46 protein-coding genes are annotated in these 54,830 nt (G+C 64.3%); 23 read left to right on the top strand and 23 right to left on the bottom strand.

Features of this window, described 5'->3' with window-relative positions; translation table 11 throughout:
* The 3 genes from VFB18_RS13230 to VFB18_RS13220 all read left to right on the top strand — a co-directional run.
* Positions 1 to 1,579 (top strand): porin (locus tag VFB18_RS13230; RefSeq protein WP_324976115.1); only part of this gene is annotated, 1,579 nt, incomplete at its 5' end.
* Between the two features lie 272 nt (positions 1,580 to 1,851).
* A complete protein-coding gene (locus VFB18_RS13225; protein WP_324976112.1) occupies positions 1,852 to 2,631 on the top strand; it encodes an ABC transporter ATP-binding protein in 780 nt (259 codons plus the stop codon).
* Positions 2,628 to 3,440, top strand: coding sequence for an ABC transporter permease (locus VFB18_RS13220; protein ID WP_324976110.1), 813 nt, complete (start codon positions 2,628 to 2,630; stop codon positions 3,438 to 3,440). Before VFB18_RS13225 ends, VFB18_RS13220 begins: the two co-directional genes overlap by 4 nt.
* A gap of 19 nt (positions 3,441 to 3,459) precedes the next feature.
* Here VFB18_RS13220 and VFB18_RS13215 read toward each other — a convergent pair whose 3' ends face one another.
* The 5 genes from VFB18_RS13215 to VFB18_RS13195 all read right to left on the bottom strand — a co-directional run bounded on the left by VFB18_RS13215 (position 3,460) and on the right by VFB18_RS13195 (position 8,492).
* Positions 3,460 to 4,146 carry an ABC transporter ATP-binding protein gene (locus tag VFB18_RS13215; protein WP_324976107.1) on the bottom strand — a complete coding sequence of 229 codons (687 nt, stop codon included), beginning with the start codon at positions 4,144 to 4,146 and terminating at the stop codon, positions 3,460 to 3,462.
* 25 nt (positions 4,147 to 4,171) lie between these two features.
* Positions 4,172 to 4,969 (bottom strand): ABC transporter permease, encoded by a 798-nt coding sequence (locus VFB18_RS13210; protein WP_324976103.1) that lies wholly within the window; start codon positions 4,967 to 4,969, stop codon positions 4,172 to 4,174.
* On the bottom strand, positions 4,966 to 5,958 hold the full coding sequence (locus VFB18_RS13205) for an ABC transporter substrate-binding protein (protein WP_324976100.1): 993 nt from the start codon (positions 5,956 to 5,958) through the stop codon (positions 4,966 to 4,968). Before VFB18_RS13205 ends, VFB18_RS13210 begins: the two co-directional genes overlap by 4 nt.
* 258 nt (positions 5,959 to 6,216) lie before the next feature.
* Positions 6,217 to 6,900, bottom strand: coding sequence for a response regulator transcription factor (locus VFB18_RS13200; RefSeq protein WP_324976097.1), 684 nt, complete (start codon positions 6,898 to 6,900; stop codon positions 6,217 to 6,219).
* On the bottom strand, positions 6,897 to 8,492 hold the full coding sequence (locus VFB18_RS13195) for a sensor histidine kinase (protein ID WP_324976094.1): 1,596 nt from the start codon (positions 8,490 to 8,492) through the stop codon (positions 6,897 to 6,899). The genes VFB18_RS13200 and VFB18_RS13195 overlap by 4 nt, the downstream gene beginning before the upstream one ends.
* Positions 8,493 to 8,832: 340 nt before the next feature.
* Between VFB18_RS13195 and VFB18_RS13190 the strand changes: the two genes are divergently transcribed.
* From VFB18_RS13190 to asnB, 3 genes are all read left to right on the top strand, one after another.
* Positions 8,833 to 9,741, top strand: coding sequence for a hypothetical protein (locus VFB18_RS13190; protein ID WP_324976091.1), 909 nt, complete (start codon positions 8,833 to 8,835; stop codon positions 9,739 to 9,741).
* Between the two features lie 109 nt (positions 9,742 to 9,850).
* The gene (gene pqqB / locus VFB18_RS13185) at positions 9,851 to 10,783 is read left to right on the top strand and encodes a pyrroloquinoline quinone biosynthesis protein PqqB (protein WP_324976088.1); all 933 of its coding nucleotides are present in this window, start codon (positions 9,851 to 9,853) and stop codon (positions 10,781 to 10,783) included.
* Positions 10,784 to 10,789: 6 nt separating this feature from the next.
* The gene (gene asnB / locus VFB18_RS13180) at positions 10,790 to 12,712 is read left to right on the top strand and encodes an asparagine synthase (glutamine-hydrolyzing) (protein ID WP_324976086.1); all 1,923 of its coding nucleotides are present in this window, start codon (positions 10,790 to 10,792) and stop codon (positions 12,710 to 12,712) included.
* A gap of 7 nt (positions 12,713 to 12,719) precedes the next feature.
* On the opposite strand, the gene VFB18_RS13175 is transcribed toward asnB, so the two are convergent.
* The 8 genes from VFB18_RS13175 to VFB18_RS13140 form a co-directional block, all read right to left on the bottom strand.
* Positions 12,720 to 13,697 carry a CHAD domain-containing protein gene (locus tag VFB18_RS13175; RefSeq protein WP_324976084.1) on the bottom strand — a complete coding sequence of 326 codons (978 nt, stop codon included), beginning with the start codon at positions 13,695 to 13,697 and terminating at the stop codon, positions 12,720 to 12,722.
* An 80-nt stretch (positions 13,698 to 13,777) separates the two neighbouring features.
* On the bottom strand, positions 13,778 to 14,410 hold the full coding sequence (locus VFB18_RS13170; RefSeq protein ID WP_324976081.1) for a thiamine phosphate synthase: 633 nt from the start codon (positions 14,408 to 14,410) through the stop codon (positions 13,778 to 13,780).
* Positions 14,411 to 14,435: 25 nt separating this feature from the next.
* Positions 14,436 to 15,224, bottom strand: a complete 789-nt coding sequence (locus VFB18_RS13165) for a thiazole synthase (RefSeq protein WP_324976078.1) — start codon at positions 15,222 to 15,224, stop codon at positions 14,436 to 14,438.
* Positions 15,224 to 15,421 (bottom strand): sulfur carrier protein ThiS, encoded by a 198-nt coding sequence (gene thiS, locus VFB18_RS13160; protein WP_324976075.1) that lies wholly within the window; start codon positions 15,419 to 15,421, stop codon positions 15,224 to 15,226. Before thiS ends, VFB18_RS13165 begins: the two co-directional genes overlap by 1 nt.
* A complete protein-coding gene (locus VFB18_RS13155; RefSeq protein ID WP_324976072.1) occupies positions 15,399 to 16,409 on the bottom strand; it encodes an FAD-dependent oxidoreductase in 1,011 nt (336 codons plus the stop codon). The genes thiS and VFB18_RS13155 overlap by 23 nt, the downstream gene beginning before the upstream one ends.
* Positions 16,409 to 18,154 carry a gamma-glutamyltransferase gene (gene ggt, locus VFB18_RS13150; RefSeq protein ID WP_324976069.1) on the bottom strand — a complete coding sequence of 582 codons (1,746 nt, stop codon included), beginning with the start codon at positions 18,152 to 18,154 and terminating at the stop codon, positions 16,409 to 16,411. The genes VFB18_RS13155 and ggt overlap by 1 nt, the downstream gene beginning before the upstream one ends.
* Before the next feature lie 217 nt (positions 18,155 to 18,371).
* Positions 18,372 to 22,019 (bottom strand): error-prone DNA polymerase, encoded by a 3,648-nt coding sequence (locus VFB18_RS13145; protein ID WP_324976067.1) that lies wholly within the window; start codon positions 22,017 to 22,019, stop codon positions 18,372 to 18,374.
* Positions 22,020 to 22,028: 9 nt separating this feature from the next.
* Positions 22,029 to 23,684, bottom strand: a complete 1,656-nt coding sequence (locus tag VFB18_RS13140) for a DNA polymerase Y family protein (RefSeq protein ID WP_324976064.1) — start codon at positions 23,682 to 23,684, stop codon at positions 22,029 to 22,031.
* Positions 23,685 to 24,995: 1,311 nt separating this feature from the next.
* Between VFB18_RS13140 and VFB18_RS13135 the strand changes: the two genes are divergently transcribed.
* Positions 24,996 to 25,169: a Flp family type IVb pilin gene (locus VFB18_RS13135; protein WP_324976061.1), complete on the top strand. Its 174-nt coding sequence runs from the start codon at positions 24,996 to 24,998 to the stop codon at positions 25,167 to 25,169.
* A gap of 335 nt (positions 25,170 to 25,504) precedes the next feature.
* Here VFB18_RS13135 and VFB18_RS13130 read toward each other — a convergent pair whose 3' ends face one another.
* Positions 25,505 to 26,149: an isoprenylcysteine carboxylmethyltransferase family protein gene (locus tag VFB18_RS13130; protein WP_324976058.1), complete on the bottom strand. Its 645-nt coding sequence runs from the start codon at positions 26,147 to 26,149 to the stop codon at positions 25,505 to 25,507.
* Between the two features lie 183 nt (positions 26,150 to 26,332).
* Positions 26,333 to 27,235 carry a phosphatase PAP2 family protein gene (locus VFB18_RS13125; protein WP_324976056.1) on the bottom strand — a complete coding sequence of 301 codons (903 nt, stop codon included), beginning with the start codon at positions 27,233 to 27,235 and terminating at the stop codon, positions 26,333 to 26,335.
* 333 nt (positions 27,236 to 27,568) lie between these two features.
* On the opposite strand from VFB18_RS13125, the gene VFB18_RS13120 reads away from it, so the two are divergent.
* From VFB18_RS13120 to VFB18_RS13075, 10 genes are all read left to right on the top strand, one after another.
* Positions 27,569 to 28,192, top strand: a complete 624-nt coding sequence (locus VFB18_RS13120; protein ID WP_414675724.1) for a DUF1007 family protein — start codon at positions 27,569 to 27,571, stop codon at positions 28,190 to 28,192.
* A gap of 197 nt (positions 28,193 to 28,389) precedes the next feature.
* Entirely contained in the window at positions 28,390 to 29,310 is a 921-nt protein-coding gene (locus VFB18_RS13115; protein WP_324976051.1) for a nickel/cobalt transporter, read from the top strand.
* A gap of 87 nt (positions 29,311 to 29,397) precedes the next feature.
* Positions 29,398 to 29,961 carry a type 1 glutamine amidotransferase domain-containing protein gene (locus VFB18_RS13110; RefSeq protein WP_324976049.1) on the top strand — a complete coding sequence of 188 codons (564 nt, stop codon included), beginning with the start codon at positions 29,398 to 29,400 and terminating at the stop codon, positions 29,959 to 29,961.
* 217 nt (positions 29,962 to 30,178) lie between these two features.
* Positions 30,179 to 30,838 (top strand): peroxiredoxin, encoded by a 660-nt coding sequence (locus VFB18_RS13105; RefSeq protein ID WP_324976046.1) that lies wholly within the window; start codon positions 30,179 to 30,181, stop codon positions 30,836 to 30,838.
* Positions 30,839 to 31,028: 190 nt separating this feature from the next.
* Positions 31,029 to 31,208, top strand: a complete 180-nt coding sequence (locus VFB18_RS13100) for a hypothetical protein (protein ID WP_324976043.1) — start codon at positions 31,029 to 31,031, stop codon at positions 31,206 to 31,208.
* 41 nt (positions 31,209 to 31,249) lie between these two features.
* The gene (locus VFB18_RS13095; RefSeq protein WP_324976040.1) at positions 31,250 to 31,666 is read left to right on the top strand and encodes an NUDIX hydrolase; all 417 of its coding nucleotides are present in this window, start codon (positions 31,250 to 31,252) and stop codon (positions 31,664 to 31,666) included.
* A gap of 114 nt (positions 31,667 to 31,780) precedes the next feature.
* Complete coding sequence (hemH, locus tag VFB18_RS13090) at positions 31,781 to 32,830, top strand: ferrochelatase (RefSeq protein ID WP_324976038.1); 1,050 nt, start codon at positions 31,781 to 31,783, stop codon at positions 32,828 to 32,830.
* A 91-nt stretch (positions 32,831 to 32,921) separates the two neighbouring features.
* Positions 32,922 to 33,353, top strand: a complete 432-nt coding sequence (locus VFB18_RS13085) for a hypothetical protein (RefSeq protein WP_324976036.1) — start codon at positions 32,922 to 32,924, stop codon at positions 33,351 to 33,353.
* A 188-nt stretch (positions 33,354 to 33,541) separates the two neighbouring features.
* The gene (locus VFB18_RS13080) at positions 33,542 to 34,546 is read left to right on the top strand and encodes an SPFH domain-containing protein (protein ID WP_324976033.1); all 1,005 of its coding nucleotides are present in this window, start codon (positions 33,542 to 33,544) and stop codon (positions 34,544 to 34,546) included.
* 14 nt (positions 34,547 to 34,560) lie between these two features.
* On the top strand, positions 34,561 to 35,016 hold the full coding sequence (locus VFB18_RS13075; protein ID WP_324976030.1) for an NfeD family protein: 456 nt from the start codon (positions 34,561 to 34,563) through the stop codon (positions 35,014 to 35,016).
* Between the two features lies 1 nt (position 35,017).
* Here VFB18_RS13075 and VFB18_RS13070 read toward each other — a convergent pair whose 3' ends face one another.
* Together VFB18_RS13070 and glpD are read right to left on the bottom strand one after the other, a co-directional pair.
* Positions 35,018 to 35,254 (bottom strand): hypothetical protein, encoded by a 237-nt coding sequence (locus tag VFB18_RS13070; protein WP_324976027.1) that lies wholly within the window; start codon positions 35,252 to 35,254, stop codon positions 35,018 to 35,020.
* 57 nt (positions 35,255 to 35,311) lie between these two features.
* Positions 35,312 to 36,820: a glycerol-3-phosphate dehydrogenase gene (gene glpD, locus VFB18_RS13065; RefSeq protein ID WP_324976023.1), complete on the bottom strand. Its 1,509-nt coding sequence runs from the start codon at positions 36,818 to 36,820 to the stop codon at positions 35,312 to 35,314.
* 157 nt (positions 36,821 to 36,977) lie between these two features.
* On the opposite strand from glpD, the gene VFB18_RS13060 reads away from it, so the two are divergent.
* Complete coding sequence (locus VFB18_RS13060; protein ID WP_324976020.1) at positions 36,978 to 37,712, top strand: methyltransferase domain-containing protein; 735 nt, start codon at positions 36,978 to 36,980, stop codon at positions 37,710 to 37,712.
* Here the strand turns inward: VFB18_RS13060 and VFB18_RS13055 are convergent.
* Both VFB18_RS13055 and VFB18_RS13050 read right to left on the bottom strand, forming a co-directional pair.
* Entirely contained in the window at positions 37,693 to 38,811 is a 1,119-nt protein-coding gene (locus tag VFB18_RS13055; protein ID WP_324976017.1) for an NAD(P)/FAD-dependent oxidoreductase, read from the bottom strand. The genes VFB18_RS13060 and VFB18_RS13055 overlap by 20 nt on opposite strands.
* Before the next feature lie 52 nt (positions 38,812 to 38,863).
* Positions 38,864 to 39,874: a KpsF/GutQ family sugar-phosphate isomerase gene (locus VFB18_RS13050; protein ID WP_324976015.1), complete on the bottom strand. Its 1,011-nt coding sequence runs from the start codon at positions 39,872 to 39,874 to the stop codon at positions 38,864 to 38,866.
* A gap of 237 nt (positions 39,875 to 40,111) precedes the next feature.
* On the opposite strand from VFB18_RS13050, the gene VFB18_RS13045 reads away from it, so the two are divergent.
* A complete protein-coding gene (locus VFB18_RS13045; RefSeq protein ID WP_324976012.1) occupies positions 40,112 to 41,689 on the top strand; it encodes an outer membrane beta-barrel protein in 1,578 nt (525 codons plus the stop codon).
* Positions 41,690 to 41,704: 15 nt separating this feature from the next.
* On the opposite strand, the gene VFB18_RS13040 is transcribed toward VFB18_RS13045, so the two are convergent.
* Positions 41,705 to 44,872: an amino acid permease gene (locus VFB18_RS13040; protein ID WP_324976009.1), complete on the bottom strand. Its 3,168-nt coding sequence runs from the start codon at positions 44,870 to 44,872 to the stop codon at positions 41,705 to 41,707.
* A 111-nt stretch (positions 44,873 to 44,983) separates the two neighbouring features.
* Positions 44,984 to 45,856, bottom strand: coding sequence for a UTP--glucose-1-phosphate uridylyltransferase GalU (galU, locus tag VFB18_RS13035; protein WP_324976007.1), 873 nt, complete (start codon positions 45,854 to 45,856; stop codon positions 44,984 to 44,986).
* Between the two features lie 122 nt (positions 45,857 to 45,978).
* Here galU and galE point away from each other — a divergent pair, with 122 nt between their 5' ends.
* From galE to VFB18_RS13015, 4 genes are all read left to right on the top strand, one after another.
* Positions 45,979 to 46,974 carry a UDP-glucose 4-epimerase GalE gene (gene galE, locus VFB18_RS13030; RefSeq protein WP_324976004.1) on the top strand — a complete coding sequence of 332 codons (996 nt, stop codon included), beginning with the start codon at positions 45,979 to 45,981 and terminating at the stop codon, positions 46,972 to 46,974.
* Between the two features lie 89 nt (positions 46,975 to 47,063).
* Positions 47,064 to 48,392, top strand: a complete 1,329-nt coding sequence (locus VFB18_RS13025) for a lytic murein transglycosylase (protein ID WP_324976002.1) — start codon at positions 47,064 to 47,066, stop codon at positions 48,390 to 48,392.
* Between the two features lie 62 nt (positions 48,393 to 48,454).
* The gene (locus VFB18_RS13020) at positions 48,455 to 49,672 is read left to right on the top strand and encodes a lytic murein transglycosylase (RefSeq protein WP_324975999.1); all 1,218 of its coding nucleotides are present in this window, start codon (positions 48,455 to 48,457) and stop codon (positions 49,670 to 49,672) included.
* 72 nt (positions 49,673 to 49,744) lie between these two features.
* Positions 49,745 to 51,019: a GDSL-type esterase/lipase family protein gene (locus VFB18_RS13015; protein ID WP_324975996.1), complete on the top strand. Its 1,275-nt coding sequence runs from the start codon at positions 49,745 to 49,747 to the stop codon at positions 51,017 to 51,019.
* 39 nt (positions 51,020 to 51,058) lie between these two features.
* Here the strand turns inward: VFB18_RS13015 and VFB18_RS13010 are convergent, their stop codons facing one another.
* The gene (locus tag VFB18_RS13010) at positions 51,059 to 52,477 is read right to left on the bottom strand and encodes a glutamate synthase subunit beta (protein ID WP_324975994.1); all 1,419 of its coding nucleotides are present in this window, start codon (positions 52,475 to 52,477) and stop codon (positions 51,059 to 51,061) included.
* A gap of 146 nt (positions 52,478 to 52,623) precedes the next feature.
* The coding region (locus tag VFB18_RS13005) for a glutamate synthase-related protein (protein ID WP_324975991.1) at positions 52,624 to 54,830 on the bottom strand (2,207 nt) is incomplete at its 5' end.

The raw sequence follows: 54,830 nt of genomic DNA, 5'->3' as shown, positions 1-54,830 counted from the left end.
GATGGACATGTTTGGGGGACTGACAAAAACATCCAGCCGCATCGCCATCGCAGCCGCACTTGGCATGACGCTCGGCGGGTTCCTTATGAGCTCGCATCCTGCCAAAGCTGCGGATCTCGGTGGCGACTGCTGCGCGGATCTCGAGGAGCGGGTGGCCGAACTCGAGGCGACGACCGTCCGCAAGGGCAACAAGAAGGTGTCCGTGACACTCTCTGGTTGGGTGGTCAAATATGCCGACTGGTGGGATGACGGCGTGGAGTCGAACTTCTACGTCGGCGACAAGCACACCACGCTGTCGAGCCATTTCCAGATCTCGGGATCTGCGACCATCGCTCCCGGCTGGTCCGGCGGTTACACGATCTCGGTCGAGACGAGAGGTGGCAACGCGGTCGGCGACGACAACCAGTTTGTCGACGACTCTGCGCAGGGGCAGTTCAGCGATCTCGATATCGTAAACAACATTAGTGTGCTCTTGTCCTATATGTGGATCAAGAGCGACAAGTGGGGCACGTTGAACTGGGGGCAGCTCAGCCAAGCTACGGATAACGTGGCCCTTCTGCCCGACCTGTCCGGGACGATCATCGAATCGAACGCCGTGCTGTTCGACGGAGCAAATTTCTTCCTGAGGCCTAAGGGCTTCCCGAAGAACGCCGAGGGCTTGGCGACTGTGACGTGGGGGAATGTCGTGAACTGCTTGGAAGCCGGTGGCGGTATCGGCGCAGATTGCAACGGCTATCCAAACAACGGCGTTCGCTACGATTCGCCGACGTGGGGCGGCTTCAGCGTGTCCGGCGGCTATGCCGAGGATGACACTTGGGACATCGCCGTCAAATACGCGGCCGACTGGAACAACTTCAAAGTGTCGGCCGCCTACGGCTTCACTGAGACCACCGACGAGGGTTGCTTCGCGCAGGGCAAGTGCTTCAACGGAACTTTCCAAGGCGGCGGCGGTGCCCCGTTCCAGGGCGCGCGGCGTGATGTCATTCTCAACCAGGTCGGCGCCTCCGTCATGCATGTCCCGAGCGGCCTGTTCATCTATGGCATGTACCAAAACGAGCAAAACGAAGGAACCGATGTCAGGCTAGTTAACTTGGGCGTCTCAGGCGTTAAAAACTTTGGAGCCACTGTTCCTGGTAGCCAGGCCAATGAGACCAACGTCTGGTACATCAAAGGCGGCATCAAGCGGAATTGGCTGCCGCTCGGTGCGACGGTCCTCTTCGGTGAAGGCGGTCAATATGAGGATCAGTTTGCGGGTCTGGCCGGTTTCGATCTCTGCGGTGGCGGCATCCCGGGCACGACTAATCCCGTGATCAATCCGAATTCACCGAATAACGGCGGCGGCGCCTGCGGACCACAGAATCAAAATTTCCTGTTCATGACGAGCTCGACGGTCAACCGTTGGGGCGCTGGCATCGTACAGGAAATCGACGCGGCTGCGATGCATGTGTGGTTCAACTGGCAGCATCTGGAAATGGACGCCGACTTCGTAGGCGGCCCCACTACCGCCAATCTTCAGAAGGTCAACCAGAGCTTCGAAGACCTGGATATGTTCATGGCCGGTGGCGTGATCTTCTTCTAAACGCCGAGCCAATACCAACAACGGAAGCCGCCCTTCGGGGCGGCTTCTTTGTTTCAGGGGTCGGCTATCGGGGGGTCAGGCGCCGGTGGCAAGATGTGGTGCCACTTCGCGGTCTGTCTGGTGCCGGGATTCCGCTGGTGGCGGGGATAAAGCGCCCTGGCACCCGGCACCTGACAGGGTTGTTTAAGCGTTTGTCCGGCGCTAAACCTTGGGGCGAGACTGGAGCTCATGGGGCAAGCCGCGACCGGCAATCGTTGCCCCGAGAACAATACATGCAGAAAGATCCCTCACGGGACGGACCGCGCGTTCCCGTCCTGACCGTCAAGAACGTTTCCTATTGGTACGGGTCTAAGCAGGCCCTCGACGACGTGAGCTTCGACGTCTATCCCGGGAGGGTCACGGCGCTGCTCGGGCCGAACGGCGCAGGCAAGACGACGCTCTTCTCGCTCATCACGCGCCTCTTCGACGCCCCCACGGGCCGCATCGAAATCTGCGGGCGGTCGCCCGCCGAATGGGGCTCGAAGGCGCTCGCACCCCTCGGTGTCGTGTTCCAGCAGCCCACGCTCGATCTCGACCTCACCGTCAAGCAGAACCTGCGCTACTTCGCAGCGCTGAGAGGAATCAAGCGTAAGGAGGCCGATGAGCGCATGCTCCGTGCGCTCGAGGCGTTGGACATGGCCGAGCGCATCAATGAGCGCGTCCGCTCTCTGAACGGCGGCCATCGCAGGCGTGTCGAGATCGCCCGCGGCATCCTGCACAGCCCGAAGCTCATCCTGCTCGACGAGCCGACCATCGGGCTCGACGTGCCGACGCGTACGGCCATTGTGCGCCATATCCACGAGCTGGCGCGGACCGGCAATATCGGCGTGTTGTGGGCGACGCATCTGTTCGACGAGGTCGAGCCGGACGACGACCTATTGGTGTTGACGCGCGGCAGGATCGTGGCGCGGGGCGCGGCCAAGGACGTCGTGGCCGAGACGGGCGCCAAGGATCTCGGCGGGGCGTTCCGGCTGCTGATCGGCGGCGATACCGAGGAGGATATCGCCGCATGAGCTTCATGCACTACGTCCGCGCTTTCAACGGCATCGTCTGGCGCGAGCTGTTGCGCTTTTTGCAGCAGCGCGAGAGGTTCTTTGCGGCCCTGGTCAGGCCCATGATCTGGCTCATCATTTTCGCGGCGGGCTTCCGCGCCGCGCTCGGCATTTCGATCATCCCGCCCTATCAGACCTACATCACCTACGACGTGTACATCACGCCCGGCCTGCTGGCGATGATCCAGCTCTTCAACGGGATGCAGAGCTCGCTGTCGATGGTCTACGACCGCGAGATGGGCTCGATGCGGGTCCTGCTCACCACGCCCCTGCCGCGCTGGTTCTTGCTCGTGTCGCGCCTGTTCGCCGGCGTGATCGTGTCGCTGTTCCAGGTCTATGCGTTCCTGCTCGTCGCCTATTTCTGCGGGGTGGAGCTGCCGCCGTGGGGCTATCTCACCGCGCTTCCCGCGCTCGTGCTGTCGGGGCTCATGTTCGGTGCGCTCGGCATGGTGCTCTCCTCGACCATCAAGCAGCTCGAGAACTTTGCGGGCATCATGAACTTCGTCATCTTCCCGATGTTCTTCGCCTCCTCGGCGCTCTATCCGTTGTGGAAGATGAAAGAGGGAAGCCTCACCCTCTATTACGTCTGCCTTTACAATCCCTTCACCTGGGCGGTCGAGCTGATCCGCTTCGCCTTCTATCTCGAGGTGAACTGGCAGGCGCTCGGCATCGTCACGGGCTGCACGCTGCTGTTCCTCGCGCTCTCGGTGTGGGCCTACGACCCGGCGCGCGGCATTCAGCAGCGCAAGGTTGCGGCCGCGATGGGCTAGCCAGCCGCCGCGCTGCAGTTCAACTGACGGAGAAATTGGCGGGGTAGCGCAGCGCGAGATCGGCGAAAATCGCCTCGACCGCGGCAGGATCGCGTTTCCCCCGCGGGATGGCGATGGTCTCGACCGCGATTACGTGGGTCGGGCGCGGCGCGAGCAGCACGAGCTGATCGGCGAGCAGGATCGCCTCTCGCGGATTGTGTGTGACGAGGATCGCCGTGGTCGGCCGCTCCTGCCAGACTTCGAGCAGGAGGCGGCGCAGGCGATCGGCGGTGCGCTCGTCGAGCGAGACGAAAGGCTCGTCCAAAAGAAGGAGATCGGGCTTGGTGGCGAAGGCGCGGGCGAGCGCCACGCGGCGCGCCAACCCGAGCGAGAGCTCCTGCGGAAAGCGCGGCAGCATGTCGGCGATGCCGACCGCATGGGCCAGCCGGTCGAGGTCCCCAGGCCCGAAATCCGGGCCCGCGACCAACTCAATGTTCTGCCGCACCGTGCGCCAGGGGAGGAGACGCGGCTCTTGGAACATCAGCCCGATGCGGGTGTCAGGGGGAATCCCGGTATCGCCGGTAAAGTGGTCGTCGAGGCCGGCAATGATGCGGAGCAAGGTCGTCTTGCCGCAGCCCGAAGGCCCCATCAGCACCGTCATGCTCTCGGGCAGGACGTCGAGCACGAAGTCGCGGATCGCCGGCACGGGCGTGCCGTCCGCGCTCATGTGCGTCTTGTCTTCGACGCGGATTTCAAACTGGCCTGTTACGCCAGCGTGTTGAATATCGTTCAAGGGGTTGCACCAGCAAATATTCGATGGCCAGCATGACGGCGACGAAGGCAAGGGTATAGCCGAGAATGGCCGTCACGTTGAAAAGCTGAAAATTGAGGTGAAGCTCGAAGCCGACGCCGTTGGAGCGGCCGAGCAGCTCGACCACCAGCACGATCTTCCAGATGAGCGAGATGCCGGAGCGCGAGGCCGCAGCGAAGTACGGCTGGAGCTGCGGCAGGGTGACGTTGCGGAGCTTGCTCCAAAACGAAAGTCTATAGGCGCGGGCCATTTCCTCGAGCCCGGGATCGAGCGCACGGGCGCCTTCGCGCAAGGTCACGATGACGTTTGGGATCTTGTTCAGAGCGACGGCGCCGATCGCGGCCCACTCGTTGAGCCCGAACCAGACATAGGCGAGGATGATGATCACGAGGGCCGGGAGATTGAGCAAGACGATCAGCCAAGGGTCGAGCACGCGGTTCAGTCCGGGCATCTCGCCCATGGCAAGCCCGACCACGCTGCCGATCAGCATGGCAACCACGAAGGAGGCTGCGACGCGCCACAGCGTGATGCCGAGCTCGGTCAGGAGGTCGCCGTGCACGCTCTCGTCATAGATGTAGTGCAGTACGGCGCCCGGCCCCGGCAGGAGCCTGCTCTGTGCGATCTCGGCGGCGATAAACCAGAGCAGCAGAAAGCCCGCAACCGACAGGATCGAGACGAGAGGGGCGCGCAGGAGGCGTGCCCCGTTCATGGTCTCGGTGCGGGCAACCGTCACGCTCATGGCTTGCCGCCGTGCCAGAACGTGCCGGGCGCGAGCTCGGTCGCCGGGCCGACGAGCTTTTCGCCGCCCAGCTCGCGCAAGAACTGATAGAGGACCTTGGCATCCGCCTCGTTCTCGGCGACGGAGCGCTCGGGAATGCCCTCGCGGTAGCGGCGCTTCAGCGCGTTGAAAGTAGCGTCGTTGAAGTTGGGATCGTTCTCGGCCATCAGCGGTTTGAGCTTCTCCCATTGCTCATCGGAGGTCGCGAGCAGTTCGTCGGCCTTGGCCGCGGCGCGGAGGAAACCCTGCACCGCGTCGAGATGAGCCTTGGCCCAGCCGTCGCTGAACACGAATCCGACCATGGCGACCTCGCCCTTGGCGCCGAGCTCGCTGACCACATCCTCGATGCCGATGAGTTGGGTGAAGCCATCTGCCTCGAGTCGCGCGGCATAGGGCCAGAAATTCAGCACGGCATCGAGCTCGCCCTGTTTGGCGCGCTCGCTCAGCAAGGGCGGGGCACCGAATTCCTGCTTGGTCTCGCTTCTGAGGTCGAGATTGGCGGTCCTGAGCGCATAGGCCACCATCAGGAGCCAGCTCTTGTCGAGCGGGCCGCCGGCGACGCCGAGGCGTTTGCCCTTGAGGTCGGCGAGCGTTTTGATAGGCGAGTTGGGCGGCACCATGATCGAGCCAAGCGCGGTCGTGAACGGCGAGAAGGTGAAATCGGCGCCGCCGCTCCGCTCGCGCGAGACCCACAGCCAGTCGGTGGCGATGATGTCGACCGAGCCGCCCTGCAAGCCGACGGTGGTGGCCTGGGTACTGGCGAGAGGCGTCACGTCGAGCTCGATGCCCTCGGCCTTGTCGAGGCCGTTGGCACGAATGGTCTCAAGCACCCAGCTTACGGTGCCGAATTTGAGCACCCCGACCTTGACCTTGGTCGAGGCGTGACTGGCTGGCGAGCCGGCGATCGAGGCCAGGGCTACGACCAGCAAAGCTAACAGACATGACCGCAACGGGCGCTCCTCCACGTTGGTTCTTTTCATCCTATGGTTTGGGCTGACCAGGCGAGATGCGCGCCGAGCACTCGTGCCGCAGGGCGGCAGACGCAAGTCGCGGCCCTCTGGCGAGGCCCGGAAGATCTATGGCGCATCATTGGCGAGTGGCGGCGCATACTCTACTGATCCAGCCTCACTTAGCAAGGTTCCAGTGTCCCGGTTGCCAGAGCCCCGGCAGTTCTTCTGGGAAAACTTCCTGGCCTTCGTGCAAAAAGTTCATGCCGGCGAAGCCTTCAGGCGGTAGCCGTGCCCGCGCACCGTTTCGAGCAAGGGTTCGCGGCCCGGCGGATCGATCTTACGTCTGAGCCTTGCGATATAGACGTCGACCACGTTGGTCAGAGGATCCTCGCTGTAGCCCCAGACCTGGTTCAGGATGCGGGTGCGCGAGAACACGCGGCCGGGCGCGCTCATCAAAAGCTCGAGGATGGCGAGCTCCTTGGCCGTGAGCTTGATCGTCTCCGAGCCGCGGCGCACTTCGAGCAGTTCGCGGTCGAGCACGAGATCGGCCACTTTCAGCACATTCGAGCTTGGGGCGAAATTGTGCGAACGGCGTACCAAGGCTTCGATACGGGCGAGCAGTTCGTCGAAATCGAACGGCTTGGTGAGATAGTCGTCGGCCCCCGACTTCAGACCCTTGATCTTGTCCTCGGTCGCGTCCATCGCCGTCAGCATCAGAACCGGCGTGTGATCGCCCTCGGCGCGGATGCGCTGGCAGACATCATAGCCATGCATATCCGGCAGCATCAGATCGAGCACGATCACGTCGAAGTCGCCGGTCTTAGCGAGTTCGATCCCTTCGCCCCCGGTCGCGGCGACGGTCACGCCGTGATTCTCGGCGCGCAAGCCGCGATTTATGAAGTCGGCGACGCGCGGCTCGTCTTCGACCAAGAGCACGTTCACGTATCGGCCTCCTCAGGTGCGGCCGGGAGCGCCACGGTGACGGTGGTCCCCTCGCCCAGACGGCTCGCCATCTCGATCCTTCCCTTGTGGGCCTCGACGATCGCCTTGGCCACGGGAAGGCCTAGGCCCAATCCCTCGTCGTTCATCGCCGACGCGTTTCCGCCCCGGCGGAAACGCTCGAAGATGCCCTCAAGCTCCTCCGGGGCAATGCCTATGCCCCGATCGGAGACCTTTACTCTGACCTCGCCATCGACGCGTCCGACATCGACCCTCACCTTTCCGTTCGAGTTCGAGTAGCGCACCGCATTATCGAGCAGCACAAGGAACAATTGGCGGAGACGAGCCGGATCGCCGCGCACCACGTCGTGCCGGCCTTTGCCCGCAAACGCGATATCGACGGCCTTGTCGCGGGCGATCACCTTGGCGTCGCCGCACACACGTTCGAGCAGGGTATCGAGATCGATCTGCTGGAGATTCAGGCGCGCGGCGCCCGCGCCCTGCCGGGCGATGAACAGAAGATCGTTGACCAGCACCGACAGGTGCTTCGCCTGTTCGACGATGCGCTCGATTGAACGCTTATACTCGGCAACCCGCTTGTTGGCGCCGCGCAGCGCGATCTCACCCTCGCCGCGAATAATGGTCAGCGGGGTGCGCAACTCGTGGCTGATATCGGCAAAGAATCCGCGGCGCGCGGCGTCGATTTTGCGTAGCGATTCGTTTGCTTGGCGGAGTTCCTCGGTTCGTTCCTCCACGATCGTTTCGAGATTGGCGTGGGCGTCCCGGAGCGCCTTCTGGTGGCCTTGCAGGTCCTCGGCCATGCGGTTGAAGCTGCGGCCGAGATCAGCGAACTCGTCGTGGCCGGAGATGGCGATGCGATAGGAAAGATCGCCCTCGGCAAGCTTGGACGTGCCGCGCAACAGCTCGGCAAGCGGCGCGCGCAGGCCGCGCAAGAGCAGCATCACGAGCGCCATCGTGGCGAGGATGGCGAGGGCGGCATGAATCTGGCTGATGCGCTCGAGCTGGGCGAGGAGTTGCGCCGCGTCGGCATCGATCCTGATGACCTCGGCGGTCTCGTCGGCGACGCCCACCTCGATCAGCTCGTTGAGCTTCTGATCGATGCCACCCTTGAGCAGCTGGATCAGGTTTTGCCAGGCAATGTCGGGCCGGCCCCGGCTCCGCAATTGCTCGACCTCGGCGAGCTGATCCAAAGTGTGCTGAAACTCGGCCTTGATCCGGTCGAGACGCTCGAGCTCGGCCGATTCGGCCTTAAGCTCCTCCTGCGGGACGATGGCAAGCTCCTTTTCGGTGAGCTCCTTCAGCGTGGCAAGGTCGGACTGAATAACCTTGTTCAGATAGGCGGCGCCGATCGGCTTGTCGGTCATGCCGGTGAGCAAAGTGTCGGTCCAGGCCTTGAACAGCTGTTGACTATGGCGCGAAAGCTGAAGCTGGCGCTCGAGCTCCTCGTGGGCGAGGCGCGAGCGCGTCAGATACATGTGGGATTGCGTCACCCCCCAATAGGCGAGCGCCGCCGCAGAGAGCGACATGGCAAGAAGCAGTCCCGCGGTGATCAGGAGTTTGGTCTGATAACGCATGGAAAAGTCTCAAAACCAGGGCTCGCCCGGTGCCCCTGGGGGGTGCAGCATCACCCTCCAAGAGGCCAGTAAAGCCGTCCTAGCCGCCGCGCGATGCCCGGGTTTCTCTATACATCACTTTCATGAAGACTTGGGGTTCCCCTCTCGGGCTCGTCATGAATTTTTCATGCTCACGTTGGGTTCTTTTCATGTTTCGGCGGCGTCCACTTTGGGCTCTAGAATTGCCGGCGGGCTGGGAAAGACAGGCATGGTTTTTTGCCAACGCCGGTCCAGAGATGTTTGTTAAGCTGCGAAAGTAAAAGAATCAGGCCTGGCAGGGCTTAACGTCGGGGGGCGGCTCTTGCGACACTATTTGTCGGCTTTGCGCGGCATAAAGTATTTGGCGTTGACGGCGGCCTCAACGCTGGCGACGGCGGGACTCATCTTGGGGAATGTAAGACCGGCCCACGCCGAGTTCGAGATCCAGGAAGCCACGATCGAAAAGGGTGAGGTTCAGGTCGAATATCGCGGCGCCGTACATTGGGGCGTGCCCAAGGCCGACAAGGAGGGCGGCGCGGGGAACAATGAAAGCCAGGCCGTCGATTTCGATCAGGAAGAGGCCCCGGTGCGCCAGAGCAATGAACTTGAACTGCAATATAGCGTGACCGATTGGTGGATGGTTTCTCTCTTCACGCTCGGCGCGGATAAGCCTGATGGCGAGGATTTCAACGTAGACTCGATTGAGTTCGAGACGCAGTTCCAGTTGCTAAAGCGCCATGGAGACGGCATCGCGCTGGCTGTCCAAGGCGGATACGAGAAAGCCATCAACCATGGCCGCCAGCAAAATGCCGATGGGATCGCCTTCGGCCCCATCGTCGAGCTCGCAAGCAAGAAGGTTCTGATCACACTCAATCCGCTCTTCACCGACCAAGTTGGGCCTAATCGCGATACCGACGGTTTGGGCTTCGAGTATGGCTGGCGCGCCGAATATGACTTGGCCAAGCATTGGGGCATCGGCGTCGAGATGTTCGGCGAAATTGATGACCTATCCCATTCTGGCCCGTGGGACGCTCAGAATCACAGCATCGGCCCGACCTTGTTCTGGAACCCGGGTAGCGACGACGAAGAAGAAGCCAAGAACGGTAGTGACGACGACCAGGTCGCCGGTGCGCCCCATATGGAGCTTTCCTTCAATGTCGGCGTGCAGTTCGGGCTGACCGATGCCACCTCCGACGGCGCCTTGAAATTTCAGGGCGAACTCTCCTGGTAGGCGCGAGGCGCATTTGACCAGCTCCAGCCAAGCCGCTTCTGCGGCGCTCGCCGGAGCCGCTTTTTGACCTTGACGGAACCGGCGCTCCCCCGCCATTTGACTCCGCGCCATGTTGATCAAAGTCCTCGGTTCAGCGGCCGGAGGCGGGTTCCCGCAATGGAACTGCAACGGCCGCAACTCGGCCGACGTGCGTAAGCGCATGCCGGGCCTTAAGCCGCGTACGCAGGCCTCAGTCGCAGTCAGCGCCGACGGACGCCAGTGGGTGCTGCTCAATGCGGCGCCCGATCTCAGGCAACAGATCATCGACACGCCTGAACTGCACCCGGACCCCAACGGTGGCCCGCGCAACAGCCCGATCAAGGCCGTGGTGTTGACCAACGCCGATGTGGACGCAATCGCCGGCTTGCTTTGCCTGCGCGAGGGCCAGCCGTTCACCATCTACGGCAGCTCGCGCGTGATCGACGTTCTCGCGGCGAACAGCATCTTCGATGTGCTCGATGCCGATATCGTGAAGCGCGTCCCAATGGCGCTCGGGCGTCCGTTCGAAGTCGAAGGCCCGTCAGGACCGGTCGGCCTCACCGTCGAGCCCTTCGCCGTGCCCGGCAAGATTCCGCTCTATCTCGAGACCGAGGACGCCAAGGGCAACTACGGCTCGCAGGAGGGCGACACGGTCGGCCTGAAGGTCATCGACACGGGTAATGGACACCATTTCTTCTACATTCCAGGCTGCGCCAGGCTGGACGAGCCGTTGCGCGCGCGACTCAAGAATGCCCCGCTTATCTTTTTCGATGGTACGCTCTACGCCAATGACGAGATGATCGTGCAGGGACTGGTCAACAAGACGGGCGAGCGCATCGGGCACATGAACATGTCGGGCAAGGGCGGTACGGTTGAAGCATTCGCGCCGCTCAATGTCGGGCGCAAGATTTTCATCCATATCAATAATTCGAATCCCGTGCTGCGCGACGACTCGCCCGAGCGCCAGGCCGTCGAGCAGGCCGGGTGGGAAGTCGCTTACGATGGCATGGAGGTGAGGGTCTAACACGCCATGTGCGGCATCGCGGGCTTCCTCGAGCTTTCGCGCCGTCCCGGGACGCAGGAGCTCGAGGCGATTGCGGGCGCCATGGCGGCGAGGCTCACCCATCGCGGGCCCGACGCGAGCGGCACCTTCGTCGATCCACACGCCGGGCTTGGCTTCGGGCACACTAGGCTGTCGATCGTCGATCTTTCTCCCGCGGGCGCGCAGCCGATGGTCTCGGCGTCAGGGCGCTATGTCATCACCTATAACGGCGAGATTTACAGCGCCACCGAGATCAGGCCCGAGCTCGAGTCTCTCGGTCATCGCTTCAAGGGTCATTCCGATACGGAGGTGATTATCGAGGCGGTGGACCAATGGGGCGTGGGGGCGACCGTCAAGCGGCTCATCGGCATGTTCGCCTTCGCGGTCTGGGACCGGAAAGAACGCCAGCTCACGCTTGCGCGCGACCGGCTCGGCATCAAACCGCTCTATTTCGGGCGGCAAAACGGGCGCATCGTTTTCGCCTCGGAGCTGAAAGCGTTCGAGGCGCTGCCGGGCTGGAAGAGCGAGCTCAACGAGGACGCGCTCGCCTCCTATTTGAGGCTCGCTTACGTGCCGTCGCCGCATTCGATCTATCGCGGCATCGACAAGCTATCGCCTGGGCACCTTGCCACCATCGACGAGACAGGGCGGGTAGAAACGGCTGCCTTTTGGCGTCTCGCCGACGTCGCGCGGGAAGGACGCGCAACTCCCCTCGACGTAAACGACGCGGAAGCCATTGGCATGCTCGAGGCGCTGCTCGGCGACGCGGTCAAGCGGCGGCTCGTCGCCGACGTGCCGCTCGGCGCGTTCCTTTCGGGCGGGATCGACTCATCGACAGTCGCGGCGATGATGCGCGCGAACAGCACGTCGCCGGTGAGGACTTACTCGATCGGGTTCGGCGAGAGGAGCTACGACGAGGCACCGCACGCGAGGGCCGTAGCGCGCCATCTCGGCACCGAGCATACCGAGCTCTACGTCTCGCCGCGCGAGGCCGAGGCGGTGATCCCCGAGCTTCCCGCAATTTACGACGAGCCGTTCGCCGACTCGTCGCAAGTGCCGACCTATCTCCTCTCCAAGCTCACGCGCCAGCACGTGACGGTGGCGCTGTCGGGCGATGGCGGCGACGAGCTGTTCGCGGGTTACACGCGCCATCGCTTCGCGCGCACGCTTGCAGCGATGCCGGCGGGTGTCGGACAGGCGCTCGCCTGCGGTCTCGGCGTGGCGGGGCCCGCGCTATGGGACCGCCTCTTCAGCCTCGTTCCGGCGCGCCGGCGTCCCAGCCTCGCCGGAGACAAGATGTTGAAGACGGCGGCCATGTTGCGGGAGGGAGGCGCCGGCGCCTATCGCAGTCTCGTCAGCGCCTGGGACGAGCCGGAGAGAATTGCCCGCAAGGGGCGGGAGGTAAGAGGCCCGATTTTCGATTCCGACATCGCGCGTGCGTTTCCCGACGGACTCGACCGCATGCAATATCTCGACACGCTCACCTACCTCCCCGACGATATCCTCACCAAGGTCGATCGCGCGAGCATGGCGGTTGCACTCGAGGTGCGGGTGCCGATTCTCGATCACCGTGTCGTCGAATTGTCGTGGCGGTTACCGTCGCGCTTCAAGATGCGGCGCGGCAAAGGCAAGTGGCTGTTGCGCCAGGTGCTCTACCGCCACGTGCCGCCCGATCTCGTCGAGCGCCCGAAATCAGGGTTCGCCCTCCCGATCGGGGTGTGGCTCAGAGGCCCGCTCAGGCCCTGGGCCGAGGAGCTGTTGTCGGAGAAGAGGCTTGCCGCTGGCGGGCTGCTCGAACCGGCGCCGATCATTGCCAAATGGCAAGAGCATCTTGCGGAAAAGCGCAACTGGCACGCGCCGCTCTGGACGGTTCTGATGTTCCAGGCCTGGCGCGAGGCGAGAGGGATCTAGCGCAAACTCAGCTCGCACGCGTGGTGCGAAGGTCGCCGAACGCAACGACGTTGTCCTGGCGCACCGGCTCGACCAGGGCGGGTTTGCCAGCGCGGCTGGCGGCCGCCGTCCAATAGGCTTCGATGCGCTCGGCGAAGGGCCGCGATCGCTCGGCCAAAAGCCGGGCACCTTGCACAGCCGCTTCCCTGCGCAGCCTCCGGTGACGTTTGCGGCCTAGCTTGAGAAAGGCCGCTGTCTCTTCGGGGCTGCCGAAGGTCATAGTCGGCGTCGAGACGAGCTGGCAAAGAAGCGAGATGTCGTGGTCGTCACCAAGAAGCTGCGAGATCGCTCGCGCGGCCTCGGCGCGCGCGGTCAACTCCGACGGCCAGCAGGGAGCGAGCAATTGCATCTGCCGCCAATGGTGCTGAACGCCCTTGCGCCAGTAGTGCAAGTCCTCGTCGCGCTCGGAGGAGAGCGCATTGCGGAAGGAGGTGCGCGTCGTGCGGTAGCAGCGCCTAAGCCCCGTAGCGAGCGGGGTGAAATTGTCGGGATAGACGGCGAGCCCCGCGAATGCGCCTCTGATCTCGAGAAGGCCGCGCAGCGCCTCGGCCGCCGCGCTCCGCTCGAGGTTCTGTTCGGCGGCATGGCGGCGCTTTTCGAGCCAGGCGCGCATCGATTGGATCGGCCCGAGGCCGAGACCCGGCTTGGTCTCCCGCTCGAGCTTGGTCACGGCGTCGATCAGCGCCTGGGCGTCACGAGCGGCCGCGAGGCCTCGTGCGATGCGAGCAACCTTCTCGGTGAGGTCGGCAAAGACCGGTTCGGCCATGCCCGGCCTCGCCAGAAGCAGCAGAGAACGGAGCCTTTTCAAGCACTTACGCGCGTTGTGAACGCCGCTATGGCGTTCAGGCGGGCAGGCCAGGGCCCCTTGCGCAAGCTCGATCTCGCCGAAGGCGACGCGCCGCAAGGCCTCGCTCATGGGTATGGCCGGATCGAGACGATAGCTCATCTTTAATGCCGCGAAGAGAACCCCCCGGGGCAGGATGATCCTCGGGGCGGGGCCAGAGGGTCAAGCCCGAAACGAGGGCTTCAGCACTGTGGAGGGCGTGTGGATAAGTCCCGCCAAGGGGCGGTCGCTGTGATCCAGCGCCGCACGCGCTCCTCGGGGCTGTCGCTCGTCACGATATCGGTGATGACCGCGACCGAGTCGGCGCCGGCGGCGAGCGCGAGCTGGGCACGCTCGGGCGTCAGTCCGCCGATGGCGACGAGCGCGCAATCGATCCGCGAGCGCCACTCGGCAAGCCGGGGCAGGCCTTGCGGCGCCCAGGGCATTTTCTTGAGCATCGTCGCGTAGATGGGGCCGAGCGCGACGTAATCGGGACTTGCTGCGAGCGCAGTGCCGAGTTCATCGATGCTATGCGTGCTCACCCCGAGCCGAAGCCCCGCGCGCTTGATGGCGGCAAGATCGGCGGCGGCGAGGTCCTCCTGGCCGAGATGCACGAAATGTGCGCCGAGTTCGATCGCTTCGCGCCAATAGTCGTTGATCACCAGCTCACATTTATGAGCGCGACAGAGCCCCATCGCCTTGGCGATTTCTTCTCGCACGACCGCGTTAGGCTTGTCCTTGATGCGAAGCTGCACGAGCTTGATGCCTTCGGGGAGAAGGCGGCCAAGCCATTCCGTGTCGGGGAGGATGGGGTAGAAGGGATCGAGCCTGAGCAAGACCGGCCTCTGCCGACGAAGCCGATCAGGAAGCGCTATCGATCTTGAAGAACGGGGTGCCGGCGACGGGGGTCGAGGGCGAAGCCATGTCGCGCGGCTCGATCAAGCCAGCCTCGAAGGCGAGCCGCCCCGCCTCGATGGCGCGAGCGAAGGCTTCGGCCATCTTCACCGGATCGCCGGCCTTGGCGACTGCCGTGTTGAGCAGCACGGCATCGTAGCCCATCTCCATCGCCTCGGCGGCATGGGACGGCGCGCCGACGCCGGCATCGATGACGAGGGGCGTGTCGGCGAAATAGGCACGGAGCGACCGTAGCCCGTCCTTGTTGATCAGCCCGCGCGCCGAGCCGATCGGCGCAGCCCAGGGCATCAGCACCTTGCAGCCCGCGGCGACAAGGCGCTCGGCGGCGCTCAAGTCTTCGGTCGTGTAGGGCAGCACCTCGAAACCCTCCTTGGAGAGCTCCGACGCCGCCTCGACCAGGCCGAACAGGTCTGGCTGGAGCGTATCGTCGTTGGCGATCACCTCGAGCTTGACCCAGGAGGTGCCGAACAGCTCGCGCGCCATCTTGGCGGTGGCGATCGCCTCCCTCGCGGTATGGCAACCGGCGGTGTTGGGGAGGACCTTGACGCCGAGTTCTTCGATCAGGGCCCAGAAACCTTGGCCGGTGCGGGCTCGCGCCGATTCGCGCCTGAGCGAGACGGTGACGATCTCGGCGCCGGATGCCTCAACCGCCCGCTTCAGGCAATCGGGCGAAGGATATTGCGCGGTCCCGAGCAGGAGCCTCGAGGTCAAGGTGGCGCCGTAGAGGGTGAGCATCAGCCGCCCTGCCTCGGCGCAACGATCTCGACCTCGGCTTCGTCGGCAAGCGGGGTCAGCTTGCGCTCGCCGGCCGCGACGAAGCTGCCGTTCACGGCGGTCGCGATCTTGGCGCCGGCGAAACCCAAATCGGCGCAAAGCTCATCGAGCGTCTTGGCGTCGGTCGCGAAGCGCTTACCGTTGAGCAGGATCTGCAACGAACACCTCCGAGTGCGTGTCGCCGGTCGCGATGAAGGTTGCGACAAGCTCGGCCAGCACCGGCGCGAGCAGGAAACCGTGCCGGTAGAGGCCGTTGACGTAGATATAGCCTTTCCTCGGGATAATCCTAGGCCGATTGTCGGGGAAGGCGGGCCGCGCGCCCGCGCCAAGCTTAACGATCTCCGCTTCGCCGAAGGCGGGATCGAGCGCGTAGGCTGCGGAAAGCAGCTCGAGCGCCGAGCGCACGCTGACGGGGCCCGTCTCCTCGCTCTCGACCACCGTGGCCCCGATCATGAACAGGCCGTTCCCCCAGGGCACGGCATAAAGCGGAAAACGCGGATGGAGCAGCCGCACGGGCCGCGCCAGCACCACATCGCGCGCGCGCACCACGATGCGTTCGCCGCGCACACCGCGGAGCGTGGGCAGATCGTCCCTTGCTGCAAGGCCGCGGCAATCGATGATGAGGTCGGCGCCGTCCGGCCTCTCGCTCGCGCCGAAAATGAAGCGCGCGCCGGCGTCCTTCGCCGCGCGGAGCAGAAAGTCGAGGGCGTCATCCGGAGCAAGATGCGCTTCGCCGGGATAGTAGAGGGCGCTCGGAAAGCGCTCGCCGAGATCGGGCTCGAGCGCCTTGAGCGCTTCGGCATCGAGCCGCTCGGAGCCTCGCGTCATGCGCGCGAAGCGGTCGAGCAGGGTCTGGTCGCGAGGCGGAGCAACCACGAGCGAGCCCTTGACCTTCGTCCCGGGATAAGTGTCCCGCCATAGCCCGATGCTGCGGAGACCAAGTTCGCGGATGATGGCTTCCGCGCTTTCCTCCTCGCAGCGGGGCGCGAGCATGGCACCGGCGTAAGGGCTGCATGCATCGGCGAACGGCGCGGCGGAGCGCTCATATATGGTGACGGCATGGCCCGCGCGTGCAAGCGCAAGCGCTTGCCACAGGCCAACGATCCCTGCACCCCTGATCGCGATCGATGGTTTGGCGCCGGCCATCAGTCGCCGAGCGCCACGCCTTCGCGGCGCGGGTCCGCCCCGCCTTCGAGACCGTCCTTGGTCACGGCGATGATGTGGAGGCCGCTGATAAGCTCGCTCCGTTCAACGTTGTGCCCCAGGCTCTCGAGCGCGGTCGCGAGATTGTTCCACTCGGCCCCTGGCTCGATCACCACGCTATCGCCGGTCGAGCCGAAATTGACGAGCGCCGCGGCCTCGGCAGGGTCGAGGCGCCAATCGATCAGGGCGATGAGTGCCTTGAGGTCGTAGAGGATGATGGCGGCGCCGCCCGGGCTGCCGAGAATATAGTGCAGCGTTCCGTCATCGTTATGGAAGACAATGGTCGGATCGAGCGAGCTGCGCGGGCGTTTGCCGCCGTCCACGCGATTGGCGACGGGGTGTCCCTCCTCGTCGAGGGGGACGAAGGAGAAGTCGGTCAGCTGATTGTTGAGCAAGAAGCCGCGCACCATGATGCGCGAGCCAAACGCGCGCTCGATGGTCGTGGTCATGGAGAAGGCGTTGCCGTCGTCGTCGACGATCGAGATATGGCTCGTGCCCTTGGCTTCCTTCGTTGCGTCTGCACCATAGGCGCCTTGCCGCGCATTGGGGGGCGTCCCAGCCACGATCTTCGCTTGCGCGCGGGCGGGATCGATCAGTTGGCGGCGCGCGTCGAGATAAGACGGATCGAGCAGGCCCGCGATTGGGGTGCTCACGAAATCGGGGTCGGCGAGATAGCGGGCGCGGTCGGCATAAGCGAGCCGCTCAGCTTCGATGATGGTGTGGGCGGCGCGCACGCCGAGCGGCGCGGGGCCGAGATCGTAGGGCAACAGCAGGGAGAGCACCTGGGCAACGGTAACGCCGCCGGATGAGGGTGGGCCTGCGCCGCAGATCTTCTCGGCACGATAGACGATGCAGACCGGCGTCCGCTCCTTGGCTTGGTACTTGCCGATATCCTCGACTGAAAGCGTGCCAGGGTGACGCGGATCGGTCTGAACGGCGCGGGCGATGTCGGCGGCGATGTCGCCCTTGTAGAAGGCATCGGGGCCGTCGCGGGCGATGATCGAGAGCGTGTCGGCAAGCTTGGGATTGGCGAGGATATGGCCGACCGGCCAGGGCTTACCCTCGGCATCGAAGAAATAGCTGCGCGCCTCCACCGTGAAGCTTTCCGGCGGCGCCTCGGCGAGAACGGCGGCAAGGCGGGGTGAGACGGCGAAACCTGCGCGGGCGAGCGCGATCGCGGGCTCAAACAGATCGGCCCAGGGGAGCTTGCCGTATTTGTCGTGGGCGAGCTTGAGCGCGGCGAGCGCGCCCGGCACGCCGACCGAAAGCCCGCTTCCCATGGCTCCTTCGCGCGGGAGCGGCTTTCCGTCCTGGTCGAGGAAGAGCTCGGGCGTCGCGGCAGAGGGCGCCGTCTCGCGGCCGTCGATGCTCGCAAGCTCGTTCGTTTGCTTGTCCCAGTAGAGGATGAAGGCGCCGCCGCCGATGCCGGAGGATTGCGGCTCGACGAGGTTGAGCACCATCTGCGTGGCGATGCCGGCATCGACGGCGCTGCCGCCCTTGCGCAGGATCGCAAGCCCAGCTTCGGCGGCGAGCGGATTGGCCGCCACCACCATGTGGCGTTTTGCGGTAACGAGCGGCTTCGGGGCAAATCCGCTTGCCCCTTCCGGCTGCTCGAAGGCGTGCGCGGAGAGCGCGCCGAAGGCGAGAAGTAATGCGAGGGCGGCGGCAATCAGAGGTCTAAGGGTCATCGGCGCGCAGCATAGCCATTTTCGCCAATGGAGCTACCTCTTGAACGCGGGCCGAAGTTTCCCCTGCCTCACCTTGCCGCCAAAGGCGGCGGGCGGGGTTTCTTGCGCTTCCTCCCCACCGGCTCGCCCTGGACAAGTCCGGGTCGAGCCACCATCCCCGTCAAGGGGAGGGATGAAGCCAGCCTAGTGGTCGGAGTCGATTGGCGCTTCGGTGGGCCTAATGAAAATCGCGGGATTTGGGAATGATGCGCTCGTTGCGGGGGTGCCGGCGCGGGTGCCAGCGAGGATGGCCGCGTTCGCGCCCATCCTCGCCGCCCGCGTGTTTGACGTGGTCGCCATGGGCGAGCGTCGTGCTCAAGGCTTCGCCCTCCTCGGTCAGGAGCCGTAACCACTCGCTTTTGTCCTCGAGCCTCGCGGCGACCACATGAATGATGTCCTCGTGGCGCTGGACGCGGCCATGCACCACGACGAGCCGCGCGCCCATCACCACCTTGCGCATCCGCTCGAGCACTTTGGGCCAGATCACCGAATTGGCGATGCCGGTTTCGTCCTCGATGGTCATGAACACGACGCCTTGCGCCGAGCCGGGGCGCTGGCGCACGAGCACGACGCCTCCGACGGTGACCCAGGCGCCATCGCGCGCGTTTCTGAGATCGGCGCAAGCGGCAATGCGCGCGCGAGCAAGCCGCGTCCGCAAAAAGCTCATGGGATGGGCTTTGAGCGAAAGCCTAAGCGTGCGGTAGTCATTCACCACATGCTCCGAGAGCGGCATGACGGGAAGCGCCACGAAAGGCTCGGTGCCCGATTCAGCGGCATCCGCGTGATCGAAGAGGGGCAGCGGAATTTCCTTCGGGAGCGCGCGCACTTCCCACAGCGCTTGGCGACGATCGAGCCCGAGAGAGCGGAAAGCGTCGGCGCCTGCGAGCCTTTCGAGTGAGACGCGGCTCAGCCCGCTCCGCCGCCACAGATCGCGCACGTCGCGATATGCCCCCCTCGTGGGGAGGTCCGACGCCGCCTTGGGTGGGGGGCATTCCTCAGTGCAGCCCGGGGCGAGCGGCGGCATGAAGAGGTGCGGGTTCAGCTCGGCGGGGAGGCCATCGCGCACCGCGACGAGGCGCTTGGCATCCTCCTCGCGCAGTCCGTCGATCTGGCGGAGCCCGATGCGCAGCGCGCAGGTTCTATTCGTGGCGGGGCTATTTGCTCCTGCTTCCCCATAAGGGGGGAGCGGAGAGTCTGAGGCGGACGCCTCTAGAGGTTCGAGCGTGCAGTCCCAGAGGCTGAAATTGACGTCGGCCTCGCGCGCCGCGACGCCGTGCTCGCGCGCGCAACGCACGATCTGCGCCGGCGCGTAGAAGCCCATGGGCTGGGAGTTGAGCAGAGCCGCGGCGAAGGCCGCCGGATAATGGCATTTGATCCATGCCGAGACATAGACGAGATGGGCGAAGCTCGCGGCGTGGCTCTCGGGGAAGCCGTACTCGCCGAAGCCCTTGATCTGGTTGAAGCAGCGCTCGGCAAAATCGTGTGGGTAGCCGCGCGCGATCATGCGCCCGACCATTTTTTCGCGAAGCCGGTCGATGGTGCCCCGGCGGCGGAAGGTGGCCATGGCGCGGCGGAGCTCGTTCGCCTCGGCGCTCGTGAACTTCGCCGCGACCATGGCAAGCCGCATGGCCTGCTCCTGAAACAGAGGCACACCCATGGTCTTGCCGAGCACCTGGTGGAGCTCGTCGGGGGGGCCGTGATCCGGATGCGGCGAGGGGAATTCGACCGGCTCCTCGCCGCAGCGGCGGCGAAGATAGGGATGCACCATGTCGCCCTGGATCGGGCCCGGGCGCACGATCGCAACCTCGATGACGAGATCGTAGAAGCGGCGGGGTTTCAGCCGTGGCAGCATGTTCATCTGCGCGCGGCTCTCAACCTGGAACACGCCGATCGAATCGGCGCGGCAGAGCATGTCGTAGACGGCGTGGTCGTCGCGCGGCACAGTGCCGAGGGCAAGATCCCGCCCGTAATGCGTCTTGATCAGCGCGAAGGCCTTGCGGATGCAGGTGAGCATACCCAAGCCCAGCACATCGACCTTGAGCAGGCCGAGCGCGTCGAGATCGTCCTTGTCCCATTCGATGAAGGTGCGGTCCTCCATGGCGGCGTTGCCGATGGGAACGACCTCCGAGAGCGGCCCGCGCGTGAGCACGAAGCCGCCGACATGCTGAGAGAGATGGCGCGGGAAGCCGATCAATTCTTGCGTCAGCTCGAGGCAGGCCGCGAGCAGTGGGTCTCTAGGATCGAGCCCGGCCTGGCGGACATATTCCTCGGGAAGTCCGGAATTACTTAAGCCCCAGATGGCGGTGGCGAGCGCGGCGACGGTATCCTCCGAGAGGCCGAGCGCCTTCCCCACCTCGCGCACCGCGGAGCGGCCGCGATAGGAGATGACGGTCGCGGCGATCCCGGCGCGATCGCGGCCGTAGCGGGCATAGATATATTGGATCACCTCCTCGCGCCGCTCGTGCTCGAAATCGACGTCGATGTCGGGCGGCTCTTTGCGCTCCGGCGAGACGAAGCGCTCGAACAAAAGATCGATCTCGGTCGGATCGACATTGGTGATGGCGAGGCAATAGCAGACGGCCGAGTTGGCGGCGGAGCCGCGGCCCTGGCAGAGGATGCCGAGCCCGCGCGCGTAATGCACGATGTCGTGCACGGTAAGGAAATAGCGCGCGTAGTCGAGCTCCTCGATCAGGGCGAGCTCCTTCTCGAGCGTGGCGCGCACCTTAGCGGGGATGCCTCCGGGGAAGCGCCAGCGCGCGCCCTCCCAGGTCAGGTCGGCGAGATGCGATTGCGGCGTCTTGCCTTGCGGCACCGGCTCGTCGGGATATTCGTACCGGAGCTCGTCGAGCGAGAAGGCGCAAGCTTGCACGATCTCGACGGTGCGTTCGAGCGCGTCCTCGTGGCCTCTGAACAGCCGCGCCATCTCGCGCGGCGGCTTCAGGTGCCGCTCGGCATTCGCTTCGAGACGGAAGCCCGCTTCGTGGATGGTGCATTTCTCGCGGATGCAGGTGAGTACGTCCTGCAACCGGCGCCGATGCGGGGCGTGGTAGAGCACGGCGTTGGTGGCGACGAGGCCTAAACCCGCACGGTCTGCGAGTTGTGCGAGCGCGTTGATGCGGGCGCGATCGCCGCCGCGGTAGGCGTGGTTTGCGGCGAGATAGAGCGTGGCATGGGCCCCGAGCGCCTGCTTGATGCGCTCTAGCTCGGCTTCGAAACTTTGCTCCCCCTCACCTGAAGGATCGGGCTCGCCACCCCCTCCCCGCCGGGGAGAGGAGGCGGGACTCGCGGCAGCGCTCGGGACTTTCCTCTCCCCATTGGAGAGAGGGCTTTCCACCGCGATCTTGCGCGAGCGCAGCTCTCCGCAAGCCGCAGGGCGGGAAGGGTGAGGGGGGAAGGTGATCAGGTTTTTTGACTTGGGACTCACGCCATTCGGCGTCGATAAATCATCAGGCGGGAGGACGATGAGGATGAGGCCCTCGGCATGCATGGTGACATCGTCAAGGAAGAGCGTGCATTGACCTTTCTCGGCTCTCATTTGGCCAAGCGTGAGCAGACGGCAGAGACGGCCGTAAGCCGCGCGGTCGCGTGGATATGCAAGCAGGCTCGGCGCGTCCTTGAGATCGAGCCTGGCGCCGACGACGAATTTGCTCCCGACCTCCTTGGCCGCGAGATGGGCGCGCACGGCGCCGGCAAGCGTGTTGCGGTCGGTGACGGCAATGGCCTCAAGCTGAAGCGCCTTTGCCGTCGCCACCAGCTCCTCGGGGTGGGAGGCGCCGCGCAGGAAGGAGAAGTTGGTGGTGACGTCGAGCTCGGCGTAGCGGGGCATGGCTTGCCATCATCCGAACACCCCGTGCAGGAACCAGCCGGGCGCCTCTCGCTCGCTCTCCGAATAGAGACCCTCGCGGAATACCCAGTAGCGATGCCCATCCTCGTCCTCGATGCGGTAGTAGTCGCGCGTGCTCTCCCTCCCCTTGAAAGGGGGAGGGCCGGGGAGGGGGTCAGACGCAAGCCCCGATGTCGTCATGCGACCCCCACCCGGCGATGGCCTTGGGCTATCGCCACCCTCCCCCTTGCGGGGAGAGGGAGTTCGCAACTCACGCCACCATTCCGGGGCGATGCGCTCGGGCCCTTCGGCCTTGACCACGCGGCGGCTCACCTGCCGCCAGGTGAAGCGCGCGGGCGGGCCTTCGGGGATCTCGGCCAGCACGGAGAGGGGCTCAGGCCTTGCGAAGAGAAGCGGCGGACGCTCGGGTTTGGCCTTCCCGTCCCAGGCAGATCTCGCAGCACTTCGTGCCAAGGCGCTCCGCGCGCCTTGCGCCAATTCGGGGATATGGCTTTCGCGTGGCATTAGGCGGCGCACAGCGCGTGCGCCCAAGCGATTGACCAGGCGGTCGATCAAAGGCTCTGCCGCGGCCTTCTCTTCGTCGGCTGCGAGGCTTGTCTGCGCGGGCAGAAGCGTCTCGGTGACGAGAGCAGAGAACGCCATGAGGTCGACGCCGAAGCCCATGTCGACCCCCTCGATCTTGTCCTGGAACAGGGCAAGGAGATGCTTCTTTTCGCGCGAGGGGGCGCTTAACCCCGCCTCGATCACGGCAGAGGAGCCGTCGCTGCGGCAAAGCCAAAGGGCAAGGCGCCGCGCGCCGCGCGCCTTCCGGGCGAGCAGAACGCAAAGTTCCCCGGCCAGATGATCGAGCCCGGCGAGCACGCCCTCATGGGTGATGAGCGGCTCGGGGAAGGGAAGCCTCACCGTGAAGTCTGCGTCAGGCTTTAGGGGTACGCGCTTCTCCTCGCGCATCCCAAGCGCCTGATCGAGGCGGAGCAGAACTGCTTCGGCCAGGTCCTTGGCATGGAAGCGCCGCTCGAGGCTCGCGCGCGGCAGGGTGTAGAGCTGGCCGATGCGCTTCAGCCCAAGCCGCCTGAGGAGATAGGCGATCTCGGCATCGAGCCGAAGCGCTTCAACGGGGAAATTGGCGAGCGCCGGCGCGATCTTGCCGTGGGGGACGATAAGAGGCGACGATCTCCCGAAACGGGCAAGCGCATGTGCGCCGCCGAGCGTCTCGGCCAGGGCAATCCGTGCGCTCAAGCCCGCGCGGGAGAGCCGTCCTTCGAGATCGGCGAGGAGCTTCTCCTCGCCGCCGAAGAGGTGTGCCACGCCGGTGACGTCGAGCCAGAGCCCGTCGTCGCCGTCGACGTTCAGCGTCGGGCTGTAACGGAGGCTCGCCCAGCGCGCGAGATCGAGCAGGGCTTGGGCATCTTTCTGCGGTTCCGCCGGCGCGGTCGAAAGCTGCGGGCAAATGGCGCGCGCATCCGCAAGCCCCATGCCGGGGAGAAGCCCTTGGGCTCGGCTTGCGGCGTTGACCGCGGAGAGAAGGAGACCGCGCTCCTCGTTGGCGATGAGAGCGAAAGGCCTGTCATCGGCAAGATCGTTGCCTGCCTTCTTCAGCCTCTCGAGCGGGAGATGCGGCAGATAGACGGAAATCATGCGACTCATGACTGAACTCCACGATTAAACTTCGTCCCGGTGCCTCGCCCCGGCAACGCTCGAGGGTGAGGTGCCAAGCGGCATTTCCGGGCGCGGCTGCATCAAAAGAGGCACGGGCGCTTCCACACGCAGAGATGCGCCAAGAGGTGAGTGTTCCAGGGAGTCTCTCCCGCCGATGATCCGAGATGAAGAGGCAGGGCGTGCCCGAGGCTTTCGCAGCAAGGCCGAGCCGTCGGGCGGCAAGCTCGGCCATGGTCTCCGACTGTCCGAGCGCAGCCCTGAGCGTCAGGCTCCGCAAACCCTCTTCGAGGGCCCAGGCGGCATCGTGCATCGTCCTGGCCTCGATGACGAGGAGACGTTCAGGGTCGAGGCCGAGCGCCATGAGACCGGGCCCGTAAGGGTGCCCCCACTCGCTTGCCACCTCTCCCGTCAGGCACCAGAGCAAGAATTCGCGGCGGTTGAGCGCCACTCTGCCTCGAGCAATCGCGGCGAGGGCGAAGCTGAGCGCGGCGGGCGTGTCGCGATAGGAAGCGGGCTTGATCTCATGCAGCCCCGCCTCGGTGAGTCTGTCGAGAAACTCCTTCCCCCGGAAAGGGAGAAGGCTGGGAAGAGGGTCCAATTTCCGCATCGAGGCCGCAAGGAGACCCCCACCCGGCGACGGCCTTCGGCCATCGCCAACCTCCCCCTTGCAGGGGGAGGAATCTGAGCCTGCGGGCGCCAAGGATAAAGAGCAGGCGGGGCGGGAAGGGGCCGGACCCAGTGCGGGGGAAAGGCCAAGGGACACGGGAACCTGCTCGAGCGCACGGATCGATGCGCGTAGCTGCTCGATCAGGACCTTTCCCGGGGTCCCGCCTGCTCTTGCAACGCCAGTCGGCGGAACGAGAAGACCTTCTGCACCGTCTGGAACGTCGTTACGCACGCTACTCACCTCAACTCTCGTTCCTGTTTTGTTCTAGACAGAGTCGAACCGAGAGTCAAGGCGAGGACCGAGCGATCTCCCCCCATCGGCATTTGCAGCAAGTTCTGTAGTCCTCCCCTTGCCTGCGGCGGCGTAAGACGAGGTTCTGTTACCTATCGGAGGAGGTGGGGAGATTAGTTTGTGGTGAATGCTCGGTAAAGACGAGACAAACTTGATCTAAAATTTCTCAATGATTCCCTGGTTTCGACTTTTAGCCGTTTTCCATCTATTTACCGTAAAATGCCTGTCTTTATTCTATCCGCTTAACTTGTACCTAAGGTGTGAATGCTAGCTTCCGCGTCAGGTTCCGCCGTTCAAATTCGCGTGGGGGGACCTTGAACCAAAGCAAAGGGAGAGTCGAAATGAGGACTTCAATTACCCGCTTCATCCAGGACGAGTCGGGCGCCACCGCGATCGAGTATGGCCTGATCGCCGCCGGCATCTCGGTCGCCATTCTGGTCGCTGTGCAGACTGTGGGCTCGAACCTCGCAAATCTGTTCAACACGATCGCCGGCGATCTCGCGCCTGCCCAGTAAATTCAAAGCCCGGAGCCAGCTCCCGCGATGGAGCTGGCTCCGAGCTATCACGGCCGCGTCTGCCGACTTCCGACGCAAATAGCTGGCGACAGGCTCTACCCCCGCGAGGGGGAACTCAAAATGAGAACTGCATTCGCCCGCTCCTAGAAGACTAACCCCACGCCATCCAGCTTGAGCTGATAGCAACAGGCTGTGGGCTCACTGCTCCACGTAGCGCACGGAAAGCGCACTTGCTCACGTCCTCGTCGCGTTCGCTGGTCCGAAAGCCTTGCGAGACCGGGCGCGGCGACCCGCGAGGACAGGCGTTCGGAAGCCAGGCTTCGCCTGGCGGATCCTCAAAAAATTGCCGGCAATAGGCGATAGCGAACGCGCGCGGCGTAAGCTCTATACGCCTGATCTTGCCCCAGGAAGTGTTCTTCCCTCAGGAGGCGCGCCACCTGGATGGCGAACTCGGCCGAATAGAGCGCCGCATTCCACAATGATGGAAAGGCGAGTAGGAAGCCGACGTGGGCAATCATATAGCCCGCATACATCGGATGGCGCACGAAACGATAAGGCCCAACGACCTTGACGCCGCGGTTTGCCGCCACGAGGCCGAAACTTTGGCCGAGGCTGACCTTCGCCGAGATTTGCAAGTACAAACCCGCAAGCATGATCACCGCACAAACGCCGTGCGGCGCCAACGAGCCGGGTCCGGTTGGGCTTACGAGAAGAGGGATGATCGCGCCGGAAATTCCCAAAAGCCAGTCGGAAGGCTTGCGCGAGACGGCGTCTGAGCGTCGCCGGCTCAAAATGAAAATGACGGGGAGGATTTCCGACAAGAGGATCAGGACAGTGACAAAATCCACTTCCGATCCCGGCGCGGCCAACATCTTGAACGCGAACCGGCCGAACAGGAACACCACGATGAGACGTTCGAACGCGTCGAGGGCAATCGATTGGATCGTGTCACGTGAGAGACTGGAGCGAGGGGCATCCATGGATGACGCTTTGACCTGTCATTTGCTGGAACAGATGTTGCTGAAGCTCAGTATCGCGTCTTGGTGAACGTCCCCTTACCGAACGTCGCTCGTTATGCGTCGCGCAACGATGGTTGTGACGGACCGTGCGGGGGCATCGCAGTGGTAGCCCCCGGTCCAACGGCGGCCGCAGCCTGACAAGCGTCACGCGGTTTCCCCGGCTGGCTCTGGCACGCGCACCGGCACTGAATGCCGGCGCGACAGAATGTGACGGGAAGCCCAAGACGTCACCGCAATTGCGAACACAGCAACGACGAAGCCGCCCGCAATGTCAATAATGTGGTGACCGCCCTGAATCGGAATCGAAAGGATGACGAGCGCATTGAGGCCGATGGCGGGCCAACGGAGCCACTTCAGGGGCCATGCATACCATGCAATCAACAAGGCAAGCACGGTGTGGAAGGAAGGGAAGGCCACCAACCCTTTCACCTCGAGCGGCGAAATGCGTCCCGGGCCGTTGGCGGCCAACTCGAGCAAGTCGCGGGCATAGGCAGCGTCGGCCATAAGCGGGACAGGCGGAGAGCTACCTATCGGATAGACCGTGAATGCCCCGAAGCTCGGAGCGACGGTCCAAATGCCGATTGTCACGGCCGCGCCGATCGCAAGCGAAAGGCAGAATGCGTAGATGTCATTTGGGCGCCCGCACAGTCCAAGGGCGTTCACGAGAACTGCCGTCTGCGCGAGACTCGAGGCATAAACGAGAAACAAGAGGAGATTTGCCGTCGGATGCTGTTCTGCGAAGCGCAAGAGCGCTGGCCAGTCGATGCCCAGCATGCGGTCGATCGATGCGAGTTCCTGGTCGATTCGGGGCCCTGCAACCGTCAGGAGCAAATAGTTCAGAACACCGAAACTTGCCGCGAAGGCAATGAGAAAGAACGTGCCAAACAACATGGCGTGGAGCTTCTCGTCCCTGCGAAAAGACCCATAGAACAGACTGCCCGTGGCGCAAGCAGCTGCGGCCGCGCCGACCAACAGGTAGGCGGGGCCGTCGATATCGAATGAGGCAAGGCTCGCCCACGTCGAATCCACGACAAGCGCGAGGACCACGAAGGAGACGAGGATTGCCTTTATGCTGAGAGTCATGGCCATCCCGTTTTCCGGATCGTTAGCGTCGCTCGGTTAATTCGGAAGAAACGCACGGGGATGTGGGAGGCAAGTTTGCTAATGAAAGCTTAGCGGCTTGGGGTTTCTTCGTCGGCTAGGCCACCTTTTGGGCGACGTCACGCCATGACGCCGCTCAGGCCGCGGGGTGGGCGAAGCCCCTAAACCTCCACAATCTCTTGCTAGCCAAGGCCGGTTTAGAGGGAGCTTCAAGCCTTGCTTCTCAGCGCTATTCATGCGCGTCGGCGTCTTGCCGCGACGCTGATTGGGCTTTCTACGTTGGCGTCCACCGCTTCCGCTCATCCCCATGTCTGGGCCACGGTCCGCGCCGAGATCGTGCTCGGCGAAAATCACCAGATCACCGGAATTCGCCAAAACTGGACGTTCGACGAGTTCTACACCGCGATGGCCGTCCAGGGCCTCGATACCAACAACGATGGCGTCTACTCGAAGCAAGAGCTCGCTCCTCTCGCCAAGGTCAATGTCGAGTCGCTGAAGGAGTTCGACTACTTCACCTTCGTCCATTTCGACGGCGAGGATGACAAGCTGATCAAACTCAAGCCGCCGGTCGATTATTGGGTCGACTACGACAAAAACGTGCTCACACTGCACTTCACCCTGCCGCTCGAGACGCCGGTGGATACGCACGGCAAGCCGGTCGCGGTGGACGTCTACGACCCGTCCTTCTTCGTCGCGTTCGGATTCGCTACCGAGAACGCGGTCAAGCTCGCCGGCGCCGACACCAAAGGCTGTAGCGCAAAGATCGTCCTGCCGGATCCCGAGACCGCCGCCGACACCAAGGCCCTGACCGAATCCTTCTTCACCCAGCTCGGGCCGAACTCGAACTTCGGATCGCAATTCGCCCAGACGGCGTTGGTCTCATGCAAGGACTCGCATCTGTGAAGGGTCCGGGTGCCGCGCTTGCGGGCCTGGTTTTGCTTGCTCTCCTAGGCTTCGCGTGCGCATCGCCGGCACAGGCCGAGCTCAAGCCAATCACGCCGTTCGGGGCTGCAGAATCGGCGCCTCCCCCCGCTTTCGGGCCACGGCCGGTCGCCGGTGCCTTCCAATCGCGCGGCCCGCTTGGAGGTCTGTTCGCCTGGGTGCTGGACAAGCAGCAGAACCTGCAGCGCACGCTCGCCTTAAGCGTCAAGAACCTCAAGAGCGATCATCCCGTGGCCGGAGCGCTGACGCTCGCCGGGCTCTCCTTCCTTTACGGCATCCTGCACGCGATTGGCCCGGGGCACGGCAAGACCATCATCTCGTCTTATGTCGTCGCCAACGAGGCGACGGTCAGGCGCGGGATCATCATTTCCTTCATCGCTTCGGCGGTCCAGGCGCTCACGGCCGTCGCGCTCGTGAGCGTCCTTCTGTTCGGGCTTAGCGCCTCGGGTCTTACCATCAACTATTGGTCCAACCAGCTCGAGAGCGTGAGCTATGCGCTGATCGCGCTCGTCGGGCTCTATCTCTTGGCGGGGCACGTGTCGCGACTCTGGCGCACATGGCGGGGAGCGTCCGAGGCGGGGCACGCTCACGCCAATGATGGCCATCACGCCCACGATCATGGGCAGGACCATGCGCATCACCACCACGACGATCACGGCCATCACAGCCATCATGGCCATGGCCATGACCATGCGCCAGGCGAGGCCTGCGATCATATCGTCGATGCGCGCCAACTCGCGGGCGCCGTTTCGTGGCGAAAGATGATTGCAGTCGTCCTTTCGGTCGGGGTCAGGCCGTGTACCGGAGCGATCCTCGTGCTCGTCTTCGCGGTGACGCAGGGATTGTACTGGGCGGGCGTGGCGGCAACTTTCGCCATGGCGCTCGGCACCGCCATCACGGTCGCGGCGCTTGCCGTATTTGCGCTCGGCTCGCGCGAGCTTGCACTTAAATTGGGCGGCTCTGGCGGCACGTGGACCAATGTGGTCTGGACAACCTGCGCCATTGGCGGCGCGATTGTCATATTCTTGTTCGGGGCCCTCCTCTTCGCCGCATCGCTCGGCCCGGCGCGCCCCTTCTGACGACCTGCGGCTATCCTCCGCACTCTTCGCCGAAACAACCTCAGCGCATCGGGCGTTCTTGTGGCAAGAACGCAAGGAGGTTGTTCCATGACCAAGCTCGAAGGGAAACGTGTGGCGATGCTCGCGGCTGACGGGTTCGAGCAGTCGGAGTTGCTCGTCCCGAAGCAAAGACTGGAAGAGGCTGGCGCCAAAGTGGACGTCATCTCGCTCAGGACCGGCGAGATCTGGGGCTGGCAGAAGGACGACTGGGGCGATCCCATTGCGGTCGATCGCACCATCGATGCGGTCTCGACAGACGAATATGACGCGCTCGTCATTCCCGGCGGCCAGATCAATCCCGATCTCCTGCGCGCCGACAAGGATGCGGTCGCGCTGGTGCGCGATTTCTACAATGCAAAGAAGCCGATCGCCGCGGTCTGTCACGCGCCATGGGTTCTGGTCGAGGCGGGCCTCGCCAAAGGCCGCAAGATGACCTCCTATCACTCGATGGCGACCGACGTTAAAAACGCGGGCGCCAACTGGGTCGACAAAGAGGTGATCGTCGATCAGGGCGTCATCACAAGCCGCAACCCGGGCGACCTCGAGGCCTTCTCGGCCAAGATCATCGAGGAGATCGGCGAAGGTCTGCACGAGCGTAGGGCTGTAGCGTAAACGCTTGCGCCAAAACGCGTCGCCGCAATTCGCCATTCTCGCGTTACCCGTCCTTGCGCAATTGGCGCACTGAGACTAGGTGTAGCGCGGGAATGGCTTTGCTATTTCGGGCCGATTCTTGCGGCTTGCCGGCAAGCCAGCCTAAATCTTGATCGACACGCGGGGACCGTCAGAGGCTTGGCTCAAAGCCTCGTGCTAGCAAATCGAGAGGTAGGAGATGGCACTTTCACTTGGCGACACCGCACCCGATTTCGAGGCCGAGACGACCCAAGGGCGCATTCGCTTTCACGAGTGGCTCGGCGATTCGTGGGGGGTTCTGTTCTCGCATCCAAAGGACTTCACGCCGGTTTGCACCACCGAGCTCGGCTACATGGCGAAGATCAAGCCGGAGTTCGACAAGCGCGGCGTCAAGATCATCGGCCTCAGCGTCGATCCGATCGACCACCACGCGAAATGGGCCGAGGACATCAAGGACACGCAGGGCTTCGCGCCGAATTTCCCCATGATCGGCGATCCGACGCTTGCGATCTCGAAGCTTTACGGCATGCTCCCGGCGAGCACGTCGGGCAGCGCCGACGGGCGGACGCCGGCCGACAACCAGACCGTGCGCAACGTCTTCGTCATCGGGCCCGACAAGAAGGTCAAGCTGATCCTGGTCTATCCCATGACCACTGGCCGCAATTTCGACGAGGTGCTGCGGGTGATCGACTCGCTTCAGCTCACCGCCAAGCACCGGGTGGCGACGCCGGCGAACTGGAAGCAGGGCGAGGACGTGATCATTGCCGGCTCCGTCACCGACGAAGAGGCGAAGAAAATCTATCCTAAGGGATGGAAGGCGCCTCGACCCTATATCCGCATTGTTCCGCAGCCTCGCTGAGGCTGGATAGCAGGTTCTTTCTTGTTGTCGTGGAACTGTCGTAAATGGCCGCAATGGCCGCTCATGACAGCAAGATTCGATTCGCGGCCCGAACTCCAGCCATGTTAAAAAGGCGGTACACGGATCATAACCTTCCGTGAACAATAAGGCGCGCGCGGTTATTGCAGCCGAAAGCGCGGGGGGCAGGGCGATGACCGATTCAGGCGACTCCGGCGCTTCCGGTGGCGGCGCCGATGCGCATGCGACCGCCAAGCGGATCGCCGATCAATTAGCCCCGTTGATCAGGCTCGCACGCTCAGCCAAGTTCGACTTTCTCGCCTATCTTCTGGCAATGGCGCTCAAGGAATCCCGGCGCCTTTCCGGCCAATGAGCGTGTGACATCCTTCGTGTAACTGCTAACATTTGGCGGTCATGCCCCTTCCCGCGACGCCAGCGCTTACGACCGACTGCGTGATCTTCGACGGGCGTGGTCGCGTGCTCCTCATCCGCCGCGGGCATCCGCCCTTTGCCGGCGCCTACGCCTTGCCGGGCGGATTCGTGGAGATCGGCGAGACGGTCGAGGCGGCGTGCCGGCGCGAGGTGGATGAGGAGGCGGGGATCGGGGTATCCGGCCTTCGTCTCGTTGGCGTTTATTCGGATCCCACGCGCGATCCGAGGGGCCACACGGTGAGCGTCGCTTATCTCAGCATGTTGCGGCATGGGGGAATTCCCAAGGCGGGCTCGGATGCGGCGGCGGCCGAATGGGTCTCCGATTGGCGGGCGCTTCCGCTTGCCTTCGACCATGCGAGGATCATCGCCGACGCCGAGGCGCTGAAAGGGAGTGATTAGGCGGCTCCAGCCGTTGCCGAGGGGCGAGCTTTCCTGGGCAGTTTTCGCTTTGCCGACCCTACGTCTAGGCCTGAGGGGCCGGATGTCCTATCTAGGCTCTGAATGGAGCCAATCATGAACGAGACGACGCGTGCCAAGGCCATCGCCGGCCGTCCTGTGACTGAAAAGAGAGAGCAACCCGGCCGGATCGGCGTGCTCCTGATCAATCTCGGCACGCCTGACGCCACCACCTACTGGGCCATACGGCGCTACCTCAAGGAGTTCCTGTCCGATCGCCGGGTGATCGAGACGAATCGGGTGCTATGGTGGTTCATCCTCAACGGCATCGTGCTCGTGAAGCGCCCGTTCGCAAGCGGCGCCAAGTATCGCTCGATCTGGAACGAGGAACTCGACGAGTCCCCCCTCTTCACAATCACCCGGAACCAGGCCGAGAAGATCGCCGCGGCGTTGGCCTCGCGCCAGCATCTCGTCGTCGACTGGGCGATGCGCTACGGCAGACCGAGCATCGCCTCGCGCGTCGAGGCGCTGGTGGCGCGAGGCTGCGACCGGCTGATCGCCTTTCCCCTCTATCCGCAATACGCCGCCGCGACCACGGCCACGGCCAACGACAAGGTGTTCGATGCGCTGAAGATGCTCCGCGCCCAGCCCGCGCTCCGCACCGTGCCGCCCTATCCCGACGATCCCGTGTACATCGCGGCGCTTGCCAAATCGATCAAGGCGCATCTTTCCGGCCTCGATTTCGAGCCCGAGGTCCTCCTCGCCTCGTTTCACGGTCTGCCGGAGGCCTATGTGGATCAGGGCGATCCCTATCGGCAGCAATGCGAGCGTACCGTCGAAGCCTTGCGCGCGGCGCTCGGTCCCATCGGCTCGAAGCTCAAGCTCACTTTCCAGTCGCGCTTCGGCCGAGCCGAGTGGATCAAGCCTTACACCGACAAGACAGTCGAGGCCCTGGCGCGCGAAGGGGTGAAACGGCTTGCGATCGTATGTCCCGGCTTTGCGGCCGATTGCATCGAGACGCTCGAAGAGATCGCACAGGAGAACAAGGACATTTTCCTCGAGCATGGCGGCGAAAGGTTCAGCTACATTCCGTGCCTCAACGACAGCGACGATGGCGTCAACGTGCTCGTGCATTTGATCGAGCGCGAGCTTCAGGGCTGGGTGTAGGGGGACTTGCATTATTCCGGCGAAAGCCGGAATCCGAATATGACCGGTCCTGTATCTCGGCTAGCGCCGGGATGACGGAGGGAGGGCCATTATGCAATTCGGTCGGCTGCTATGCTTGTCCCTGGTTCTCATCGCGAATGCGCATGCACTTGCCGCCGATCAGGGCGGGGGTGCCCACGCTCCCGCCGTCTATATCTCCGTCGCCGGCGCGCCGGGGGACGGTGAGCAGGCACTCGCCGCGGCGCTTGGGCGGCGGCTTGAGGCGCTCGGCATAAGGCAGGCGACCGCGTTCGAGGCCGAGGTCTACGACGTACAGGGCACGGTGCGGGTGAGCCCGGCTTCGGGCGGCAAGGAGACGGTCACCATCATCTGGGTCGTGCTCGGGCCTGACGGCAATCAGCTCGGCGTCACCAAGCAGACCAAGGACGTGAAGAAGGGCTCGCTCGGCAAGAAATGGGGCGGGGCCGCCGACGCCGCCGCCTCGGCCGCCGCCTCCGACATCGCGCAGCTTTTGCCGCATTAACGTTCGCTCCGTACATTCAGCTTTATGCGCCGGTGCCGGTCTTTCGCCGGTATGACTGCGGAAAGGCTCTTATAATGGCCAAGACCAGCACCCATTTATCCTGCCGCGAGGAAGGCCGGCTCGACAGATCGAACCAAGAACGCTCCTAGCGATAAGACACGCCAAGACATCTCTTCTGGAGGGTGGCCATGCTCGGCTTCAATGTCTTCGTCATTTTCCTGCTCGTCCTCTTCATTTCCATCATCATCGCCGGCGTCAAAGTGGTTCCGCAAGGCTGGAACTACACCGTCGAGCGCTTCGGACGCTATACCCGCACGCTCCATCCCGGGCTCACCCTCATCATTCCGTTCATCGATCGCATCGGCCGCAAGCTGAACATGATGGAGCAGGTGATCGAGGTGCCGAGCCAGGAGGTGATCACCAAGGACAACGCCATGGTGCGCGTCGACGGCATCGCCTTCTATCAGGTGCTCGACGCGGCGCAGGCGAGCTACGAAGTCAGCAATCTCCAATTGGCGATCCTCAACCTCACCATGACCAATATCCGCACGGTGATGGGCTCGATGGATCTCGACAAGCTCCTGTCCGAGCGCGACGAGATCAACCATCGCCTGCTCAAGGTGGTCGACGACGCGACCCACTCTTGGGGCGTCAAGGTCACCCGCATCGAGATCAAGGACATCGAGCCGCCGCGCGACCTGGTCGACTCGATGGCGCGGCAGATGAAGGCCGAGCGGGACAAGCGCGCGGCGATCCTCGTGGCGGAAGGCGAGCGGCAGTCGGCCATCCTGACGGCAGAGGGCGCCAAGCAGGCGGTGATCCTGGCCGCCGAGGGACGGCGCGAGGCCGCCTATCGCGACGCCGAGGCGCGCGAGCGCTCGGCCGAGGCCGAGGCCAAGGCCACGCAGATGGTGAGCGAGGCGATCAGCAAAGGCAGCGTGCAGGCGATCAACTATTTCGTCGCCAACAACTATGTCGGCGCGCTGAAAGCGCTGGCCGAGGCCAAGAACCAGAAGGTAATGATCCTGCCGATCGAGGCGTCCTCGGTCATCGGCGCCATCGCGGGCATTGGCGAGATCGCGCGCGAGGCCTTCGGCGGCAATAGCGGCGGCGAGCAAGCCGCGCCGCCTGCGGCTCAGCCGCGAGCGGCGGCACCGGCAGGGCCGCGCGGCGGCTCGGTCCCGTCGGTTTGATGAGGAGATAGGCCATGCACACGATTGCCGGCCTTGGCGCGTGGAACTGGATGATCCTCGCGGCGATCCTGTTCGTGCTGGAAATCACGGCGCCAGGCATCTTCTTCATGTGGTTCGGGCTCGCCGCGGTCGCGACCGCGGCCATCGCCTTTCTGTTCGACGCGGGTTGGCAGTGGCAACTCGTGTGGTTCTGCCTCCTGTCTTTGGCGTTCGTGGTGGGGGCGTGGAAATATCTCCGCATGCATCCGCTCGAGAGCGAGAGGCCTTTGCTCAACGAGCGGGCAGTGCGCCATATCGGCGAGTCGCACGATCTGATCGACCCGATCGTCAACGGACGCGGCAGCGTCAAGATCGGCGATTCGATCTGGCGGGTGACGGGACCCGAGCTCCCGAAGGGCGCGCGCGTGACGGTAGTCGGAGCCGACGGCTCGCTGCTCAAGGTCGTGGCGGCCGGAACGCAAGCCGCCTAGCCTAAGTCTCGATCACCTCGATCGTGGTGATCTCGTCCGGCACCTCCGCAGTGGCGTCGGGATGCGGCCAAAGCCCGGTGCCGACGCGGTTTCGTCCGCTGCCGGTGACACTCACCTCCGTGAAGCCAACTTTGCTGAATTGATCGGCGACCTGTTGGTTCGAGGCCACGCTCTGGAAGAGGCCGAGTCTGATGTCGGCCCGGTACCGCTTGCCCTTCCTCACCGTGAACGTCGCCATGTTTGTTTCTCTCGGTTCTGCCTTTAGCCATCATAGACGCGATGCTTGGAGCGGGGATTACAAGCCGGAGGCGATGAACCAGCGTTCGACCGCGTCTCGCTCGTCGGCGCGCAGGGTGAGCGCGAGCTTGGTGCGGCGGAGGAGGAAATCCTCAGCGGTCATCGCGTCCTCGGCTTCGACGGCGTGCTCCAGCTCGGCGCGCGTAACGCCGGGGGCGATTTCCCTTGCGGCCGACGGATCGTCTTCCATCCGCGCGAACAGGCCCCGGGCCTGGTCGCCATAGGTGAAGACAAGCCGGCGGCGGGTCGGATAGGCGAGTTTGGCGGGCCCGTGCTCGGCAAGCGACAAGAGCTCGGCGCGGGAGAGGCTGCCGCCGAACAGTGCGGTGCCCTTGTTCCATGGGCCGCCCATCTTGGCGCCCAGGCGCGCGAGCCGGTCGAGAACCTGGCCGGCCATGAGGCGGTGGGTGGTCAGCTTGCCGCCATAGAGCGTGACGAAGCCGCCGCTCCCGTTAGCGATCGAAGAAAGCGCGGCGTTCCGGCTGATGCGGCTTGGACTGACCGCCTCGTCGTCGTGGAGTGCGCGCACGCCTGACCAGGTGAATACGATATCCCGGCTGGTCGCCGCCCGAGAGGGGAGGGAGAAATAGCGATTATAGGCGGCAAGCAGGTATGCCTCCTCCTCGGCCGAGCAGACCGCTTCGGCAGGATCGCCTTCATGCGGCATGTCGGTCGTGCCGACGATGAGGAAATGGCCGTCGAGCCAGGGGATGACGAAGACGATGCGCTCGTCTTCATCCTGCAGCGTATAGGCGTCGGCAAGGGGCGGTTCCGGCATCGGCAGCACGATATGGCTCCCGCGCACGAGCCGCAAAGGACGCGGCGGCGGGGAGCCTGCGGTCATCGCATCGATCCGCGCCACCCACGGCCCGCTCGCATTGACGACGAAACGCGCGATGACGCCGATCTTCGTGCCGCGCTCGTCGAGCTCGACCGCATAGCCGTTCTCGACCGGGGAGATTGCCGTGACAGCCCGGCGGTTCAGGATATCGGCGCCGCGCTTTCGCGCGTCGAGCAGGACGGCGAGCGTGAGCCGCGCATCGTCGGTCTTGGCGTCGTGGTAGTGGAGCACGGCGGCAAGCTCGTCTTGGCGCAGATGCTGGAGAAGCGCAGTTTCACGCTGCGAGAGCCTGCCGCTCGCGGGAAGACCGTCGCCGCGCGATAGGAGGTCGTAAAGAGCGAGCCCGGTCTGAATGAGCCAAGCCTGCCGGTTCTGCCAATCGTAGACCGGCAGGAGGAAGCGCTGGGGCACGACGAGATGGGGCGCAGTCCTCAGCAGTTCCGCGCGCTCGAGCAGCGATTCGCGCACGAGCGCAAGCTCGAGATGCTCGAGATAGCGCAAGCCGCCGTGGATCAGCTTGGAGGAGGCCGAAGAGGTGGCGGAGGCATAGTCGCCCTTCTCGGCGAGCATCACTTTCATCCCGCGGCCGGCCGCGTCGCGGGCGACCGCAGCGCCGTGAATGCCGCCGCCGATGACGAGAAGATCAACGCTTCCTGCTGCCGCCATAACCCCGCCCCTGTAAGGGGCAGGATTATAGTGGACTGAGCCGGAGCGATAGCGGCTTGCGCCGGTTCGAGGCTAGGCCGCGCTCGTACGGCGCGCAATCGCCGCATTCGCGCTATAGGATTGGAGAGTGCGATCTTGGACTTGCGAGCAGCCTCCCATGCACGAGCCTCGCCAGGGGACCGATCTCGACAAGCGACACCGGTCGCCGGAGATCATGGACGCGCCGGATTTGCCGGCCGCACGTCTCATCGAGACGCTGAAAGGTCTCCGCCGCGTCAATACCGTGACGCAGTCGAGCCGGCTGATGTGGCCGGATCTCCTGGCTGCGGCAAGGCGCATTCCCGGCAAGGGGCTGCGCGTGCTCGATGTCGCCTGCGGAGGGGGCGATGTGCTCATGGAGCTGTCGCGCTGGGCGGCAAAGGCCTCGCTTGATGTCGAATTCGCGGGCTGCGATGCGAGTCCCGATGCCGTGGCCTACGCGCGCGATACGGCCGCGAGCAGCGGGGCGCCAATCGAATTCTTCGTGCTCAAGGTCGGACGCGATCCTCTGCCCGAGGGCTACGACATGATCATGAGTACGCTCTTCCTGCATCATCTCGACGAGGACGACGCGATCGCCTTCCTGCGCGAGGCGGCAGCAAAGGCGCACGACCGCCTGGTGATCCAGGACCTGTTGCGGAGCCGGCTCAGTTATTGGTTCGCGCGGCTCGGCACGCGGCTCCTCCTTCTGAACGACATCTGCCGTATCGATGGCCGCAGCTCGGTCGAGGGCGCATTCACCCGCGCCGAGGCAGAAGGACTCGCGAAGGCCGCAGGACTGGAAGATGCCGAAATCGTGCCGCGCTTTCCGTTCCGCTATCTGATCCGCTGGGTCAGGCCTGATAGGCCATGACGTCGGCATAGGACCTGATGCGCGTCGATTGCGCGAGCCAGGTGACAAGCGGCGGCAAGAGCCTTGCCGTGCCGATGGTGAGGCCGTGCAGCCGCCCCGTCTCGAACAGGACGTTGACCATCCCTGCCCAACGGAATTGCGGCGCAAGCCGCGTTATCATGCGGCGCTGATAGGCTTCGGCGCTCTCTCCGGCAAGCACGGCTTGAGCCGCGGCGATGCCCGAGAGGAGCGCGATCGACATGCCGTCGCCGGTGAAGGAGGGTATCACGGCGAGCTGGTCGCCGACCGGGAAGATCGCAGGCGACAGCGCCTCGCGGCGAAGATAGCCGTAAGGAATCGCCGCGACTGCGACCGGCTTCGCCCAGCATGGCTTGGCACCATCGAGAAGCTCGGCGAGAAGCGGCGACTGCCGTGCAAAATATGCGGCCTGGGCCTGCCAGTCGGCGCCGATCCGCTGGAGCAGCGCGTTGTGCATCACCCAGCAGAGCGTCACGATCTCGTCCTCGACGATGATGGCGCCGATATAGCCGCCGTCGAACATCGCGAGCTGGACAATGTCGTCGAGCTGGCGAAGCGCCGCCGCGCTCACGCGAAGCTGAAGCTTGAAGCCGACCATGTCGCTCGGCGCACGCGGGAACTGGCGGAGGTTGTGCTTGCCGCTTGCTAGCCCAATGGCTCTCGCCGTGAGCTTCCGGCCGCCAGCCTTGAGAACAATGGGCGCCTCGCTCCCGTTGATCTCGGTGACGCTGATGCCGCGCCTGATTTCGGCGCCGGCCTCCGCCGCCTTGTCCAGCAACGCCTGATCGAGGCGATAGCGCGAGTAGCCGGCGGCGCGGAAGGGAAGGGGCGCTTCGGCGAGGTTCCCGCCTGCCGCCAGCCTGAACGTGCCCATCGAGCTTGCGCCCATCGTGTGCACGTCGATGCCGAGATAGCTCAGAAGCGTTTGCGCCTCCTCGCTCAGGAACTCGCCGCATACCTTGTGATGGGCCGCGCGCGTGCTCTCGATCACGAGCGCGGGCGCACCGTTGCGGGCAAGCTCGAGCGCAAATGCTGCGCCGGCAAGACCGCCGCCGACAGCGACGAAAGGGGCCTCCTGCATCGCGGGAGGTTCGCGCTTTTCGCGCGAAGGATCAACCGCCCGGCCCGGGGCGCTAAGCGACGCCGGCGCGCAGGAGATCGTGGATGTGGATGATGCCGACCGGGCGGCCGTCCTCGACCACGAACAGCGCGGTGATGCTCGAGGCGTTGATCAATTCGAGGGCCGCGCTTGCGAGCAGGTCCGGGCTAACCGTCTTGGGCGAGGGCGTCATGATCTCGCCGATGCGCCGCGCGAGAAGCCCGTCGCCCATATGGCGGCGGAGGTCGCCGTCGGTGATGATGCCCCTGAGCAGCCCGTCGCCGTCGATCACGCCGAGGCAGCCGAGGGCCTTCTCGGTCATGATCACGATCGCGTCGGCCATGACGCCGTCGGCCGGGGCCAGGGGAAGGCGGTCGCCCTTGTGCATCAAATCGCCGACGAATTTGAGCCGGGCGCCGAGCTGACCGCCCGGATGCAGGGCCTTGAAGTCGCGCGCGGTGAAGCCTTTGCTCTCGAGCAGTGCGATGGCGAGACAGTCGCCAAGCGCAAGCTGCATCACGGTCGAGGTGGTGGGGGCGAGCCCATGCGGGCAGGCTTCCTTGGCTTGCGGCAGCGCGAGCACGAGATCGGAGTTCGTTCCAAGCGTGCTCGCGGCGTTCGAGGTCACTGCGATCAGCGGCACGGCGAAGCGGCGCGAATAGGACACGATATTGCCGAGCTCCACCGTCTCGCCCGACCAGGAGAAGGCGAGGATCACGTCCTGCTTGGTGATCATGCCGAGGTCGCCGTGGCTTGCCTCGCTCGGGTGCACGAAAAAGGCCGGCGTTCCGGTCGAGGAGAGGGTGGCCGCGACCTTCAGGCCGACATGGCCGCTCTTGCCCATGCCGGTGACGACGATGCGGCCATGGCAAGCCCGCATCATGGTGATCGCCTTGTCAAAGCTTTCGCTCAGCGTCCCGCTGAGGCCGGCGCGAAGCGCGGCAAGGCCTTCGGCTTCGAATTGGAGGGTGCGGGTCGCGGATTCGATCGCCGCGCTCGGGCCGTCGCGCTGCACAAAATCCCGCTTGAGGCCGGCCGGCGTCATCGTGCTCCCCCGTTTGCGACTGGCCGAATATTAGCACGGTTTGAGGCCCTGTCAGGGCAGGCCTTCCCGTTTCGGCACGGTACTAAACTACCCGTTAACTCTATTCCCCCTAGGCTTTCCCGAGCAACGGCCGGACGGACGCGGGGGAGAGGCCTTTCCGCGCCCCGGCGCCGATCGAGGTTCGCGTCCTTGCCGGGTCTCCAAAGGATAAGCGCAGCGGGCGCTCTCGCTGTAGCCGTGCTTCTTGCTGGCCCGGTGCCGGCCGAAGCCCAGTATGCGACCGGCCAGCCCATGCGCGGGAGCATCGCGCTTCAGGATCCCGGTCAGGCATCGAGCGCACCGGTCACGCCCGGTACATCCGCCGACACCACGCCCAAAGGTCCGACGCTGCCCGTTGGCGCAATCCCTCCGTTGGAGCGGCTTCCCGGAGAGACGCCGCCGCAGCCTCTCGGCGGCACCGGCGACGCCGCTACCCAGCAACCCGGCGAAGAGGCGGTGGAAGGCCCCCCTACGGATGAATTCGGCGAGGAGATCCAACCTCCTGCGGCGGTGCCCGAGATCGGCATATCGACCGAGCAGGGAGAGGCGACCACGCAGATCCCCGGTACCCAGTATGACTCGGCGCGACATCGCATTCTCGCCCCGCCGCGGCACGATCTCGATCCTTATCTCCCGATCGGCATGAAGCTCGGTACCTTCCTTCTGTTCACCGAGGCGGAGATCGGCACCATCCTCACCGACAACGTGCTCGATACCGATTTCAACGAGCACAAGGACGTCGCCTTCGAGTTCGCTCCCGACGTGCGGCTCGAATCGAACTGGGCGCGCCACTTCTTCATGGCCCAGTTCACCGCCGACCGGAGCTGGTATCACGACTTCTCCGTCGAGGACGACAAGGTGTACCAGGCCCTGCTCAGGGGACGTCTCGACGTGACGCGCCGTACCCATCTCGAGTTGGAAACCGAGAAGTCGCAGACGCAGGTGGGCCGCGACTCCGTCAGCCTCACCGACATCGCCGGCAATCAGACCAATCTGCAGGAACAGCATATTACCGCGGCGGCCGATCACACCTTCAACCGGCTGAACCTGAAGCTGACCGGGACGATCGCCGACTACAATTACGAAAACCCGCCTCCGGTCTTGATTCTCGATCCCGCCGCCAACGCGCTGGTGCCGTTCCAGGATGTGCGCGACTATGTCGAGGACGAGCTGAGGTTCCGAAGCACCTACGAGCTGAGGCCTGATACGGCAGTGTTCTTCGAGGGTTCGGTCAACAATCGCGATTACAAGCAGAACGTCAATTCGGCGGGGTTCCGCCGCGGCTCCTCGGGGACGACGCTGCTCGCCGGCGCCGTGTTCAACTATAAGCGATTGACCGGAGAGATCAGCGCCGGGTGGGGACAACAGCAATCGGTTGATGACCGGTTGTCTCCGGTTGAGGGACCGTTGCTCAACGCCGACCTGATCTGGATGCCGTCGCCAATCAACAAGCTCGAGTTCATCGCGCGCTCGGAGATCGACGACACGTCGCTCACCGATTCGCTCGGCGCCATCGACCATTATTTCGAGCTGTCGTTCCAGCACGCCTTCTGGCGCTATCTCGTGCTCGGCACTTACGTCTCGTACGAAATCGCCGACTATGTGGACGATCCATTGGTCGACCAGCGCATCAAGACAGGAGCTACGGCCGAGTATTACTTCAACCCGTACGCCTCGGTCTATGCGCGCTACGAGTACACGGACTTCTTCTCGACCAGCCAGACGAGCGACTTCATCGAGAACAATTTGCGGCTCGGCTTCAAAATCCGTCACTAGGGCTTTGGCTTCCGTTCAACCCACCATGGCGCGCTGTGTCACAGCGCCCGAGGTCAAATCGGCATAATTTTCGATCGGTCGCGGATAGCCGACGAGATAGCCCTGAATCTCACGGCACCCTTCGCGCCTCAAGAATAGGCGCTCGCCTTCGGTCTCGACGCCCTCGGCGATGACGGGCACGTTTAGCGCCTTGCCCAGCCCGATCACCGCGCGCACGATCGCCTCGGCCTGGACATTGTGGTCGACGCCGGTGACGAAGGTGCGATCGATCTTGATCTTGTCGAAGGGGAACGACTGGAGCGAGGAGAGCGAGGCATAGCCCGTGCCGAAATCGTCCATGGCGATCTTGACGCCGAGCAGCTTGAGGCGGCGCAGGATGGACAGCGCGCGCTGGGGATCGCCGATGAGAACACCTTCCGTGATCTCGAGCTCGAGCCGCCCCGGCGCAAGCCCCGTCTCGAGCAGGATCGAGTGGATCAGGCTTGCCAAGTCGCCGTGTCGGAATTGCGCGGGCGAGAGATTGATGCCGATCTGCAGCGGCGCGGGCCAGGCGGCGGCCTCACGGCACGCCCCACGCAGGGCCCACTCGCCGATTTCGCCGATCATGCCGCTTTGCTCGGCGAGCGGGATGAAGGTGGTGGGCGGCACGAAGCCGTGCTTGGGATGGTGCCAGCGAAGCAGCGCCTCGAAGCCGAATACCTCGCCGTCGATCGTGGCTTGCGGCTGGTAGTGCAGCATCAGCTCGCCATGGGTGATGGCCGAGCGCAAATCGTGCTGGAGCGCGTAACGCTCGCGGAGACTCTTGTCCATCTCCGGATCGAAGAACCGCACCGTTTGCCGGCCCTCGATCTTGGCCCGGTATAGGGCAGCATCGGCATTGGCGAGCAGGGTCAGTGTGTCGGTACCGTCGCTCGGATATATCGCCGCACCGATGCTGAGCCCGATGGGGATTTTCTGCTCCCGGACATCGAACTCGTCCTCGACCGCCTTGAGCACTCGGTCGGCGAGCTGTGCAGCGGTTTGCGGCTGGTCTCCACCCGTCGACAGGATAATGAACTCGTCGCCGCCGACGCGCGCGATGAATTCTTGGCCGACAGCTTGCTCGAGCCGGCGCGCGATGGCGCAAAGGAGCTCATCGCCAATGACGTGACCGAACACGTCGTTGGCCTCCTTGAAATGGTCGAGATCGACGCTGAGCACGGCGAAGCTATCGTGGGTGAATCGTCCCCGCTCTAGGACGCGCGCGAGCTGCTGGCTCAGGGCGGGGCGGTTCGCCAAGTTGGTCAGAGCGTCGTGATGGGCGAGGAAGGCGATCTGCTCGTGACGCGCCAGAAGCTCGGCGCGCGCGATCTGCATCTTGTTGCGGGCCTCGCCGAGGCTGAGTGCGGCTTTGCGCACCTCCTCCTGAAGGATATTGAAAGTCTCGGCCATTTCGCCGAGTTCGTCGCGCGAATTCGGCTTGACCGGCACGATGTTGACCGAAGCGTGCGCGGCGTCGAGATCGCCGCGGCCGAGCGCCGCCATGGCGCTGGTGAATTGCTGCAGCGTTCCGGCGGTAAGCCGCTTGGCAGCTTTGCTCACCTCGGTTGCCGAGTAGGTGATCATGCCGGGAAGGACGAGGCCGACGCTGATGGTGAGCAAGGCCACCGCGGTGAAAATATCGGCGAGCACAGAGACGAGCTCGGGATGGTGCTCGGCCGAAATCGTGTGGATGGCGACGAGGTAGGCGATGCCGTCAAGAATGAGCACCAGCACCATAGCTCCGGTCAGCTTGACGTGGAGCGTCGGCGCGACTGCCGGAAGACCTTCGGCAATGCGGTCCTCAATGACTCGCCATGCATAAAGCGCCGCGCCTGAATAAGCGAGGGCAAGGCCGAACACGACGGTCGGAAGACCAAATTGCTGGAACCCGAGAATGGCCGATAGCAGCCAGACTGCGGCGGCTGCGACGCCGAGTACGATGGTCCCGCGTGGCGCGCGGTAGGGCCTCGCCGCATCGGGCATGTCGCGCCTGAGTAGCCATGCAGCGATGTTCGGCATGCAGATACCAATGAGATAGGTGAAATTGGCGGCAGCGATCATCCACACCGGATCGCCGGCGATCAGGAACACGATGGCAGAGCCCGCGGTCAGGGTCGTCGCAGCCCACGGACAGTCGGTGCGCTGGTAGCGAAGCGACAGGAAGCGGGGCAGCAGTCCATCGTCGGCCATCTGGGACAGCGTGCGGGCCGCGCCCGCAAGAGGCTGAAGCGTGCCGTGGAACATGTTCAGCATGATGAACCAGACGGCGGCCGCCTTGCCGAAGCTTCCGAGCAAGGGAGCAAAGGTCGGACCGAGCACGGTCGCAAGGTCCTGGCCTAAAGGCCCGGGACCAAGTACTCCGAGCCACACGACCGGCAACACGATGAAATACACGCCGGCCATCGCGGCGGACGCCAACATGGCGCGAGGGACGTTGCGGTTTTCGTCCTTGGTCTCGCCGACATGGCAGGCTGCGGCCTCGAAGGCAGGAGCTGCGAAGCCAATCAAATAGAGCCCGGCCATCACCGAGGTCAGCTCGCCGAAGAAACCTTCGAACGGAGTCGTCAAGTGATAGTCGAAGGCCTGGTGCCAATCGACAGCACCGGCAAGCATCGGCGCGAAAGCGGAGACAAAGGCGAGCGAAGCGGAGGCGGTGGCGATCGGCATGGCGAGCCGCGCCACCCATTTGATTCCGCAGAGATTCACGAAGCTGAATAGGCAGACGATCGCGATGGCGACCGCTTCTACCGGTAGACTTGGCGCGTACCACTGTTGGATGGCCGAAGCAGAGAGCAGCGCCGTCAGGCCGCAGGTCGGCACCCAGCCCCACCAATAGCAGGTGCCGGTCAGGGCCGAGAGAACGGGGTTATAAGGCCTGAACGCTTCGGCGCAGGCGGCCGAGATGCCGCCGACGCGATTCGGCCACATGAGCACGAGCTCGGTCCACGCAGGGGCCGCCGCCCAGCCGAGAAGGACGCCGAAGGCGAGAAGCGGAACGGCGGCGCTGCCCTGACCGAGAATCGCTCCCTGACCGACGAACAGCGCAGTGATCAGGAAGATCATCTGGTTGCTGCCGCCCATGGCGAGCGCAGTGGTGCCGAACCAGCCGAGCACCCTCGGATGGGGGGGCGTGACGTGCAGCTCAACCGACGTCGAACTCAACCGGAACCAACTCCTCCTGCCCCGCAGAAGACAACCTCCGCGAGCGGAGCACAACGTCACCACAAAATGGTTACCAAGTGGGTTCCCGCGCGATGGTTAAAATTCGATTGTTTAGATCAGCTTCCTGATTTCTTCCTTGAAGGCGTCGGCGAGATCAGGCCGGGCCAGCGCGTAGGCGACGTTGGCGGTGAGAAAGCCGATCTTGGAACCGCAGTCGAACGTCTTGCCTTCGTATTTCAGAGCATAGAAGGGCTGGCGCTGCAAAAGCGCAATCATTGCGTCGGTGATCTGAATCTCGCCGCCCGCTCCCTTCTCTTGCGCCGACAGAATATCGAAGATCTCAGGCTGGAGGATGTAGCGGCCGAGAATGGTGAGATTGGAGGGCTCGGTGCCCGGCTTCGGCTTCTCGACCATGCCGTCGACAGGAAACACGCGCCCGTCGCCTTTACCGATCGATACCACGCCGTAAAGCTTGACCTGATCCTGAGGCACGGGCTCAACGGCGATGATGTTGCCGCCATGCTCGGCATAAACGTCGAGCATCTGGGCGAGACAGCCCTTGCCTTTCGTCTGCACCAAGACATCGGGGAGGAGGAGCGCGAACGGCTCATTGCCGACGAGCTCGCGCGCGCACCATACGGCATGACCGAGGCCGAGTGGCTCCTGCTGGCGGGTGAAGCTGGTCGAGCCTGGCCCGGGCAGGTCCTCATCGAGAAGCTTGAGCTCAGTAGTCTTGCCGCGCGCGGCGAGAACCTGCTCGAGTTCGAATTGCCGGTCGAAATGATCTTCGATGACCCCCTTGTTTCGCCCGGTGACGAAGATGAAGTGCTCGATGCCTGCTTCCTTCGCTTCGTCCACGACATGCTGGATCAGCGGCCGATCGACGACCGTCAGCATTTCCTTCGGCATGGCTTTGGTGGCGGGGAGAAAGCGGGTGCCAAGCCCCGCGACGGGGAACACAGCCTTGCGCACGCGATGCGCCATTTGCAGTCCTCGTTAACGTTAAGATGAAGCAGGGGTCAGGGGGGATCAAGCGGCAAAGCTACAAGTAACCTGTTTCCGATAGGTAGCGGGGAAATGCAACGGCCGTGCCGCAGGTTCCGTAAATGAGTGTGCTCGTCACAGGTGGGGCTGGCTTCATCGGCAGCCATATGGTGCTCGAGCTGCTCGATGCCGGCGAAGACGTTCTCGTTCTCGACAATCTTTCGACCGGGTTCCGTTGGGCGGTTCCGGCGGAAGCGAAATTCGTCGAAGGCGACGTCGGCGACCACAACCTGGTGCGCCGGCTGCTCCGTCACAACACAATCGACGCCATCATCCATTTTGCCGGCTCGATCGTCGTGCCAGACTCGGTCGTCGATCCGCTCGGTTATTATCTCAACAACACCTGCAAGTCGCGCACGCTGATCGCTGCTGCGGTTGAGTCCAAGGTCCCCCATTTCATCTTCTCCTCGACCGCGGCGGTCTACGGCATCGCCGAGGTCGATCCGGTCACCGAGAACGTCGATCTCAGGCCGATCTCGCCTTACGGCAGCTCGAAGCTTATGACCGAGATCATGCTGCGCGACACGGCGAATGCCTATCCACTCCGCTACGTCGCCCTGCGCTATTTCAATGTCTCGGGTGCCGACCCCAAGGGCCGCAGCGGCCAGTCGACGCCGAAGGCCACGCATCTGATCAAGGTGGCTTCGCAGGCCGCACTTGGCGAGCGCCCCTTTCTCGAGGTGTTCGGCACCGACTACGCGACGCCCGACGGCACCTGCATCCGCGACTACATCCACGTCACCGATCTCGTCAGAGCCCATCTCGAGGCGCTGCGCTATCTCAGGGCCGGCGGCAAGAGCGAGGTGCTGAACTGCGGCTATGGCGAGGGCTTCTCGGTGCTCGATGTGATCTCAGCGGTGAAGCGCGTGGCAAAAACGGACTTCCCGGTGAAAATTTGCGGCCGACGCGCGGGCGATCCCGCCTCGCTGGTCGCCGGCGCGAACCGCATCCACGAGGTTCTCGGCTGGGAGCCGAGGCTCAACGACCTCGATACGATCGTGGGCCATTCGCTTGCCTGGGAACGGCGTCTCAGGGACGGCCGCCGCGCCGCCTCCTAGACGTCCCTCATTTTGCCTTTGCGGCGCCTTAAGCGAGCCCCACAATCGGGCCGCTGGACGGCTTCAGTAAAGCTCGCTTAGGGGTGCCCATGTCTTTGCCGAGACGCGCATTGATCCTGCTCGTCCTGATGCTCGCCTCGCCGCTCCTATCCTTGGGGGCAGCCCGAGCACAGGATGAGGTTGCGGTTTATAAGGCCGCCGTCGAGGCGAGCTTCGCCAAATGGCTCCAGGCGCTGTGGCCGGATGCCGAAGCGATGGGCATCAGCCGTGCGGTGTTCGACGCCAACGTCAAGGGCCTGAAGCTCGTCTGGGCGTTGCCGCATCTCGTCTATCCTGACCCGGCGGCTCCGGGCGGCCCGCCTCTGCCGAAGGTGCTCGCCGATCAGATGAAGCCGAGCCGGCAGCCCGAGTTCGAGCCCCCGGCCGGCTATTTCAATGCCGGCACGCTGAACGCGCTCGCGGCAAGCGGGCGGAGCCGCATGGCGCAGCTCGCGCCGCAACTCGCAGCGATGCAGAAGGAATACAGCGTGCCGGCCTCGATCGTCGTCGCGATCTGGGGTCGCGAGACCGGCTTCGGCAAGGTCGACATGCCGTTCGACGCGCTCTCGGCCATCGCTACGCAAGGCTTCATGGGGCGACGCCCTGACGAGTTCCGCAACGAGCTCCTCGTCGCGCTCAAGATTTTGCAGGAGCAGCATGCGACGCGTGCCATGATGAAGAGCTCGTGGGCGGGCGCCATGGGCTACACCCAGTTCCTGCCATCGGACTTCGACAAATACGGCGTCGATTTCGACGGCGACGGCAAGCGCGACATCTGGGGCACGGTCGTGGACGCGCTCGCCTCGACGGCCAACTCCCTGCACAGCCAGGGCTGGAACGGCACGGAGACGTGGGGCTACGAGGTCAAGCTGCCCGACAAGTTCGACTGCACGCTGCAGGGGCCCGACAAGGCGCTGCCGATCGCGGAGTGGGTCAAGCTCGGCGTGGCGCGGGTCAAGGACCGCCCATTCCCGCAAGAGCGCCTGAACGATCAGGCCTTCCTCGTGCTGCCGGCAGGGCTCAAGGGTCCCGCCTTCCTCGCCACCAATAATTTCTCGGTGCTGAAGCTCTATAACAACTCCGACGTCTATGCGATTTTCGTTGGTCACGTCGCCGATATGATCTCCCAGAACGCGCCGGCCGAATTCGTCGGCACGTGGCAGCCGGTCGAAAGCTTCCCGCGCGACCGTATCCAGCGTTTCCAGGAGGTGCTGGTGGCGCAAGGCTACGACGTGGGCAAGGTGGACGGTCTTGCCGGGTTCAAGACGCGACGCACCATCGGCGTGGAAGAAAAGAAGCGGGGCCTGCCCTTGAGCTGCTATCCGTCGAGCGCGCTCGTCAATGCGGTGCTGAAGGAAGCGAGTGCCGCGGCCAATTGACGCCGCATTTTGTCCTATCGACTTGCCTAGGTTTTGCCGGGGGTGGTTGCTAGATTTCGACCATGCGAATCATGCCGAATACCAAGTCATTGATCCTGCTCGTGGGTTTCGCGGCGTGCGGATTCTTTGCCGATCGAGGCGGGGTCTCGGCCGCTGACAAGAACCAGGCTTGTGTCGAGACCTTATGGCCGGCCGCCAAGGCTTCCGGTATCACGCGGGAGACCTTCGACCGCGCGTTTCAAGGCTTCACGCCAGACCCGGAAGTGGTCGAGATGGCGAATTACCAGCCTGAATATGTGAAGCCGATCGGCGAATATATCGACCGCGTGGTCTCCGATAAGCGCATCGAAACCGGCAAGCAGAAGCTGATCGAAAACAAAGCGCTGCTCGATCAGCTCGAGGCCAAATACGGAGTCGACCGGCATATCCTCGTCGCCATCTGGGGCGTGGAATCGAACTTCGGCACGCAGCCCGGCGACAAGAACATCATCCGCTCGCTCGGGACGCTCTACTGCACTGGGACCAAGGCCAAGTTCGCCAAGCCGCAGATCGTCACCGCGCTGAAGATCCTCCAGCACGGCGACATCAATCTCGAGGGCATGAACGGCTCGTGGGCCGGCGCCATGGGCCACACCCAATTCATTCCCACCACCTATATTCGCTTTGCGGTCGACCAGGACGGCGACGGCAAGCGCGACATCTGGGACAACGTCCCCGACGCGCTCGGCTCGACGGCAAGCTATCTCAGGGTGTCGAAATGGCAGCCGGGGCAGACCTGGGGCTATGAGGTCAGCGTGCCGAAGGGCGTCGATCCCAAGAAGGTCAACCCGAGCACGATGAAGACGCTTGGCGATTGGCAAAAGCTCGGTTTCGTGCGGGTGAACGGCGAGGCTTTCCCGCGCCCGAACGACAAGGCCACCTTGTTCTCGCCAGAGGGGGCGAGGGGGCCGTCGTTCCTCGTGCTGAATAATTTCCGTGCCATCCTGCACTACAACACGGCGACCTCCTATGCGCTCGCGGTCGGTCATCTTGCCGATCGTCTGAGAGGCGACGGACCGTTCGTCCATCCGTGGCCGACCGACGAGACCCACCTCAATCTCGAGCAGCGCACACAGCTGCAGCAGCTCCTCATCGCGAAAGGACTGCTGACCGGCGATGCCGACGGCGTGATCGGGCCAGCGACGCTCGAAGCGGTGAAGTCCTACCAGCGCTCAAAGGGCCTTCCCGTCGACGGCTTTCCGACGCAGACCATCCTGAAGGACTTGCAAGCAGGGGGTTAGACCTGTTGAATCGCTCTGAATGGGGAAGCGCCCGAGGGAAACCCAATGTTCGGTAACGCGTCGCGCCGCAGTGTGAGAATTCAGGCCCTGCTTGCCGCGAGCTATGCGGCCTTGGCCGTCCTGCTCGGCGCCCTCGCCGCAGGGTCCGCCGCCGCCCAGCAAGGCACGCCGCCCGTGCAGCGGAGCTATATCAATCCGTTCCCCACCGGCGACCGTTATCGCGTGCTCGTGATCGGCGATTCCCTCGGCGAGGGCCTGTGGACCGGGCTCTACCGCAACTTCGAAGAGGACAACACCATCGAGTTCGTGAAGCACACGCGTCCGAACGGCGGATTGCTGTCGAGCACGTGGGAGTCCGACCTCGCCGACGCGCTCAAGGACGGGACCTATCAGATCGCCGTGGTCATGTACGGCGCCAACGACGATCAGTCGATGAAGGTCAACGGCGAGTGGGTCAAGGTCGGAAGCGACGCCTGGCGGCAAGCCTATGGCGAGCGCGTCGAAGCGGTGATCAAGAAACTGCGCGCGGCTAATCTCGCCGTTTATTGGGTCGGACTGCCCATCATGCGCAGCCCCACGCAGAGCGCCGATGCCCAGGCCATGAACGAGGTCTATCGCGAGAAGGCCTTCATCAACGGCGCAAAATATATCGATATCTGGAACGGGTTCATGGACGAGGGCGGAAGGTTCAGCGCCTACGGCCCCGATATGACCGGCCAGGCGAAGCGACTCAGGGCCGACGACGGCGTGCTTTTCACCATGCGCGGCAACGTCAAGCTCGCGGGCTACGTGGAGAAGGAGCTCAGGCGCGACCTGGCCGTCGCCAAGCAGGAGCGCAATATTCCGCTCGCCGGAAGCGTCGAGGAGCAGGCCAAGGTCACGGGCCACGATCTCGGCCCCGCGCCATCGCCGGAAACCGCGGGCGCCGCCGCCGATGACGCCGCTCCGGCCGAGCCGGCTCAGCCAGCGCAAGCCCCGGCTCCAGCCGAGGCGCAGGCTGCCGCGCAAGGGCAGGGGTCGGCCGAGCCGCCCGCACCCAGTCAGGGCCAGGCTGGCGATGTGAATGTGGTCAGGCCGGAGATGGATCGGGCGCTACAGACGGCGGCACAGACGCTTGCGACACCGGGCGCGGCTGCGGCCACGCCGGATACCGAGATGATCACGAGCGAACTCGGCGACGGGCTGACGGCGGTCGCCACGCTGTCGTCGGTGACCGATATCTCGCTCGCCTCGTCAAAGCCGAGGCTCCCGCTCTCGCAGCGGCCCTATTACCGCGTGCTGATCAAGGGCGAGCAGCTCAAGCCCAAAGCAGGCAGGGCCGACGATTTCGCCTGGCCGCACAGCTAGAACGCTTCATCCCCTGGCCGCAGCCTTTGCGGGCTGGATCTAGCGCGGCAGCGTCGTCTTACCCATCAGGAACTTGTCGATGGCGTGCGCCGCCTGGCGCCCCTCGCGGATCGCCCACACCACGAGCGACTGGCCGCGGCGCATGTCGCCCGCGGCGAACACCTTGGGCCGGGAGGTGCGGTAGTCGAGGTCGTTCGCCTTCACATTGCCGCGGGCGTCGAGCTCGAGCTTGAGGTCCTTGACCATGCCTTCGTGCACGGGATGAAGGAAGCCCATGGCGAGGAGGACAAGGTCGGCCGGAATCTGAAATTCCGTGCCGGAGATCGGCTTCATCTGGGCGTCGAGGCGGATACATTCGAGCGCCGACACCTGGCCATCATTCGCAATGAACTTGGTGGTGGCGACGGCAAAGTCGCGCGCGGCGCCCTCCGCCTGGCTCGATGATGTCCGGAACTTGAGCGGCCAGTTCGGCCAGGTCAGCGCCTTGTTCTCCTTCTCGGGCGGCTGCGGCAGGATTTCGAGCTGGGTGACCGAGACCGCGCCCTGGCGGAAGGACGTACCGATGCAGTCTGAACCCGTGTCGCCGCCGCCGATCACCACCACCTTCTTGCCGTTCGCGAGGATCGGTTCGACGTCACCGAGAGGCTCGCCGGAGACGCGGCGGTTCTGCTGCGGAAGGAAGTTCATGGCGAAGTGCACGCCACGAAGCTCGCGGCCGGGGACCGGGAGATCGCGCGGCTGCTCGGCGCCGCCGGCGAGCAGCACCGCGTCATAGTCGCGCTCGAGCTGCGCGACGCGAAGATCGCGGCCGACATGCGCGTTGCAATGGAAGGTGACGCCTTCGGCCTCCATTTGCTTCACCCGCCGCTCGACGATGTATTTCTCCATCTTGAAGTCGGGGATGCCGTAGCGGAGCAGTCCGCCGGGACGGGCGTGCTTCTCATAGACATGAACGTCGTGGCCGGCGCGGGCGAGCTGCTGCGCGGCGGCGAGGCCCGCCGGCCCGGAGCCCACGATGGCCACGCGCTTGCCGGTCCTGGTCTCGGGCGGCTGCGGCTGCACCCAGCCTTCGGCAAAGGCCTTGTCGGCGATCGCGCATTCGATCGACTTGATGGTGACCGGCTCGTCGATGATGTTCAGCGTGCAGGCGGCCTCGCAAGGCGCTGGGCAGACGCGCCCCGTCACCTCGGGGAAGTTGTTGGTCGAGTGGAGGTTCTCGGCCGCCACCTGCCAGTCGGAGTGATAGACGAGATCGTTCCAGTCGGGGATCTGGTTGTTCACCGGGCACCCGGTGTGGCAGTAGGGGATGCCGCAATCCATGCAGCGCGCGGCTTGGCGCGTGATGTCGCCCTCGCTCGGAGCGATCACGAATTCGCGCCAATGGCGGATGCGATCGGCGGCCGGCTCGTAATGCCGGTCCTCCCGCTCGATCTCGAGGAAGCCTGTTATCTTGCCCATTAAACCCATGCTCGTTCGCCCGGGGCTCCTATGCCCAAGGAGTAGTCGCCGTCTTTCGGCTCGGTCAAGCGCGCCGCGCTGTCGCGCAGCGAGACTATCACCTGGGCGCCGTCTATCCAGGGCATCTTGGTCCTCGGTCTGACGATCTATCTGCCGTTGCCGCCGTTGCCACGGAGCCCGATCTCGATCTCGCCGAGACGGGTCTTGTCGGCGACCTGCGCCTTGGCCATCTCCTCGAGCGCGCGGCGATACTCGACCGGCATCACCTTGACGAATTTGGGCAGGTACTCGGCCCAATTGTCGAGGATGAGCTTGGCGCGCGCAGAGCCCGTATAGTGCAGGTGGTTTTCGATCAGCTGGAACAGGCGCTCCTCGTCGAAGCGGCTCATGTCGGTGATATCGACGAGGCCATGGCTCTCGAGATCGCCGGTCTGGTGACGCTGCCGCTCCATCACGCGGTTCTCGCTCGGCACCGGCTCGAGCTCGACCATGGCGAGGTTGCAGCGGCGCTCGAAATCGCCGCTCTCGTCGAGAACGTAGGCGATGCCGCCCGACATGCCGGCGGCGAAGTTGCGCCCCGTAGGTCCGATCACCACCACCACGCCACCCGTCATGTACTCGCAGCCATGGTCGCCGGTGCCTTCGACGACGGCGATGGCGCCCGAGTTGCGCACGGCGAAGCGCTCGCCGGCGATGCCGCGGAAATAGCATTCGCCGGAGATGGCGCCGTACAGCACGGTGTTGCCGATGACGATCGACTTCTCCGGCACGATGGCCGAGTCCTCAGGCGGACGGACGATGATGCGGCCGCCCGACAGGCCCTTGCCGACATAGTCGTTGCCCTCGCCGACGAGGTCGAGCGTCACGCCGTGCGCGAGGAAAGCGCCGAAGCTCTGTCCGGCCGAGCCATTGAAGCGCACCCAGATGGTGTCGTCGGGCAGGCCGGCATGGCCGTAGCGCTTGGCGATCTCCCCGGAGAGCATGGCTCCCGTGGTGCGGTTCACGTTCCTGATCTTGAGGTCGAGCTTGACCGGCTTTTTCTCCTCGAGCGCGGGCCGGCACAGCTCGATGAGCGTGCGATCGAGCACCTTGTCGAGCTGGTGGTCCTGCCGCTCGGAATTGTAGATCGCCACGTCCTTGGGCACCTCGGGCTTGTGGAAGAGGCGGGTGAAGTCGAGCCCCTTCGCCTTCCAATGGTTGATCGCCTGGCTCTTATCGAGCACCTCGGTCTTGCCGATCATCTCGGAGAAGGTGCGGAAGCCGAGCGCCGCCATGTATTCGCGCACCTCCTCGGCCACGAAGAAGAAATAGTTGATTACGTGCTCGGGCTTGCCCTGGAAGCGCGCGCGCAGCACCGGGTCCTGGGTGGCGACGCCGACCGGGCAGGTGTTGAGGTGGCACTTGCGCATATAGATGCAGCCCGCGGCGATGAGCGGCGCCGTGGCGAAGCCGAACTCATCGGCGCCGAGCAGAGCGCCGACCACGACGTCGCGACCGGTGCGGATGCCGCCGTCGACCTGCACGGCGATGCGGCCGCGCAAACGGTTCAGCACCAGCGTCTGCTGCGTCTCGGCAAGGCCGATCTCCCAGGGGGAGCCGGCGTGCTTGATCGAGGTGAGCGGGGAGGCACCCGTGCCGCCCTCGAATCCAGCGATGGTGACGTGGTCGGCGCGCGCCTTCGACACGCCGGCCGCGACCGTTCCGACGCCGACTTCGCTCACCAGCTTCACGCTCACGTCGGCCTCCGGGTTCACGTTCTTCAGATCGTAGATGAGCTGCGCCAGGTCCTCGATCGAATAGATGTCGTGATGCGGCGGCGGCGAGATCAGGCCGACGCCCGGCGTCGAGTGCCGCACCTTGGCGATGACGGCGTCGACCTTGTGACCGGGAAGCTGACCGCCCTCGCCGGGCTTGGCGCCTTGCGCCATCTTGATCTGCATCATGTCGGCATTGACGAGATATTCGGCCGTCACGCCGAAGCGGCCCGAAGCGACCTGCTTGATCTTCGAGCGCATCGAGTCGCCGTTGGGAAGCGGTTTGTAGCGGTCGGACTCCTCGCCGCCTTCGCCAGTATTCGACTTGCCGCCGATGCGGTTCATGGCGATGGCGAGCGTGGTATGCGCCTCGCGGCTGATCGAGCCGAAGGACATGGCCCCGGTCGAGAAACGCTTGACGATCTCCTTGGCCGGCTCGACCTCCTCGATCGGAATGGGCGTGCGCCCGATCTCCTCGGCGCTTTTGATGCGGAACATGCCGCGCAAGGTGTAAAGCTGCTCGTTCTGCTCGTTGATCGCCTTGGCGAAGGACCGGTACTTCTCCGGAAGCTGGCCGCGCACGGCATGCTGCAGATCAA

The sequence above is a fragment of the Methyloceanibacter sp. genome (assembly GCF_035650995.1).
GTDB lineage: Bacteria > Pseudomonadota > Alphaproteobacteria > Rhizobiales > Methyloligellaceae > Methyloceanibacter.
This window is presented reverse-complemented; position numbering and strand designations above follow the sequence as displayed.

Coding starts and splice junctions, on each gene's coding strand:
- VFB18_RS13070 (WP_324976027.1), bottom strand. CDS start 35,254: ATGGCGACGTTCACGGTGAGGAAGGGCAAGCGGTACCGGGCCGACATC.
- galE (WP_324976004.1), top strand. CDS start 45,979: ATGAGTGTGCTCGTCACAGGTGGGGCTGGCTTCATCGGCAGCCATATG.
- pqqB (WP_324976088.1), top strand. CDS start 9,851: ATGTTGATCAAAGTCCTCGGTTCAGCGGCCGGAGGCGGGTTCCCGCAA.
- VFB18_RS13060 (WP_324976020.1), top strand. CDS start 36,978: ATGCACGAGCCTCGCCAGGGGACCGATCTCGACAAGCGACACCGGTCG.
- VFB18_RS13140 (WP_324976064.1), bottom strand. CDS start 23,684: ATGAGTCGCATGATTTCCGTCTATCTGCCGCATCTCCCGCTCGAGAGG.
- asnB (WP_324976086.1), top strand. CDS start 10,790: ATGTGCGGCATCGCGGGCTTCCTCGAGCTTTCGCGCCGTCCCGGGACG.
- VFB18_RS13010 (WP_324975994.1), bottom strand. CDS start 52,477: ATGGGCAAGATAACAGGCTTCCTCGAGATCGAGCGGGAGGACCGGCAT.
- VFB18_RS13220 (WP_324976110.1), top strand. CDS start 2,628: ATGAGCTTCATGCACTACGTCCGCGCTTTCAACGGCATCGTCTGGCGC.
- galU (WP_324976007.1), bottom strand. CDS start 45,856: ATGGCGCATCGCGTGCGCAAGGCTGTGTTCCCCGTCGCGGGGCTTGGC.
- VFB18_RS13195 (WP_324976094.1), bottom strand. CDS start 8,492: ATGCGTTATCAGACCAAACTCCTGATCACCGCGGGACTGCTTCTTGCC.
- ggt (WP_324976069.1), bottom strand. CDS start 18,154: ATGACCCTTAGACCTCTGATTGCCGCCGCCCTCGCATTACTTCTCGCC.
- VFB18_RS13215 (WP_324976107.1), bottom strand. CDS start 4,146: ATGAGCGCGGACGGCACGCCCGTGCCGGCGATCCGCGACTTCGTGCTC.
- VFB18_RS13110 (WP_324976049.1), top strand. CDS start 29,398: ATGACCAAGCTCGAAGGGAAACGTGTGGCGATGCTCGCGGCTGACGGG.
- VFB18_RS13085 (WP_324976036.1), top strand. CDS start 32,922: ATGCAATTCGGTCGGCTGCTATGCTTGTCCCTGGTTCTCATCGCGAAT.
- hemH (WP_324976038.1), top strand. CDS start 31,781: ATGAACGAGACGACGCGTGCCAAGGCCATCGCCGGCCGTCCTGTGACT.
- VFB18_RS13025 (WP_324976002.1), top strand. CDS start 47,064: ATGTCTTTGCCGAGACGCGCATTGATCCTGCTCGTCCTGATGCTCGCC.
- VFB18_RS13155 (WP_324976072.1), bottom strand. CDS start 16,409: ATGGCCGGCGCCAAACCATCGATCGCGATCAGGGGTGCAGGGATCGTT.
- VFB18_RS13130 (WP_324976058.1), bottom strand. CDS start 26,149: ATGGATGCCCCTCGCTCCAGTCTCTCACGTGACACGATCCAATCGATT.
- VFB18_RS13225 (WP_324976112.1), top strand. CDS start 1,852: ATGCAGAAAGATCCCTCACGGGACGGACCGCGCGTTCCCGTCCTGACC.
- VFB18_RS13135 (WP_324976061.1), top strand. CDS start 24,996: ATGAGGACTTCAATTACCCGCTTCATCCAGGACGAGTCGGGCGCCACC.
- VFB18_RS13075 (WP_324976030.1), top strand. CDS start 34,561: ATGCACACGATTGCCGGCCTTGGCGCGTGGAACTGGATGATCCTCGCG.
- VFB18_RS13165 (WP_324976078.1), bottom strand. CDS start 15,224: ATGCTCACCCTCTACGGCGCCACCTTGACCTCGAGGCTCCTGCTCGGG.
- VFB18_RS13100 (WP_324976043.1), top strand. CDS start 31,029: ATGACCGATTCAGGCGACTCCGGCGCTTCCGGTGGCGGCGCCGATGCG.
- VFB18_RS13020 (WP_324975999.1), top strand. CDS start 48,455: ATGCGAATCATGCCGAATACCAAGTCATTGATCCTGCTCGTGGGTTTC.
- VFB18_RS13050 (WP_324976015.1), bottom strand. CDS start 39,874: ATGACGCCGGCCGGCCTCAAGCGGGATTTTGTGCAGCGCGACGGCCCG.
- VFB18_RS13080 (WP_324976033.1), top strand. CDS start 33,542: ATGCTCGGCTTCAATGTCTTCGTCATTTTCCTGCTCGTCCTCTTCATT.
- VFB18_RS13105 (WP_324976046.1), top strand. CDS start 30,179: ATGGCACTTTCACTTGGCGACACCGCACCCGATTTCGAGGCCGAGACG.
- VFB18_RS13145 (WP_324976067.1), bottom strand. CDS start 22,019: ATGCCCCGCTACGCCGAGCTCGACGTCACCACCAACTTCTCCTTCCTG.
- glpD (WP_324976023.1), bottom strand. CDS start 36,820: ATGGCGGCAGCAGGAAGCGTTGATCTTCTCGTCATCGGCGGCGGCATT.
- VFB18_RS13055 (WP_324976017.1), bottom strand. CDS start 38,811: ATGCAGGAGGCCCCTTTCGTCGCTGTCGGCGGCGGTCTTGCCGGCGCA.
- VFB18_RS13175 (WP_324976084.1), bottom strand. CDS start 13,697: ATGAGCTATCGTCTCGATCCGGCCATACCCATGAGCGAGGCCTTGCGG.
- VFB18_RS13210 (WP_324976103.1), bottom strand. CDS start 4,969: ATGAGCGTGACGGTTGCCCGCACCGAGACCATGAACGGGGCACGCCTC.
- VFB18_RS13095 (WP_324976040.1), top strand. CDS start 31,250: ATGCCCCTTCCCGCGACGCCAGCGCTTACGACCGACTGCGTGATCTTC.